The organism is Streptomyces sp. NPDC051315 (assembly GCF_044455165.1).
GTDB lineage: Bacteria > Actinomycetota > Actinomycetes > Streptomycetales > Streptomycetaceae > Streptomyces.
The window spans coordinates 297,618-354,727 of record NZ_JBITEN010000008.1; the positions used below are offsets into that span (position 1 = coordinate 297,618).

A 57,110-nucleotide genomic window follows, 5' to 3' on the forward strand; every position below is an offset into this window, starting at 1 on the left:
CCCGCGCCCCCCCCCCCGCCCCCCCCGCCCCCCGCCGCGCCCCCCCCCCCCCCCCCCCCCCCCCCCCCCCCCCCCCCCCCCCGCCGCTGGGCCGGCGCAGCGGGTGCGCGCGCTCGACGGTCTGCTCCACCGTGTCGGGTCGGCCGGCATCGCCGCGAACGCCCGACGGCTCCTTGTGTCGGCGGTCGCACCGCTCAGAACCGTTTGCGGCCCGTGGCGGGGAACTGGGAGTGATCACTTCCACGGGTCGAAACCGCTGCTCAGCGCAGACGATGTGGCACAATTACGCTACTTCGCGAATCAGTGAACATACGAACTGCTCCCGAGCACCGGAACTGCTCGGCATCTCGAACGCAATGAGGGTCAACATGGAGGCATCGGGTACCTCGCGCCTTCACTTCGCGGTACTCGGCCGCCTCAGGGCCGGCCGCGACGGCACGGAGCTGGACCTCGGCTCGCCCCAGCAGCGGGCGGTGGCCGCGGTCCTGATCCTGCGTCACGGCCGGACCGTGAGCAGGGACGACCTCGTAGGCGCCCTGTGGGAGGTTCCGCCCCGGCGCGCGGAGGCCGTGGTGCGTACGTACGTCTGGCGTCTGCGCAACCTCCTGGAGCCTGATCACGACCAGGGCGAGCCATGGCGGGTCCTGCAGTCCGTTCCCGGTGGCTACACACTGCGCCTGGCCGAAGGCACGCTGGACTGGGAGCTGTTCGAACACCAGGTGGCCAAGGCGCGGGCCCGAAGCGCGGCCGGTGACCTGGCGGGAGCCCGGCACCTGTTCGACACCGCCCTGGCGATGTGGCGGGAGACGACACTGACGGGAGTACCCGGCCCCTTCGCGGAAGCCGAACGCTCCCGGTTGGAGGAACGCCGCCTGGCCGTCGTCGAGGCCCGCCTGGAGGTGATGGTCGAACTCGGAGAGTGCGCCGACGCCGTCACCGAACTCACCACCCTCGCCGAGAAACACCCGCTGCGCGAAGGACTGCACTACTTGCTGATGCGCGGCCTGCACCGCACCGGCCGGCAGGGCGAGGCACTGGCGGCCTACCGCCGGGTGCACCGCCTTCTGGCGCAGGAACTGGGCATCGAACCCAACGCCCGCCTCCAGCAACTGCACGCCGACATCCTCGACCACTCCGCTCCGCCCGTCCGGCACCCCGGGGTCGTCTCCCGCCAGGAACGCGCGCCCCGCCAGATACCCCACGCGGTGGCCGACTTCACCGGCCGCGCCGAGGAGACCCACCGCATCAGGGAGACCCTGCTGCACCCCTCGGCGGAGGCACTGCCCGTCGTGCTGGTGACCGGCATGGGAGGCGCGGGAAAAACCGCCCTGGCCATGCACAGCGTGCAGACCGTGCTCGCCGCCTACCCCGACGGGCAGCTCTACGTCGACCTGCGCGGAGCCGACGGAACCCCCGCCGACCCCGGCACAGTCCTGGCGTCCTTCCTGCGAGCCCTGGGCGAGCGCGACTCCTGCATCCCGACGGAACTGGACGAGAGGGCCGCCCTGTACCGCTCCGCGCTGGCCCAGAAGCGCGTACTGATCGTGTTGGACAACGCCGCCGACCTGGACCAGGTGTCCCCGTTGCTGCCCGGAGCCCCCACCTGCGCCGTGGTCGTCACCAGCCGCAACCGCCTGGCGACCCTCCCGGTCAGCCTGCGCGTCGTCCTCGGTGCCCTGCCCCGCGAGGAGGCGATGCGGCTGTTCACCCGGCTGATCGGAGCCGCCCGCGTCGAGTCGGAGGCGCGCACCGCGCACCGCATCCTCACCGCCTGCGGAGGCCTGCCACTGGCGGTGCGCATCATCGGATCCCGCCTGGCCACACGCCCGGAGTGGAGTCTGGGCGACCTGGCCGAGCGCCTCGCCGACGAACAGCACAGGCTGTCCGAGCTCGCCGTGGACACGGTCACCGTCGAATCCAGCTTCGCGCTGGGGTACGGCCAGTTGCCGCAGCCCGCGCGCCAGGCACTGCGGTGGCTCGCGCTGCCCGCTCACGGCGTGTACGACCCGCGGACCGCGAGCGCCGTGCTCGGCATCCCGGCGGAGACCGCCAAGACCCTGATGGAACGTCTGGTCGCCGTCGGACTGCTGGAATCGCCCGCGCTGGATCGCTACCGCTATCACGACCTGGTCCGCCTGTTCGCCCGGCGTCTGGCCGTGGAGACGGACCCCGAACAGATCCGTCACGCGGTGCTGGGCCGCCTCCTCGACCTGCACCTGGTCGCCGCCACCGAGTCCTACCGCGTCATCCGGCCCGGGCACACGGTGGCGCAGGCGGCAGCGCCCGTAGTGCCGGCCGGGACGCGCTTCGACAGTGTCAGTGAGGTGCTCGCCTGGAGCGCCTCCAGCCTCGACGACATCCTGATGCTTCTGACACAGACGGCGGCCACGCACACCGACCGTGCCGCGACGCTGCTGCTGATGCTGGACGCCGTCCTGATGAACGCCCACCTGTGGCACCAGGTCATCCCCGTCGCCGCCCTCGTCGCCGACGCGGCCGCCCGCGCGCACGACCTGCGCTCCGAAGGCCGCGCCCGCTACATCCTGGCCGGAGCGCTGGCCCAGGTCGGCCGGCTGAGCGAGGCGGAGGGCCACGTGGCCCGGGCGCTGGAGGTGTCACGCGACGGCGAGGACGACCTCCGCGCCCTGTCACTGAACGTTCAGGCCCACATCACGGGTCACCGCGATCCGGTTCTCGCGGTCCGGTTGTTCCGAGAGGCCGCTGCCCTGGCACGGCGGCGAGGCAACGCGTCCCTGGAGGCGATGGTGCTGGGCAACACGGTCCAGACCCGGCTGCGCAGCGAAGGCATAGACGAGTCGACCGTGGCCGAGTCGGAGCGACAGGTCGAGCTCTACCGTCAGCTCGGCGACCGGCAGGGGGAGGCCCTGTCGTACTACCGCCACGGCCAGGTGCTGGTACGCCAGGGCCTGCTGGACGACGCGATCACCGGTTATCAGCACGCGCTGGAACTGCTGGGAGAAGGGGAACAGGACTTCGTGCGCGCGGGCTGTCTCATCCGCCTCAGCGAGGCGTACACGCAGGCGAACCGCCTCCACCTGGCCGTGCGGTGTGCCGAAGAAGGGCTACGGCTGACCAGGGCGGTCCGGCATGAGCATCTGGAAGCTGTGTCCCTGCGCGCGCTCGGCGACGCCTTGGCCGCCATGAACCGGTCGGAGGAAGCGGTGGCTCTCTGGCAGAAGGCCCTGGGCATTCTCCGCCACATCGGTTACCAGCTCGACGCCGCAACCGTGGAGGAACGTCTCGCCACTGCTACCGCATGACGCAGCTTCGAACGGGCGGGCCCGCCGTGCATTCTCCGCGTGCCGCGAAAGCCCGACGGCGGGCAGGGGCCGGACTCGGGGGTGCCCGGCACCTGATCCGCTGCCCGCCTCCGCGACCCACCATGGAGGAGTGGTTCGCGAAGACGGCGGTACCGTGCCCCTCGAGTCGTGTCAGGCGGCGTCCGGGGAAGGCCTTCTCCCGCCCTCGGTCTCCGGCGTTCCGACGACGCGCAGGGTGGCGGCGCGCGCCACGGGCGCGGTCATGAAGCCGACAGGTCCTGGCCAGCCGAGTCCGTACCTCTCCACAAAGGCGGCATCGATCCGCTCCAGCAGGCAGAGGTCCGGCACAGGTTCGAAACGCGCCTTCACCATGCCGTCCGCACACCACACCTGCGCAAAGGAGCCCACCACCTGGCGGTACCACCACGACCGCACCCCGGACAGGGCCCGCACGTACACGTCGTCGTCCACGCCCACGATCCACAGCTCACAGGCGCGTTCCGTGTCGTCTTCCGCCGTGACGAGCAGCGTGACCTGTGTGTGCTGCCTCAGCCGAACGGCTTCCACGTGCGCCCTCCTCCGGATCCCGCCCGGCGGACCGGGCGGAAGCCCGGTGGCGGCAGCCGGAACGCGCGCAGCGGCAGGAGTCGGCCAGCGGGGCGGTGACTCGTGGCCTTCCTGCGTTCTCGCGCTCGGGAGACCACTGTGCCCGGCCCCGCGGGGCGGTCGCTTCGGTGATACTCACCTATTCGGCCCGGTCCGATGCGGGGCCGGACTGGCGGCCTCGGTTCGGCTGGGCGGGCTCAGACGGAGTCGACCACAAGGGCGCTGGCGGTCGCGAAGGTGTGCCGGAACTCCTTGAGGGGCTGGTACTCCTCGGAGTGGTAGAAGTCCAGGACAGCCTGCTTGTCCGGGAACTCCAGGATCACTCCGATGCCGGGACGCTCGGCGGCCTCCAGGACGAAGCACTCGGTGTCACGGGCGATGGGCTTGCCGCCGTAGCGCGAGACCACCTCGAGGGTCCTGGACTCGTAGTCCCGCATCTTCTCGTCGTCCTGGGGGGAGACGCTGATGACCATGTAGGCGCTCATCACTGCATCCTTCGTCAGTTCGTTATTTCGCAAGTACGTGAACTATTGAAGGCGAGCATCCGCCTCTCCGCCACGTCCTCGGCGCGTGAGCTCCGCCACAATCCTTCGACTGTTGGTGAATCTGCGTACAATCAAGGAGTGAAACCGTTGACGCACCCCAGCCGAGCCGAACTGCGCATCGAGGCCGTGCTGGACGCGATGGCCAATCCCACGCGGCTGAAGATCATCGAGCGTCTCGCCGGCGGGGAGGAGCTGACCTGCTCCACGACGCTGCCCGACGTGTCTCCCTCCACGGCCAGCCGCCACTGGCACGTCCTGCGCGAGGCGGGTGTCCTGCGCGCCCGGCGCGAAGGGCGGATCATTTTGCACAGCCTGCGCCGCGACGACCTGGACGACCGCTTCCCCGGCCTGCTCGACAGCGTCCTCGCGGCCGTACGCGACGCCCAGGAGGCGCCGTCCGGGCCGGGTGGTCACTGACCTGTCGCCTCCTCGCGCGGACGTGCCGCCCGCACGGCAGGGGGCGGACCCGCCCTCCCGCCGGGGTGTACCTGTATCCCGCCCGGGCGACGCGGCGGGATCTTCTGCTCACGGCAGCGCGCGGGCGCACCGGTGAGAGAGGGAGAGGCGAAACGCGTGGCGCGCGCGTGCGACGCGCGCTCATGCTGGTGCCAGGCCACTCGCGGAAGGCCGCCCGGAACAGCCGGTTCGGGCGCGTTCCATCCGGGTGATCGGTCGGTCTTCTCGGCTGACCGAGAGCTCTTGCCGCCATCGCCGAACGCCTTCCACGCCCCCGCTGTCCGCCCCGTCCGTCCGCCATGGAGCTGCCCTTGTTTTCCGTACGGCTCGCCCGCCCCGACGACGAACTCGCTCTCGTCTCCCTGATCGAGGACAGGGCGGCGTGGATGCGCGAGCGCGGGCTGGAAGACTGGGAGGGCTGGCTGAGCAGCGCCCCCATGATGGCGGCGCGCGCCGTGCGGCCCCGGTCGCCGGCCTGGGTGCTGGAGCACGCGCGCGGACGCGTCGTCGGTTGCACCACTGTCTCGGACCGGCCCCTCGACGAAGGGTGGAGCAGCGCCGAACGCGACGAGCCCGCCCTGTACCTCAACACCACGGTCACCGATCCCGCGTGGCGGCAACACCGGCCCGGAGCCCTGCTCGCCGCGTGGGCCGTGCGCCGGGCGGCCGCCACGGGGCGGACGTGGGTGCGGCGCGGCTGCACCAGTGAAGGGCTGCTGCGCTACTACCGGGACGGCCAGGGGTTCGACCTGGTGCGGACCGTGCGGAGCGGGGGGACGATGACGCATCTGCTCGCCAGGCACGTCGCCGGTCCGGTGGGGCCGACGGACTGAGCGCTCAAGACGCTTGAGTTCCCCTTGTGTCCAGGGCTGTGGGGCCGGCAATCCACGCAGTGGTGGCCGATCTCCCGTTGTGATCGCCGTCGTGGGCCTCTCCCCGGGGGAGTGGCCGCAGCGGGCACGCTGATGGCGATGGCCGGCACGGCCGCCTCGGTTACGGGCCGCGACGCCCGACGACCTCGACACCGTGCCGGTCTTCCCCAACCCGCGTCCGCGAGCGGCCGCCTGTCCGCCGACGAAGCGTGTAGGCGGTCATTGCCGATGTGCGCCCGCGGGCGCGCCTGGCAGCGTGGCGGCCGGCGCACGCCGTCCGCGGTCCGTCGCGTCGCGGTGCACGCGCGGAACGGAGAATCCATGAAGACGGAGAAGCCTCGAGCCACGGTGACCAGGGTCGATGACAAGAACCGCCTCGAGGCGCATGTGGACGGACAGCTCGCGGGCCTGGTCGAGTACATCCCGACCAAGGGGCTGCTCGCGTTCGTGCACACCGAGGTGCTGCCCGAGCGCGAGGGGCAGGGCATCGGGTCGGCACTGGCGCACGCGTCCCTGGAAATGGTCCGGCGGGCCGATCTGAAGTTCCTGCCCGTCTGCCCCTTCATCGCCTCCTGGGCGGATCGGCACCCCGAGTACGAACCGTGGCGCTACCGCTCCGCCGGCCGCGTCAGCGACTGGGGCGGGCCGGAGTCTCCCCGTCGTGTGGACCCCGCGAAGCCTCATGACGGAGGTCCTAGATGTTGACACATCAACAAAATGGTGTCATTGTTGATGCGTCACCAAATGGGGCCGGAGGGAATCCGGCCCCGACCGCCCCAGCCGCGGCGCCACCGGCACGGCTGATCGAACGAGGACAAGGAGCAAGGTCATGAAGGCGCTCATCGCCCGGTCGTACGGCCCGCTGGAGGACGTGGAGTTCGCGGACCTGCCGACCCCGGTCGCCGGCCCGGGCCAACTGCTCGTCCGGCTGGAGGCCACCGCTCTCAACGCCGTCGACAAGGTGCTCGTCACCGGCGCCATGCGTGACGCGATACCGGTACGCCACCCCTTCGTGCCAGGCGTGGACGTCAGCGGAGTGGTCGAAGCCGTCGGCGAGGGCGTCACCCGGTTCTCGGCCGGCGATGCCGTCATCGCGTGGAACAGCGTGACCGCCGGAGCGCTTGCCGAATACATCGTCATCGACGACGCCCCCTCCGTGGCCCGGCGGCCCGCCGCGCTCACCCCGGCCCAGGGCGCCGCCCTGACCACCGGCGCACTCACCGCGGCGGCCCTGCTGGACACGGTCCGGGCACCCGAAGGCGGCAGCGTCCTGATCGTGGGTGCCGCGGGCGGTGTCGGCTCCTTCACGGTGCAGCTCGCCCGGCAGGCGGGCCTGACCGTGCTGGCCACCGGACGTTCGGACGACGCGGAGTTCCTGCGCGGACTCGGTGCCGACCACGTCCTCGACTACCAGGCGGTCGACATCGCTCAGGAAGCCCACCGCCTCGTGGCCGGCGGCGTCGACACGGTGATCGACCTGGCCAACGCCGGTCCCGCGCTCGCCGCCACGGCCGCCGCGGCGAAGTCCGGGGGACAGCTCGTGTCCCCCCTCGGCGGCCCGGCCGCCTTCGAGCGTGGCGTCACCGCCGTCTACACCGGCACCCGTACCCCCGAGGGACGGCTCGAGGCGCTCGCCGAGCAGGCCGCCGAAGGCCGACTGCGCGTCGAGATCGACTCCGACTACGCCTTCGGCCAGGCGGACCGGGCCCTGGCCGCCTTCGCCTCCCAGCACATCCGCGGCAAGGTGACCGTCACCTTCTGACCCCCCGGTGGGACGTTCCCCGACCCCCGCCGGGGACGTCCGACGCCACCGGCCGAACTTCCGCACCACCAGTCAGGAGCTGGACACTGTGACGGACCAATTCTTCGACTTCACCGGCAAGGTCGTGCTCGTCACCGGCGGCGCCACCGGAATCGGCCGAGCGGTGTCGCTGGCCTTCGCCCGGCAGGGCGCCGTCGTGGTCATCGGTGACATCGACCAGCGCAGCAGCGAGACCGTGAACCTCATCGAGAAGGAGGGCGGCCGGGGTTTGTTCGTCCCCACCGACGTGACACTCGCCCGTGACGTCGCCCGCCTCGTGGCGACGACCGTCGACACCTTCGGAGACCTGCACATCGCCTTCAACAACGCGGGCGTCTTCGTTCCGCCGGCACCTCTGGCCGAGCAGTCGGAGGAGGACTTCGACAAGGTCGTCGCGGTCGACCTCAAGGGCGAGATCGCCCACATGGCTGCCGCCGGTGGCGGTGCCATCATCAACACCGCCTCGATCGCCGGGCTGATCGGCGACCCGGACATGGCGCCGTACGTCGCCGCCAAACACGGTGTCATCGGGCTGACCAAGGCGGCCGCCGTCGACTACGCCAAGGCCGGTATCCGGGTCAACGCGCTGGCTCCGGGCCTGACCCGTACCGCGATGACCCAGGCCTGGCTGGACGACCCGGTCAAGCGGGAGATCGTCCTGGCGGGCCCGCAGCTGGGCCGCGCCGCCGACCCCGAGGAGATCGTCGGCATGGTGCTCCACCTGGCCTCGCCCGCGGCCTCCTTCACCACCGGCGGAGTCTTCGTGGTCGACGGCGGTCAGACGGCCCACTGAGCACGGACCCGGCCGCGAGCACGCCCGGCGGAGGATCCGGCGCCGGGCACGCAGCGGTGCCGGCTCACCGGGTGCGTCCCGGCGGCCCCGTACCGCACGAGACCACGATCCGCGCCGCCCGCCCCCTGCCTCACCGCAGCACTCGGCATCTCCCCCGCTCCAGCACGCAACGGGACGTCGAAGGCCGTTTCGACGGCGCGGGCCGCCGCGTGATGCTCCTGGTCATGATCAACCAGTCACCGGAGCCCCCGAAGCTCCTCGCCCGCGAAAGGGAGACCGACCACCTTCGCGCGCTGGTGGCCGCGGCCCGTGCGGGCCACGGTGGAGCTGTCATGGTCGTCGGCGAGCCCGGCATCGGAAAGACGGCCCTGCTGCGGCATGCCCTGGACGACCTGGAGGACGTCACCCCGCTGAAGGTCACGGGCACGCGGTTCGAAGCCGCGTTCTCGTACGCCGCCCTGCACACCCTGTGCACGCCGCTGATGCCGACCGCGGACCGCCTCGCCGCCCCGCAGAGAGAGACGCTGCGGATGGTGTTCGGTCTGGCGGAAGGCCAGGCGCCGAACCGTCTCCTCGTGGGGCCGGCGGTTCTCGGACTGCTGTCGGAGGCCGCGCGGGAGCGTCCGCTGGTGTGCGTGGTGGACGACGCCCAGTGGCTGGACCGGGCCTCCGCCCAAGCGCTGGCGCTTGTCGCGAACCGCGTCGACAACGACCGGATCGCCCTGGTCTTCGCGACCCGCGCCCCGGACGGCGTCCCCGGACTCGCCTGCCCTCGCCGCCCTGGTCGCGGCAGACCTCTGGGAGGACGACGCCCACCTGGCGCTGTCCAGGGCGCAGGTCGACGCCGCCCGCCGGACGGGATCCCTGGGAACCCTGTCCGTCGGGCTGACGATGACGGCGACCGTGGCCGTCCAGACCAGCGACCACGAGGAGGCCGCCGCACTCATCGCGGAGCAGGAGGCACTCACCTCTGCCACCGGCGCGGCACCGATGCCGTCCGCGCAACTGCACCTCGGCCTGCTGGCGGAGCGCACCGGGCTCGCCCGGAGCGACTGGGCCAGGGGCATCGAGGCCTACTGCCGGGCGCTCGTCGCGGGCGACGACGACCGTGCCGAGGAGCACTTCCTGACCGCGGTCACCCGCCTGGACAACTGCGTCCTCGTCCTGAACGTGGCCCGGGCCCGTCCGATGTTCGGGCAGTGGCTGCGGCGCGCCGGGCGACGCCGGGAGGCACGCGACCAACTGCACTGCGCCCACCGGACGTTCACCTCCCTGGGCGCTGAGGCGTTCACCGCTCTCGCGGCCAAGGAACTGCAGGCCGTCGGTGAGCAGGCGCGGCGCGCGACCGACGACCCGCTGAGCGGACTGACCTCGCGGGAACTGCACATCGCGCAGCTCGTGTCGGCCGGAGCGAGGTCCAAGGAGATCGCGATGCGGCTCTTCCTGAGCCGGCGCACGGTCGACGCCCACCTGCGCAACATCTTCCGCAAACTCGGCATCACCTCGCGACGCCAGCTGCGTGAGGGGAAGGGTTCCGGGTGAGACGGACGCCGCACGTCAGGCCGGCGGCGCCCGCTTCAGCGGCGGTGCGCCGTCGACCACCAACACGGTGCCGGTGACGTAGGGGGACAGGTCGGAACCCGGGGAGGCGACGGCGTCCCCGGCCTCGGAGGGCGCGCCGCGCCGGCACCGCGGGTGCGCTGCCGGAAGCCGCTGGGAGACGGGTGTCATGGGTTCACCGGGTGGTGGAGCGCGGGGCCTACAGCTCGCCCGGGCGGCCGTAGCGGTAGAAGAAGGGGCCGATCCGCGCGGCGAGGGCGCGGGTCAGCGCCGAGCTGTTCTCCAGCAGCCGCGCGCCGGGGTCGAGGTCGCCGACGTAGAGCGGGTCGAAGCCCGCGTCACGGATGAGCCGCTCGGTGATGTCCTTGGCGCCGGGTTCGGCCGCGAAGAGATTGCTGGGCGTGACCCGCTGGGTGTCGATCTCGTCGTACGCGGCGGCGAAGACGGTGGAGAACGACTTGGCGGTCGGTCCGCCGATGACCGCCTTGATCTGGTGGGAGAGGGACGGGTAGCTCTCGTCCCGCGTCCCGTAGACGTTGGTGGCGTCGATGGTCACCTGGCCGCCGAGGCCGGTGACCTTCCCCAATGCCTCCGCGATCGCGCCGCCGGGTACGGCGACGGCGACGACGTCGGCGTCGGCGGCGTCGCCACCCTCCCGCCCGAGCGTGGTCACCTGGTGGCCGGCCCGTTGCCACCTGCGGGCCAGACCGCCCCCGACACGGCCGCGGCCGATGACTGTGATGTTCATGGTGCGCTCCCTGGTTGATGCATCAAGCTGGTCCACGGCTGTCACGTCGGTGGTTCTCCTGTCGGAAGACGGTCAGAGGTGCAGCGTCCGCCGCAGCCACGCCGACCTGGCCGCGCGCGCCCGCTTCGACAGCCCCGCGTGCGGAGCGAGCGCGTCGAAGCCGTGGAAGCCGCCGGGCCACACGTGCAGCTCCGCCTCGCCTCCCGCCTGCCAGACGCGCGAGGCGTAGGCGACGACCTCGTCGCGGAAGGTCTCGGCGGAACCGACGTCGATGAAGAGCGGCGGCAGGCCCGACAGGTCCTCGGCGCGCGCGGGCGCCGCGTAGGCCGTGACGTCCGGACCTCCGCGGCGCTCGCCCAGCAGCGCCGTCCAGCCGGTGTCGTTCGAGGTGCGGTCCCAGGCGCCCACGCCGGCCATCTGGCGGGCGGACGAGCTGTCGTTGCGGTCGTCGAGCATCGGGCAGACCAGCAACTGGCCCACCGGCACGGGGCCGTCGAGGTCCCGCGCGAGCAGGGTCAGGGCCGCGGTCAGGCCGCCGCCCGCACTGGGCCCCGACACGACCAGCCGTCCGGGATCGACGCCCAGTTCCTCGGCGTGGTCCACGGTCCAGCGCAGCCCCGCGTACACGTCCTCCAGCCCGGCGGGGAAGGGGTGTTCGGGGGCCAGCCGGTACTCGACGGACACGAGCACGATGCCCAGGTTCTGCACCCAGTCGAGCATCTCCCCGATGAGGTTGCGGTTGTCCCCGAGGATCATGCCGCCGCCGTGCGTGAAGTAGACCGCGGGCCGTGGCCCGGTGGAACCGGCCGGCCGGCGAATCAGCAGAGAGACCTCGGGAGCGCCTTCCGGGCCCGGGATCCGGCGCTCCGTGAAGTCGATCGCGCCGCCCCGGCGCAGCTCGTCGTCGCTCGGGGCCGTGGCCGCCATGAACTCGCGCAGGGCCGGGATCATCTCCGGCAGCACGGCAGGCGGCATGACGTGCGCCAATGCCTCCAGGGCGGGCACCAGTTCGGGGTCGAAGGGGGGTGGCGGTCCGAGACGGGACGTGTCGGGCATCGGTGTTCCTGCGCTCCTGTCGGGCGGGGCGGCACGCGTCAGGGGCCGGGCACCTGAACCGCTGCCGTGGCGAACGGAGGGAAAGGCCGACCGGCCGCCGTGCGGGCGGTCGGGTCGGTGGGGTCGGTCAGGTCGGTCGGGACGCGGCGGAGGCGCGGTTCCCGGCCTGCCGCACTCCGGTACGGGCGAGCCGCGGGTGGCACGGCACCCGAGCCGGTGCCGTGCCACCCGAGCCGCTGCCCGTGGGACGACGGGAGGGACTCAGCCCTTGTTCTGGCCGAGGAGCTGAAGCTCCCAGGCGAGGCTGGTGCCGAAGCTGCCGCCGTGCTCCAGCAGGATCTCGGTCATGCCGGGAACGGTCTCCTCGCGGGCCCAGTCACGCTGCCACTCGGAGATGACGGTGCCGGAGCAGGTCGGGATGACACCGGCCTGGATCATGCGCTCGATACCGCGCTCGTGGGCCTCGTTGGTGGTGGCGCCCGAGGCGTCCGTCACGGCGAAGACGCGGTAGCCGTCGGCGATGGCGTGGATCGCGGGCCAGGCCAGGCAGATGTCCGTCCACAGGCCGGCCATGATGAGGTCCTTGCGCCCGGTGGCCGCGACGGCGTCCACGACGCGCTGGTCCTCCCAGGTGTTGATCGCCGTGCGGTCGATCGGCGTCTGTTCCGGGAAGACGTCCTGGAGCTGACGGATGATGTGGCCGCCGCGGTCCTCGACCACCGTGGTGAGGATGGTGGGGACGTTGAACAGCTTGGCGCCCTTTGCCAGCGCGGTCACGTTGTTGACCACCAGGTTGGCGTCCATGCTGCGCATGCCCGCGAACTGGGCGCCCTGGTGGTCGATCAGCAGCAGCACCGACTTCTCGGGGGTGAGAAGGGCGTCGAGGCCGGTGTACGTGATGCCCTTGGCTGCCATGAGTTCTCCGATGGTTGTCGATGACGGGCGACCCCGGATGCGGCCGCCTCGATCAAGATCGCACCGGTGGTTCCGGCCGCGCATCGGTGACTAGTACGTACGCGATGCCGCGCGCTGATCGGAGGTTCGGTACGTACCTGGGGGCAGGGCGGCGGGCACCTCCCGCCGCGCGGACGGACGGCCGAATACGCGCGGTGCGGCGCCCGTTCAGCACCTTTCACCGATGCGCCGCGCCTCCCGGACGGGGCAGGCTGGACCCTGCCCCGGACAAGGGGACCGTAGCGCCGCGGACCGGGCCGGCGCGCGCGCACCGGCACGAAGGGAAGCGGATGGCACGCATCGTCGTCATGGGCGGTGGCATCGCGGGACTGGCCACGGCACTCCTCCTCGCACGCGGCGAGCACGACGTGACACTTCTCGAGCGGGACACCACCGGGCCGAGCGGGAACCTTGACGAGGACTTCTTCGGCCGCCCGCGCCCGCGCGTCCCCCAGGCCGTCCAGCCGCACGCGCTGCTCGGCCCGGCCCGGTCCGTCCTCCGGACCAGGACCCCCGACGTGTACGCGCACCTGCTGCGCCTGGGCGCCCGGGAACAGCACGAGTTCGACTGGTTCACCGAACATCCCCCGTACCGGCCGGGTGACGAGGACCTGGTTCTCGTACGGCTGCGGCGCGTGGTCCTCGAGACGGCACTGCGCACGGCGGTGCACGGGCACGGCAACATCCTGGTCGAAAGCGGCGCGGCCGTGCGCGGCCTGGTGGTCGTACCCGGCGGCGGCCGGGTGCCGCGGGTGACCGGAGTGCGCTTCTTTGGGGAGCAGGTCACCGCCGATCTCGTGGTCGACGCGACCGGGCGCCGCTCACCGGTCGCCGCCTGGCTGGCCGGCGCCGGGACGCGGGCCCCGCGGACGCGGACGCACCGCGTCGGCCTCGCCTACGCCTGCCGCTGGTACCGCGCGCGTCCCGGCGGCACGGAGCGGCCGCAGCTTCCCCGCGTTCCCTACACCTCCGCCGCGCCTTACGCGCTGAGCATCGCCTTCCCCTCCGACAACGACCTGCTGGGCGTCGCCCTCGTGTGCCCGGTCGACGACCCCACGCTGCCGGCACTGCGCGATCCGCAGACCTTCGACGAACTGGCCCGTCTCTTCCCCTCCGGCGGAGCCTGGCTGTCGCACGATCCGCAACCGGTGGGCGAGGTGCACATCATGGCCGGCCTGGACAACCGGTGGAGCCCCACCGCCGACGACGCGGGCCCCGTCGTCACCGGCCTGGTGCGGGTGGGCGACGCCCTCGTCCACACGAACCCGACCCTGACCCAATGAATCTCCCTGGCCCTGTGGGCGGCCGAGAGGGTGGCCGAGACGGCGCACAACGCCACCCGGCACGAGGAGTTCGCCCGGTCCTACGACGGGTGGACGCGCACCGTCCTCAAGCCCTGGTTCGACCTGCAGGTCGCGGCGGACCGGGACAACGTAAGGCGTCTGTCCGGCGCGCCCCGGGCGCCCGCGGACGAGGAGGCACGGCAGAAGGCGGCCAGGTTCCCCTGCGCCCTGGAGGACCCGCTGGTCATGCGGGCCTGGGCCCAGGCACGCCACATGGTGCGGACGCCGGACGAGGCGTTCGGCGCCGAGGACGTCCGGCTCCGCGTCAAGCGCTGGCTGGAGGACCGCACCGACGCGCCGCAGCCCCTCGCGGGGCCGCCGCGCGCCGCTTGGGAGTCCGTGGTCGCGGCTCGTGGGGCGACCGGCTCCGGGCACTGAGCACACCACCCGCATCCGCGAGGGGGCCGCCCGGGTGGGGCGGCCCCCTCGCGTGTGCGGGTGGGTCAGATGGTCTGCGCGGTGGGGAGGACGGTGATCTCGGTCAGGTTGACGTGGCGGGGCACGGCGGCCATGAAGGCGACGGTTTCGGCGATGTCGGCGGACCGCAGGACGTCTATGTCGTGGATGAGGTCGGCCATGAGCTTGCTGGCGTCGGGGTCGGTGACGTGGTCGGGGAGTTCGGTGTCGACCATGCCGGGTTCGATGGTGGCGACGCGGACCATCTTGCGGCCGAGTTCGACGCGCAGGAGGCGGGTGAGGTGGCTGATGTAGGCCTTGGTGCCGGAGTAGACGGAGAACTTCTCCAGGATGCGGGTGGCGGCGATGGAGGAGGTGTTGATGAGGTCGGCGGGTTTGCCCTGGGCGGCGGTGTCGGTGAGGTGGGGGAGGAAGGCGGCGATGACGTTCATCAGCCCGGTGATGTTGAGGTCGATCTGGCGCTGCCAGTCGTCGACCTTGAGTTCCTCGATGCCGGAGATGAGCTGGACGCCGGCGTTGTTGAAGACGAGGTCGGCGTGGCCGTAGCGGTCGGCGACGTCGTCCGCCGCGGCTTGGACGGCGGCGCGGTCGGTGACGTCGACGGTGAGGGCGAGGGCGGTGCCGCCGCCGGCCTCGATGTTCTTGACCACTTGGTCGAGCTTCTCCTTGCGGCGGGCCAGGACGACGACGGTGGCGCCGAGTTCGGCCAGGCGTTCGGCGGTTGCGGCGCCGATGCCGCTGGACGCGCCGGAGACGACGGCGACACGGCCGGACAGCGGAGTACCGGACAGCACAACAGCAGACATGACGGTTTCCTTTTCGAATTCAGTGGATCCGGATGACACTTCGGGGAGGAGGCCCGGCCGGGTGGGAGGGGGAGACCCACCCAGCCGGGCGGCTCGGTGGAGGCATCGCCTCCAAAGCGGTGGTCTTGCCGGCGGCTCCCTCGGGCAGCCGGCGGCCACCGCGAGCCGCTTCGGCGCCGATCCGTCCTCAGGCGGCGTCGTCGTGGGCGGTGGCGGCGGACCTCTCGCGCCAGTCGGCGAGGTCGTCCTGAACCTGCCGGTACTTCACCTCGAGGCGCTCCAGGGTGTCGCGGCCGAGGTAGAGGTGGGTGGGGAGCTTCTCCGTGCCGGTGACCTCCACGATCAGTGCCGCGCCCTTGACGGGGTCGCCGAGCTGGGCGTGGTTGGCCTGGCCGATCCAGTCCAGGGTCACGTGGGCGGGGGTGCCGTCGTAGTCGGCGATCCGGTGTGCGGCCACCGACAGGGAGCTGGCGTCGAGGAAGTCGGTGCGGAAGACACCGGGTTCGACGACCATCGACTGGATGCCGAAGGGAGCCATCTCCGCGGAGAGCGCTTCGCTGATGCCGGCGACGGCGAACTTGGAAGCCGAGTAGAGGCTGACGCCGGGTTCGCCCTCGAAGCCGGAGCGGGATCCGATGTGGACGAGCTTGCCGGAGCCCTGCCTGCGCATGACGGGCAGGACGGCGCGGGTGACGTTGATCAGGCCGAAGACGTTCAGGTCGAACAGGGAGCGGGCCTCGTCGTCGGTGATCTCCTCCAGGGCACCGAGCAGGCCGCGCCCGGCGTTGTTGACCAGGACGTCGATACCGCCGAAGCGGTCTACGGCGGCCTGGACCGCGGCCGGGATGCTGTCGGTGTCAGTGACGTCCAGAGCGACCGGGAAGACGGTGTCGGAGGCCTTCAGGTCTTCGGGCACCCGCTCGGGGTTGCGGACCGCAACCACCACATTGTTGCCGTCCCGGAGAGCGGCACGCGCGATCTCCGCACCGATACCGCGGGAAGCCCCGGTCACGAACCACGTAGCCATGAGGTGGTCCTCTTTCCTTGCTGGATTTCCCCGAAATGCGGGGGGTTCTTCCTTACGAATTCGAGTGTGCCCGCCGGGTGATTTCCCATGAAGGCCGTGCTTTTCCTGGGTGTTCCGTTCCTAGGAACGGAACAGGCGGCGGCGGGAAGGGCGGCCGGGGCGTCTCCTGACACCCCGGCCGGGCTTCACAGCCAGTCGGCGACGAGACGCGAGGTGACCACGCGGAGCCGGCCTTGGAACAGGAGGTCCCCGACCTGCGGGTTGGGCCGGGCGGGCCGCCCGTCGTCGAGGTAGGCGCCCGAGTGCGGGATCGGCCCGGTGGCCGCCTCGATGACGTTCCTCGCGCCGTGGTCGGGCGCGGCACCGCGGACGGCGAACACGGCGTGCAGGAGCCGTGTGCTGATCACTCCCGGGCTGATGCTGACGATCCGCGAGCCGTCAGCGCCCCGTTCCCGGCCTGCCACCGGGCGTGCGCCACCATGCCGAGCTTGGACTGCGCGTAGGCGCGCACGGGACTGTAGCCGTGCTCCAGCCCGATGTCGTCCGGGTCGAGCCTCACCGAGCGGTGGGTGGCGGAGGCGACGTGCACCACCCGGCCGCGGCGTGGGGGCAGGAGGGGGCCAGACGGTGCGTGAGCAGGACCGCCGCCAGATAGTTCGTCTGCAGGGTCGCCTCGCGGCCGTTTGCGCTCAGGACACGCGGCTCGGCAAGGGCCGGCCGGCGTAGTTGACCAGTACGTCCACGCTCGCGGTGAGGTCACGGACGCGCGTGGCCAGGGAGACGGCTTCGCCGAGGTCGTCGAAGTCGGCTTGCAGGTAGTGCAGTTCGGTGTTCCCGGAGGCCGCGATCTCCGTCAGGAGCGGGGCGACCTCGGTGCGGCTCTCAGGCCCGTGGAGGATGAGCCGGCCGGTGGCGGCGGCGAGCCGACGGGCTGTGGCCTCACCGATACCGCTCGTGGCTCCGCTCAGGACAACGGTGGTGCCGGGCATGGGACATCTCCGTTGAGGGACGGGGCGGGAAGGGGAACAGGGCAGCCAGCGGGTTCCGGCGGTTCCAGCGGTCCCAGCGTTCCGTCGCCCACCAGCCCGCCGATCGACGTCAGGTTCACGAGCGTGCCCGAGCGGCGGGCGCGCATCCCCGGCAGGACCGCGTGGATGACGCGGGCGACACCGTGGAAGCGCACGTCGAGGAGACGCCGCGCGGTCTGCGGGTCGGTCTCCTCCACCGCGGCGAAGTAGCCGATGCCCGCGTTGTTGACCACGACGTCGATCCGGCCGAGTGCTCCTCCGCCTGCCGTACCGCGTCCGCCGCACTGGCGTCGTCGGAGACGTCCAGCGCCATGGGGAGGGCATTGTCGCGGGTGGCGAGATCCCTGACCTGCTCGGTCCTGCGGGCGGTGACCACCACGCGGAAATCCTCGTCCAGCAGGTGCGCGGCGATGCTCCGGCCGAACCCGGTGGAACACCCCGTCACCAGTCAGACCGGCGCGTCCTGCGTGCTTTCCATGATTTCTCTCCTCCAGCTCTTTCCGAGCCCCGCCCTCGGGTGCTCGGGAAGGCCTGGGAAAAGGGTGGCCGCTCGCTTTCCGACAGGCAGGCCGGGATTCACCTGGGAGGAGCATTCCTGGGAAAGGCTGTTCTGGCCCGCAGGGGAGGGGACCACAACGCAGCGCATCGCCGGCCCTCGGGGGCCGGCGATGCGCGGAACGCTCTTAAGAGCTCCGAACACAAGGGGCGCCCGGCTCGCGACGCCTGGCCCGCACGCTCTGCCGGAAGGCCCTGGTAGCTCCGCTACAAGGACCTTCCGGCGCCTTGCGATCGCACGCACCGGACGCCGCGAGCTGATCGGACTCCCCTTTTGTTCGGAGCTCTTACTCAGCTGTCGGTACGGGGCTCCTGCTGGTTCGGAAGCGCCGGGGCGCTGATGGAGCCGAGCAGGGCCAGCGCGTCGGCCGACGCGGAGCCGGGTTCGGCTTGCAGGACGATGAGCTGCTGTCCGGGAGCGCTGCGGATGGTGAGTGCTTCGTGGTGCAGTTCCAGGTCGCCGATGGCCGAGTGGTGCATCTGCTTGACCTTGTACGGGGGAACCCTTGAGTACTCCCGTGCCCAGAGGGAGCGGAACTCACCGCTGCGCACGGACAGTTCACCGACGAGTGCGAGGATGCGCGGATCGTCCGGCGTCTCCGCCGCCGTCTGCTGGAGGTCAGCCACGGCTCGGTGCCTGGCCCGCTCGGGGTTGCGGTAGAAGGCCTTGGCCGCAGGGTCGAGGAACAGCATGCGCAGGACGTTGTCCTGTTGGGCGAAGTCGGAGTACAGGGCCCGCGCCAGGTCGTTGGCCGCCAGGATGTCCTGGGCGTGGCCGATGATGAAGGCGGGTGTCCTGGTCCAGCTCTCGATCAGTTGTCGCAGTGGAGGGCTGACGCGTTCGACACGCAGGGGAGACCTCATGCGGCGGGTGGTGGGCTGTGCCATGTGGAAAAGGCGCAGCCGGTCCTCGTCGCTCAGCTTCAGCACACGGGCCACCGCTTCCAGGACCCGTTGCGAGGGGTTGAGTTCGCGTCCTTGCTCCAGCCGCATGTAGTAACTGGCGCTGACGCCGGCCAGGGCCGCGACCTCGTCGCGCCGCAGACCCGGCACCCGTCGGCGTCCGGTACTGGGCAGTCCTACGGCCGCGGGGCTCAGGAGTTCCCGTCGGGAGCGGAGAAACCGGCCCAGCCCTTCCACCGCGTCAGGGTGCTCGTCCTTGTTCATGTCATCGAGGCTAGAGGGAAACGTCCGTGAATAGGCCCGCCGACCGTGGGTGCGTCACTCCCAGGATCAGGGGGACGGCGGCGGACTGTCGGGAAAGGTCCGAGCCGGCACGACAGGTTGTCCGCAGGGCCGTCACGCTCTCGGCCTGAGCGGGGAGCGACCGGCAGTGGGGCAGCGGACGCCTTGGGGGCAGGGAAATCTTACAAAGCGAGATGCTGTGCTACGGAAAGTGAGGGCTGTGCAACGTGCTGCCATATGACATATCGGAAACTCAGACTCATCCACAGCCGGTCTAATCTTGCACCCATGAGCAATGGGACGCCTTTGGGTGAATTCCTCAGAGCCCGTCGAGAGGCTCTCAAGCCGCATGACGTCGGTCTGCCCGAGCATGGGCGGCGCCGAGTGCCCGGACTGCGCAGGGAGGAAGTGGCACTCCTGGCCGGAGTGAGCTCCGACTACTACATCAGGCTGGAGCAGGGGCGCGAATACAGTCCCTCTCCGCAGGTCCTCGAAGCGGTGGCGCAGGCACTGAAGCTGAACGCGGAGGCCACCGACCATCTCAACCGACTGTGCCTCGCCGCCTCGCAGCGCCGGCGGGACCACGGCCACGCCGAGGTGAGTGGCCAGCTGCTGCAGCTGATGGACGGATGGCAGCACACGCCCGCCTTCGTCCTCGGGCCCGCCCTCGACGTCCTCGCCGGCAACTCGCTGGCCACCGCGCTGCACAGCGGCTTCGACCGGTTCGACAACCTGGCCCGGATGGTGTTCGTCGATCCGGCGGGCCGGGACTTCTACCAGGAGTGGGAGCGGGCCGCGCACTCGTGCGTCGCCGAGATCAGGGCCGCCTACGGGTTCGATCCGGATTCCACCCGGATCGCCGAGGTGGTCGCGGAACTGTCCGAGGGGAGCGAGGAGTTCGCGGACCTCTGGCAACTGCACGAGGTCAAGAGCAAGTCGCAGGAGGGCAAACACCTGAGGCACCCGCAGGTGGGGGACCTGCACATCGCGTTCGCCGCTTTCACCGTCAACGGCGCCCCGCACCAGCAGCTCGTGGTGTACCAGGCGGAGCCGGCCAGTCCGACGGCGGCCGCCTTCGACGCGCTGCGCGCGATGGCCACGGCGCCTGAGCAGGCGGAGCGGGGCACGCCGGGTCCGGCGCTGTCCTCGCCCGAGGCCTGAGGCGAGTCCGGAGCCGTCCCGTCACCGTGCGTCCGGGTCCGCTCGCGGGCGCGGGATGGGACGGCTCGGCTCCGCCTCCCGGACGGCGCAGCCTCGTCATGCCGCACCCAGGGCGTCGGTGGTCGGCATCGGCAACCGCTCGGGCGCGGACGTCGGCAGGTTCCAGCGGTTCGACCTCACGGCCGTGGCCGGCGAGAAGGTGCGGGCGCCGTTGAGCGCGGAGTGCGTCGCCGGCGGCGAGGCCAGGTGGCCGACGCCGGCCTCGCAGGGCCTCGCCGGCCGGAACGGGTCCAGCAGGCGGTGGTCCGCAGTGATCCGCCGCCGCTTCCTGCTGGAGGTGGCAGGGGGCATGGGCCGACCCCTCGCAGCCCGGTCCCCGCCGGTTCCACCACCGTGGCGAGGGGACCTTCACGATGGACGGGCCGGCGGTCGGCCTCCCGGAGCGCATGACCGAGTGGCAGTACCTGTTGCGGCCCACCCCCTTTGTTGACGTATCAATAAAATGCTACGGTGGGCTTCCGGCCGCGGGGTCCCGCTGTGCAAGCAATGGGTCTCCCGTCATGTGAGCAGGAGACGACCATGCCCAGAGCAGTGAAGTTCAGGCGGTACGGCGGCCCCGAGGTCCTCGAGATCCACGAGGTCCCACGCCCGCAGCCAGGGCCCGGCGAGGTGCTCGTGCGTGTCGCCGTGGCCCCGGTCAACCCCGGCGAGGCCGGTATCCGGCAGGGCGTCTTCGCCGACATCTGGCCGGCGCACTTTCCCGAGGGCAGGGCAACGACTTCGCCGGATGGGTCGCCGCGCTGGGCGAGGGCGTCGACGACTTCACCGCGGGGGACGAGGTCATCGGCTACCTCCCCCGCGCCGCCCAGGCCGACTACGTCGTCTCACCCGCCGCGACCCTCACGCCCAAGCCGGCGGACATCACCTTCGAGTCCGCCGCGCCCCTGTCCGCCGTCGGCGTGACCGCCTGGGCGGCCGTCGACGCCGTGCGCCCCGCCCCCGGGGAAACCGTCGTGGTGTCGGCCGCCGCCGGGGGAGTGGGCTCGCTCGCGGCACAGCTGGCCCGCCTGCGCGGCGCCACCGTCATCGGCACCGCGGGACCGCACAACGCCGACTTCCTCCGCTCGCTCGGCGTGACCCACGTGGAACACGGACCAGGCCTCACCGACCGGCTTCGCGCCGCCGCGCCGCAGGGCGTCGACGCCTACATCGACACCTTCGGACAGGGCAATGTCGACACCGCCATCGCCCTGGGCGTGAAGCCGCAGCGCATCAACACCATCGCCGACGGCCGCGCCGTGGCCCGCTACGGCGTCCGCAGCGAGGCCCAGGAAGGCGCCTTCTCCCGGAGCGTCGTCGCCGAACTCTCGGGCCTCGTCTCCGAGGGGCTGCTGACCGTGCCCATCAGCGCGGTCCTGCCGCTGGAGCAGGTGCAGGAGGCTTACCGGCAGGTCCAGCGGCGCCACACCAGGGGAAAGATCGTCCTGAGCCTCGTCCCCGAGGAGGAGCGCCCCGCCGTGGCCGCTCGGATCACGTCCGGCCTCTGACCCGCCGCCGCAGCGGAGCCCGTCGTCGGCTCCGGAGGGGCACGCCGCGGGCGACCCGGACCGAAGCGGGTCAATGATCGGTGCACGGGTGCGGAAAAGCACCCGGGGGTGTTCCTGGGTGTGCCGCACCCAGGTGGATCCCGGCCTGGTTCGGGGCGGGGCGGGTGGCGAGGCTGGTGGTCGGCAGCCGGTTGAAGCTGCACCACCACGGCCACCGTCGGCCCCGGACGTGCGGAACGCGTCATGGGCGCGGGGAGGCCGCTCGTACGAGGAGCAACCCATGACCGCCACCGCCCCCGGCAGCGTGAACTGGAACACGGAGGCCTTGAACGAGATCGTCTCCGCCGACACCGACCGCCCCGTGCTGTTCACCAACGCCCGTGTGCTGACGGCGGATCCCCTGATCGGCACGATGACGGGTGCCGATGTGCTGCTGGTGGGCTCCGTGATCGTCGGCGTGGGACCGGGCATCGTGACCGCGGCGCAGGACGACAACGCCATCGTCGTGGACTGCACCGGGATGAGCATCGTCCCGGCGGTCGTGGACACCGTCGCCCTGGTCGGCGGCCGCGGGCACCGCGCGCAGTACGTGGCCACCCTGACGCCGGGGAACACCGCGGACCTGCTGGTGGTGCCCGACGGACTTGCCGAGGACATCCCGGGTGCGGTGGCCACGCTGTTCACCCGGCCGGCCGAGGTCCGCGCGCTGGTCGCGGCCGGCGCTCCCGTGCTGTGGGCGGGCACGGACGTCCCGGGCCGCGACACGGCTCCCGCCACGGGCGTCCCCGCGACGCGGGACATGACCGGTGACCCGCGGGTCGGCGTCTGGATCGACCGTGAGGACTTCTTGCACCAGGAACTCACCGCCGACGGCCACTACGACGAGACCCGGGGCGGCCGGCCGCACGCCTACCGGGGCCGCTACTGGATCGACGGCGACCGCATCGACTACCTGGACGACCTCGGCTTCTGGGCCTTCGGGGAGTTCGTCGGCGACGAACTCCACCACGCCGGCTACGTCATGAAGCTCGGCTGACGACGCCGGCCGGCGGTTCTCCGGTTCCCCCACCGCCCGCGGACCGGCGCGCTCGAGTGCCGGACGGTCGTCGTCCCACCGATCGCCCGTGCCTCCCGGCTCGGTCCGCTGACCGCTCCCCTCCCCGACGCCGGGCTCAGTCGTCCGGGCACCGCTCGGCGGTTCCCTCCGCGGTCGCTTCGGGGTCCCCTGCTGTCAGACTCTCGTCCCCGGCGACACCGACCACTTGTCAGTGGCAGCTCCTATCGTGGAGGAGTCGCTCGAACTCAGCACACGGGGGAAGACATGTCCGAGAACAGCGTCGCCATGCCAGCGGACGCGCCGCATCCGTCGATCGTCCATGAACCGACTCGCCAAGTCCTGGCCCGCGGGGAGCGGCTGGACGGTCAGGGTCTGGTCAACTTCGGACCGCTGACCGGGCCGTCGCTGCTGACGGTCCATGACCATGTGACGGAGCTGGGCGGTGATCCGGCGGAACTCGATCCGGACCTCGCCGGACTGCTGCTGATCGGCCGGCTGATCGTGGAGGGGGACGAGGACGGCGAGGAAGTCGTCCTCGACCCTGTCACCGGACGCGTGTTCAGCATGTGGCTCTACGCCAAGTCGCCGGGCGGGGCGGAGCTGTTCCCGCTGGCTCCGTCGGTCGGCGCGCTGACCCGCTTCCTGGCCGCGGTGAACGAATTCCGGGGACTGCGTGGCAGGTTCGCCGGCTTGGCCGGCCGGTCGGGTCCTGACGCGGTGCGGGACGCGGAGCGGTTGCTGACCGCGGTGTTCGCCGAGGAGCAGTGGGGCGAGGACGGCTGGGGTCCGGCCGGTCCGCGGTCCGGCTGGGACCGGCCGATACCGGCCTTCTGGAGGATCGGCGCGGTGATACGCCCGCTCGGCCTGATCGCCGGGCCGGGGCAGGGGCTGGCCCTGGACCTGCCGGAAGGTCTGCTGGACGGGGAGTTCGGCGCCGAGCAGATGGTGCGGCTCACCGACGACCAGCTGCCGACGGCCCTCAGCCACCCACCGACCCGCCGTTTCCTGACCGACGTGGGCCTGCCCCGTGACGGGTTCATGTTCTACGGCCCTGAACAGGAACCGCTGGTCACGCTCCCGGAGGCCTGGGCCGAGTCACAGAGCAACCCCCGGCGCGCCCACCTGTGGGACGGCGGCGAACAACTGCCGCCGGACGCGGAGCACTTGGTGGTGCTCGGCGGGCTGGTCCACGACTTCGACCTGCTGCTCGACGGCCGGACCGGCGCCCTGTTCTACACGGAGCTGGGTGCCGACCATGTCGTCCCGGTCAACGCCGACATCTCCACCCTCGCCTTCACGCTCTGGCTGCACCAGCGGGAACAGGCTCTGGACAAGGAGCACGAGTTCACCCAGGACTTCTACCACCAGCTCGCCGACACCATGATCGAGGTGCTGGCCTCGGTCGACCCGGTGGCCTGCGTCCCCGCCGCGGGTCCGGACGAGTACCGGTACTGGCCAGAGGTCTTCCACGACGAGGCGGGAGGCGTGCTGTGACGGGAGGCGTCCCCGGTCACCGACGGCGATGACGCCCGGCATCGAGCCGCGGAAGGCTTGCGAACCGCTGCGGTGGCCCGGCGGCGTCCTGGTGCCCGGGACGCCGTCATGGCCTGCCCATGGGCGTTCTCCAGGACGCTCTGCCGGTCCCGCGCGTACCAGCCGGTGAGGAGCAGCCGGGCCTCGGGACGGCTCCTCGCCTCTCCGGCTCGGAGAATGCTCAGTCGATACAGAACTCGTTGCCCTCGATGTCCAGCATCGGGATGCACGCATCATTGCCGTCATACAGCGTCCGCACGTGCACCGCGCCGAGCGGGACCAGCCGTGCGCGTTCGGCCTCGAGTGCGGCGAGGCGCTCTTCACCCACGAGCCCGGTGCCGACCCGCACATCCAGATGCACCCGGTTCTTGGCGGCCTTCCCTTCGGGGACGCGCTGGAAGTACAGTCGCGGGCCCACGCCTGAGGGATCAACGCAGGCGAACCACGAATCCCGCTGCTCAGGCGGCTGCGAGCGCTTGTATTCGTCCCAAGTGGCAAACCCCTCCGGTGGCGGCGGCACGACGTACCCCAACACCTCGCACCAGAAACGAGCGAGGCGCTCAGGTTCCGCGCAGTCAAAGGTGACTTGGAACTTCTTGATCTCTGACATCGGCGCACCGTACCAGAGTGACTCTGCCCCCTGGCGGCGGAGCCCGCCGGTGGTCCCCAGGACCCGGTCCTGGCCAACCAGCCCCATCCCACTGACCAGTTACGGGACGACCCTCGGATGCAGAGGTCCTCTCACTGATCACTGCCGCGCCGCACCCGGCCGCTGTGGAGAACTGCTGGAGTGACCCTGCGGATCATCACCTGGCCCTCGAGGACCGACAGCCGTACCCGGTCACGGCAGGACAGGCGCAGGTCCTCCTCGGACAGCAGGGCGTGAGTGAGTGCGCGGGCCCTCGGGGCCGCGTGAAGTAGCGGGGAACGGGGGTTGGTCGGCTCCCGAGCGGCGGCCGTGACGGTGCCCACCGCCACGGCCGCCGGCGTACGGGCACAGCACCCGCCATGCCGGATGCCGCCCGGCGACAGAGGGCGCCCGCCTCATGCCGCCGAGGGCTGCCACGCTTCCTGGAACCGGCGGCGGGCGCGGAAGAGGCGGGAGCGAACGGTGCCCACGGGCAGGGAGAGGACCTCGGCCATCTCCTCCTCGTTGAGCCCGTAGGCACGCAGGGTGAGGACCTGCCGGTGCGCCTGGGACAGACGTTCCAGCACGTCGCTGATGTGCACCGCGTCCAGCGGATTGGTCTCCTGCCGCGACTCCAGTTGCGAGCAGGTCCGTTCCTCGCCGTTGCGCTTGGCGGTGCGGATCGCCTCGCGGACCGTCACCGAGCGCACCCAGCCGTAGAACGCCGCCGGTTCGCGCAGGGTGCTCAGGCCGCGGTAGATGGCGAGCAGCGCCTCCTGTGCGGCGTCGGCGTCGTCGGCGTGGGTGATGGAACGGCAGATGCGCGCGACGTAAGGGGTGATGGCGGTCAGCAGGTGGTTCATGGCGTCCTCGTCGCCCGACTGGGCTCGGGGGAGCAGTGTCAGGGGGGAGGGGAGTTCACTCACGGTGGTCATGACGGGGTAGGGCTCCTTACGTCGCCGGATCGGCGTGTGAGTGAGCGGAAGGGAGGGGGCTCAGCCCGCGGCCGCGCGGGCGGGCCCGGTCCCCGCCGCGCTCGCCAGGTCGACCAGTCCGCTCCGCACGTCGTCGCGGAACGACCGCATGAAGGACGGGCTGAAGCAGGCGGTGTAGTGCGGGAACTCGATGGCGAGCCGGCCTTCGAAGGAGACCACGCACGCCATGACGGGACTGCGTCCTGCCTGCGGGAAGTAGTGCTCGCGAGCCGGCACCAGGCGGACGTCGACGGCCTCCAGTCCGCTCGGCAGCCGCGGGCCCGCGACGACGCCCATGTTGGTGACGATCACTGTGGCCAGTTGCAGCGTGGGATTCCGGGGGATCTCCGGCGTGATGCGCATCTCGTGGAAGTGGTCACCGCGCGAGATGAAGTCGCCCAGGCGGGCGTGAACGGTACGCGCCAGGTTTAGGGGGTCCGGGGTCTCGGACACGTCGAGGGTCTGAAGGTGGGTGGTGACCGCGGGCACCATGTCGGACGTGGGCAGCGGCGGGGACAGCCGCGAGCGCAGGTCGACGGGGGAGAGGCAGCCGAGCGTGCGGGGGCCGTCACCGTCCAGGCGCCGCCTGGCGGTGGCCAGCAGCGTCGCGGCGACCAGCGCGTGCACGGAGACGCCACAGGCGCGTGCCGTGCGGCGCAGACGCGTGGTGAGTCCCGTGTCCAGGGTCAGCCGGCAGACCTCGATGTGCCCGTCCCCGGCTGCGCCCTCGTCGACCGCGCCGGTGGCGGACGGACGCCGCACGTCGTACGACACCAGCTCGACCGGGTGCCGTCTCGTCTCCTCCACACGGCCGTCGAGGTACTTGGCCGTGTCGGCCTCGTCGGCCGCGGGCAGCAACTGGCTGACGGGGCGCGGCCACTGCGGCGTGTCGGCCACGGAGGCTTCGAGGGTGGGCCCCTCGTGGACCAGCGTCCGGTAGCGGTCCCACAGCGCGTTGTGCAGCGCGATGCTGCTGTGGCCGTCCGTGACGGTGTGGTCGACCACCAGGACGAACAGGTGGCTCTCCCCGTCCGGCGCGCTGACCAGGACGGCGCGGCTCAGCGGCCCCCCGACGGGCAGAGGGCTGTTCAGCTCCGCCGCGTAGGCCTCGTCCTCGGCGCCGGTGCGGGTGACCAGCCGGGGCCGCTCGTCCTCGTCGAGCAGGCGCAGTACGTGACCCGCGCCCTCCTCGACGATGCGGGAACGAAGCGTCGGGTTCGCCTGTGTCATGGCGTCGAACGCGGCCGACAGCGCCTCGACGTCGACGCGTCCGCGCAGGGAACAGGACAGGACGGCCCTGCTTCTCTGGCCCACGTAGAGTGACTCGACCGGACACAGCACACGGTGCATGCCGTCAGCCTTCTTTCCCTCGTCCATCGTGTGTGTCCACGGCCCGGGAGCGGCCTGTCGCCGCCTGCTGGCCGCGGGAATCGGGGTCCCTCCGAGAGTGCACCGGGGAACGCGGCCGAATCCATCCGAGAACCCCGGTGCACGGCGAAGTCGCGTGTTTTCCTTAGAAGTCGGCTCGGGCCGTGAACTCCCTCGAACAGCAGTCGCTGGGGAAACACCTGAATCGCCGCTCGGGGCCCCGTCCTGGCTTGACCCGTCGGGCCCGGTATCTCACCGTGAGGTCCTGTGAAACCGGGGCTGGGCGATACGAATCCCCTTGCCTTTGGTGTGCGACCTCCCTTTTCCGCCTCGCGGGCCGGCCCGGCGCGTACACACACGCGAGGGCGCCACGGAGCGGTGGCCGCACCCGTCCGATCCGGCCGGGCCTTCTTCGTCCGGGACATTACGGCTTGTCACGTGAGGGTTGTGCTATGTCACTGCAGGAGGACGAACGTCGACCGCTGTCCGGGGCCCAGGAGGGCCTCTGGTACGCCGGGCGGCTCGCGCCGGACAGCGCCGCGTACAACACCGCGGAAGCGGTGGAGATCCAGGGGCCCCTCGACACCGGCCTGTTCGAGGCCGCGCTGCGGCGCACCGTCGGTGAGGCCGACACCTTCGCCCTGCGGTTCGTCGACACCGACGACGGTCCTCGGTGCCACCCCGCTCCGGACGCGGACGACTGGAGCCTGCACCGGGTCGACGTCAGCGGCGCCGAGGATCCCGAGGCCGCCGCGTGGGCGTTCATCCGCACGGACCTGGCGGCCCTCGTGGACACGGAGAAGGGCCCGCTGTTCTCGCACACCCTGCTGACCCTGGCCCCCGACCGCTTCATCTGGCTGCTGCGGGCCCATCACATCCTGCTGGACGGCTACAGCTACAAGCTCCTCGGGCGGCGCCTGGCGGAGACGTACAACGCGCTGGCAGAAGGACGCGAGCCGGACTCCTCCGGGTTCGCGCCGGTGAGCCGACTCCAGGCGGACGAGGAGACCTATCGCGGCTCCGAGCGGTACGTCCGCGACCGTGACCACTGGGCGCAGCGCCTGGCCGGGTTGCCCGAGCCCGCCCGGCTCACCTCCCGTACGGCCGCACCCACCGCTCCCTTCCTGCGCCGCACCGCCGAGTTGGAGGCCGCCGAAGCCGCAGCCCTCGACGCGGCCGCGGCCCGTCTCGGCGTCTCGCGCACCGACCTGCTGACCGCCGCCACCGCCGCGTATCTGCACCGCATGACCGGTGCGGGGGACCTGGTGCTCGGCCTGGCCACGATGAGCCGGCTCGGCAGCGCTGCGCTGCGCACCCCCGGCACGGCCTCCGACGTCCTTCCGCTGCGTGTGGCCGCCGCCCCCGGCACGCCCGTCGCGGAGCTGGTGCGGGCCGTCGCGGACGAACTGAAGGCGCTGCGCCGGCACCAGCAGTACCGGGGCGAGTTCATCCGCCGCGACCTGGGCCTCCTCGGCACCGGACGCCGGCTGTACGGGCCGGTGCTGAACATCGTCCCGTTCGACGAGCCCCTGACCTTCGGCGGCCACCCCGCCACCTGGCACCACCTGTCCGGCGGAGCGGTCGACGACCTCCAGATCTCGGTCCGGCCCGGGCGGAGGGCCGGTGGGATGTGGCTGGCCTTCGACGCCAACCCCGCCCTGTACGAGGAGGACGAGCTCGCCCTGCACCGCGACCGGTTCCTCAGGGTGCTGCGCGAGCTGGCCGAGGCCGAGCCGGCCACCCCGCTGCGGGACCTGGACCTCCTGCTGCCGGGCGAGCACCCCCGCGACACCCCCGTACGCACGTATCCCGTCGAGCGGACCCTCACGGAACTGTTCGAGGAACAGGCGGCGTCCCTGCCCGAGCGGACCGCCGTCACCTGCGGGGACGAACACCTCACGTACGCCGAGCTGAACGCGGAGGCCAACCGCCTGGCCCGGCTGCTGACCGGACGCGGCGCGGGCCCGGGGCGCGTGGTGGCGCTCGCGTTGGAGCGCGGGGTGCGGCTGCTGCCCGCCCTGCTGGCCGTCCTCAAGACGGGGGCGGCCTACCTGCCCCTGGACCCCGGGCATCCGGCCGAGCGGCTGCGGCTGGTCGTCGAGGACGCGGCGCCCGTCGTCCTGGTCACCGAGCGCGCCCACGCCCACCTGGCCGGGGACGCGGTTCCCGCCGTCCTCCTGGACGACCCGGAGGTCACGGCGGACCTCGCGCGCCGCTCCGGCGACGACCTCACCGACGCCGACCGGCAGGGGCCGACGAACCCGTCCGACACCGCGTACATCATCCACACCTCCGGCTCCACCGGCCGCCCCAAGGGCGTACCCGTGCCGCACGCCAACGTCGTGCGGCTGTTCGCCGCCGCGGCCGGGCACTTCGACTTCGGCGCGGACGACGTCTGGACGCTGTTCCACTCCTACGCCTTCGACTTCTCCGTGTGGGAGATCTGGGGCGCCCTGCTGCACGGCGGCCGGGTCGTCGTCGTCCCGTACGCCGTCAGCCGCTCGCCCAGGGACTTCCTGGAGCTGCTGCACCGGGAGGGCGTGACCGTCCTCAACCAGACGCCGTCCGCGTTCGAGCAGCTGATCGACGCCGACCTCGAACGGGACGGCGACACGGGGGCGCTGCGTTACGTCGTCTTCGGCGGGGAGGCCCTGCGCCCGGCCCGCCTGCGCCCCTGGGCCGACCGGCACGGACTGGACCGCCCGGCGCTGGTGAACATGTACGGCATCACCGAGACCACCGTGCACGTCACCCACCACCTCATCACCCGGGCGGACCTGGACGACCCGCGCCGCGGCAGCGTCATCGGCACCCCGCTCGCCGATCTGCGCGTCCACCTGCTCGACCCCGAGGGACGCCCGGTGCCGCCCGGCGCGACCGGCGAAATGTACGTCTCCGGTGCCGGCGTGGCCGTCGGATACCTGAACCGGCCCGAGCTGACCGCCGAACGCTTCCTCGACGACCCCTACGGCCCGCCCGGTACCCGCATGTACCGCTCGGGAGACCTGGCGCGGCGCCGCCCCGACGGCACCCTCGACTACCTCGGCCGGGCCGACGCTCAGGTCCAGCTCCGCGGCTTCCGCGTCGAGCCGGGCGAGATCGAGGCCGTCCTCGCCGCCCACCCCGGCGTCGCCCGCGCCGCAGTCGTGGTCCGCCGCGCCGACAACGGCGCCCAGCAGCTCGTCGCCTACACGGTGCCGACGGGTGACGGACCGGCGAACCCCGCCGACCTGCGCGCCCACGCCGCCGCCCACCTGCCCGAGCACATGGTCCCGGCCGCCTGCGTCCCCGTGGACGCGCTGCCGCTGACCGCCAACGGCAAGCTCGACGTCCAGGCCCTGCCCGCCCCGGACTTCGCCGCCGAGGCCTCCGGCACCCGCCCCGAGACGCCGCGACAGGCCCTCGTCTGCGCGCTGTTCGAAGACGTACTGAAGCTGCCCCGCGACACCGTGGGCACCGACGTCAACTTCTTCGACCTCGGCGGCGACTCCCTGCTCGCCACCCGCCTGCTGGCCCGCCTGCGGCACGAGACCGGCGCGGAGATCCCCATCACGGCCCTGTTCGAGACACCGACACCGGCCGCCCTCGCCCACCGGCTCGCCGCGCAGTCCGACACCGCCCTGCCCCGGCCCGCCCTCGGTCACGCCGTACGCCCGGAACGCGTACCGCTGTCCTTCGCCCAGGAACGCATGTGGTTCCTCAACCGCCTCGACGGCGGAGCGGCCACCTACAACATCCCGCTCCTCGTCGCGCTGGACGCCGACCTCGACGCCGAGGCGCTGGAAGCGGCCCTCGGCGACCTGGCCGACCGCCACGAGAGCCTGCGCACCGTGGTCGCCGAGCACGACGGCGTGCCGTACCAGCGGATCGTGCCGCCCGGCCGACTGCGGCCGGAGCTGCGCCGCGTCGACTGCCCCGCCGCCGAGACCACCGCCCACGTCACCGCCGCACTGCGGCACCGGTTCGACCTGACCGCGCAGAGCCCGCTGGCCGCCTGGCTGCTGGGCACCGGCACCGACCGGACCCTGCTGCTCGTGCTGCACCACAGCGCGGCCGACGGCTGGTCGCTGCGCCCCTTCGCCGACGACCTGAGCACCGCGTACGCGGCCCGCCGCGCGGGCCGGGCGCCCCGGTGGACCCCGCTGCCGGTGCAGTACGCCGACTACGCGCTGTGGCAGCGCGCCCTGCTGGCGCCCGAACCGGACGGCACGGGCCGGCTGGAGCGGCTCACCGCCCACTGGCGCGCCGCTCTGGACGGTCTGCCCGAGGAGTGCACCCTGCCCGGCGACCGGCCGCGCCCCGCCGCGCCGCGCGGTGGCGGCGCGCACGTCGAGACCGTCATCGACGCCGCTCTGCACCGTGACCTGCTGGGTCTCGCCGACCGCGAGAACACCAGCCTGTTCATGGTGCTGCACGCCGCCGTCAGCGCCCTGCTCACCCGCTGCGGCGCCGGCGAGGACATCGTCCTCGGCACCCCGGTCGCGGGCCGCACCGAACCCGCCCTCGACCACCTCATCGGCCTGATCACCAACACCCTGGTCCTGCGGGCCGACACCTCCGGCGACCCCGCCTTCCGCGACCTCCTCGCCCGGTTGCGCACGGCCGATCTTGCCGCCCTGGACCACCAGGACCTGCCCTTCGACCGGCTGGTCGAGGAACTCAACCCGCCGCGTAGGGCCGGGCGGCACCCCCTCTTCCAGGTGATGCTGGCCCTCCAGAACAACGAACCCGCCGTACTCGAACTGGACGGCCACCAGGCTCACTTGCAGCCGACCGCCACCGGCACCGCCAAGTTCGACCTCTTCGTGGACGTGTTGGAGCGCCGCGCTGCCGACGGTGCCCCCGACGGCCTCGCGCTGCACGTCGAGTACGCCACGGACCTGTACGACGCCGGCACGGCCGAGGCGTTCGCCCACGCCCTGCACGACGTCCTGCGCACGGTGTGCGCAGAGCCCGGCGTCCGCGTCGGACAGCTGCCCACGATCCCCGAGCGCGCCCCCGCCCCCGCCGCTGCCGACACCGGGGAGCTGGAGGACGCGGCACTGTCCGTCCCCGGCGTCCGCGACGCCCGCGCCCTTCCCGGCACCGACGGCGAGCCGCCGCGCCTGTACGTGGTGCTTGGACGGGGGGACGCCGCCGAACGCGTCGAGGACGTATTGGACCGCGCGGGCCACGGCACGGTCCGCGTCACGGCGGTCAACGCGCTGCCCCACGACGCCGACGGCACCGTCGACACAGCGGCGCTGCGTTCCCTGCCCGCCGTCGACCGCGCCGCGGCCCAGGCCTGGCAGGAGCGGCTGGCCCGCGTTCCCGGCGTCACCGCCGCCGAAGTGTCGGTCGAGGACACCCCCGGGGAACTGGGGCGCCGCCACGCCGGCCTGCCCGACCGCACGCCGGAACCCGCGTCGGCCGACAGCACCGGGAGCGCGGCCGAGACCTCCGCCGTCCCGGCGCTCAGTGAGGGTCCCGCGCCTGCCGAGCCGTCCGTGTCCGGCTGGGCGCAGGCCCTGCGGCGCGCGGCGGAGCTGGACCGGGGCGACATCGTGCACGTCCACGCCGACGGCAGTGAGCACCGGCGCAGCTATGCCTCCCTGATCCCGGAGGCTTCACGTGTACTGGCCGGTCTGCGGCGGGCGGGCCTGCGCCCCGGCGACCAGGTCATCCTCCAGTGCGATGTGAGCGAGGACTTCCTCGCCGTGCTGTGGGGCTGCATCCTCGGCGGTTTCGTCGCCGTGCCGCTGACCGTGCCGGCCTCCTACGACACTCCTTCGGCGGCGTTGACGAAGCTGGAGGGCATCTGGCGGATGCTGGGCCGGCCCTGGGTCGTGTGCTCCGCCGGCCGCGAGGCCGGGCTGCGTGACGTGGCCGCCCGGCAGGAGTGGCCCGGGCTGCGGCTGACCACGGCCGACGCGCTGCGTGAGGCACCGGAGGACCACGACTGGCACCCCGCCCGGCCGGACGACCTCATCCTGATGCTGATGACGTCCGGCAGCACGGGCCTGCCCAAGGCGGTGCGGCTCACCCACCGCAACGTGCTGACCCGCTCCGCTGCCACCGAGCAGATGAACGGACTGGACAGCACCGATGTCTCGCTGAACTGGATCCCGCTGGACCATGTCACCGGCGTGGTGATGTTCCACCTGCGCGATGTCTATCTGGGCTGCCGCCAGATCCACGCCCCGACCTCCTGGATCCTTCAGGACCCGCTGCGCTGGATGGACCTGGCCGACCGGCACCGGGTCACCGTCACCTGGGCGCCCAACTTCGCCTTCGGTCTCCTCGCCGAGGAATCCCACCGCTTCACGGACCGCACCTGGGACCTGTCGCCGATGCGGCTGGTGATGAACGCCGGTGAGGTCGTCGTGGCGTCGGCCGCCCGCCGCTTCCTGCACACGCTGAAGCCCTTCGGCCTGCCGCAGAACGTGATGCATCCGGGTTGGGGGATGTCGGAGACCTGCTCGGTGGTCACGGACGCCGTCCTGCCCGGTGAACCCGCCGCGGACGAGGGGACGTTCGTCAGCTGCGGGCGTCCCTACCCCGGGTTCGCCATGCGGATCGTGGACGAGCGGGGCAACGTGCTGACCGAGGGAGAGGCGGGCCGGTTCCAGGTCCGCGGTACCTCGGTCACCGGCGGCTACCACGACAACCCGGGCGCCAACGCCGAGGCGTTCACCGAGGACGGCTGGTTCGACACCGGCGACCTGGCGTTCCTGCGCGAGGGCGAGCTGTACATCACCGGCCGCGCCAAGGACGTCATCATCGTCAACGGCGTCAACCACTACAGCCACGAGATCGAAGCCTGCGTGGAGGAACTGCCGTACGTGGAGCGCAGTTTCACCGCCGCGGTCGCGGTGCGCTCCGATCCGTCCTCGCCCACCGACGAACTGGCCCTCTTCTTCCACCTCACCCCCGAGGCCGCCACCCGGGACACCGCCGGTGTCCTGCGGGAGATCGCCGGCAAGGTCACCCGGGAGATCGGCGTCAGCCCCGCCTTCCTGATCCCGGTCGAGCCGGACGCCATCCCCAAGACCGAGATCGGCAAGATCCAGCGCACCAGGCTGCGCAAGAACTTCGAGGCCGGCGCCTTCGACGACCAGGTGCGCGCCGCCCAGGTGCTGCTGGGCACCGCCGCCACCGTCCCCGACTGGTTCCTGCGCCCGGTCTGGCAGCGGGCGGAACGCCCGGACTCACGCGCCGCGTCCGCCGGCCGGCACACCCTCGTGCTGACCGGCGGCGACCCCCGGGTGCAGCGGCTCGCCGACCGGCTCGCCGACGCGCTGCGGGACGGCGGCGGCCTGTGCACGGTGGTCGGCGACGGGACGGCGTACGCGCGTCTCGACGCCGCCCGCTACTACGTCCGCCCTGCCGAGGAAGCGGACTGCACCGAGCTGCTGCGACAGCTGGAGCGCGACCAGCGCCCCGTCGACGCCGTCGTCCACCTCGGCGGGCTGCGTGTCACCGGGACGCCGGAGCAGGCGCCGTACGACACGACCGGTACCGAGCGCCTGCTCGCGCTCGCCCGCGCCCTCGCCGCCCGGCCCGGCCGGCAGCGCCCCGTCGACCTGGTGTACGTGACGGCGGGTGCCCGGGCCGTGCGCCCCGGGGACCGTCCCTGCCCCGCGCAGGCCATGGCGGGCGCCCTGCTCAAATCGCTGCAGGAGGAGTTCGGCTGGCTGCGCGGGGCGCACCTCGATCTCCCGCCGAACGACGGTGGGGACCCGCTGCCCGTCCTGCTGGCCGAGGCGACGGTCGCCGCGGACGGCGCGGAGGTGGCGTACCGCGACGGGCGTCGTCACGTACGCCGCCTCGCTGCCCTGCCCGACACACCATCGCGCGCCCAGACGCCCGCACCCGACGGCTTCACCCTGATCACCGGAGGACTGGGCGGCGTCGGCAGCGAGATCGCGGCCCATCTGCTGCGCACGCCCGGGACGCGGCTGCTGATCATGGGCCGCACCCCGCAGGCCGAACTCGAGCCCCAGGGAGCCGAATCGGGCCGCGCGGAGGCCCTCCGGCGACTGCGCGAGCTGGGCGAGGTCCGCTACGCCCGCGCCGACGTCACCGACGAACGCCAGGTGCGGGCCGCGGTGGACGCGGCCACCGAGGCGTGGGGCGTGCCGCCGGCGTCGGTGCTGCACCTGGCCGGAACCCTCGTCGAACGCCCCGTGGGCGACCTGGACGCCGCCACCTGGCGCCGGGCGCTGGAGGCGAAGGTGCGCGGTGCGTGGACCCTGCACCGGCTCACCGAGGACCACCCGGTCGGCTCCTTCGTCACCTTCTCCTCGGTGAACGGCTACTTCGGCGGTGCCATGAACGCCGCCTACGCCGCCGCCAACGCCTACCTCGACGCCCTCGCCCTGCACCGCCGAAGCCTCGGTCTGCCCGCGCAGTCCCTGGCCTGGAGCATGTGGCGCGAGCACGGCATGAGCCGCGGCTACCGGCTCACCGCGCTCACCGAGGCCCGCGGCTACCGGCTGCTCGACGCGCCCACCGCACTGCGCTCGTTCGACCTGGCCCGCACCCTGGACGAACCGCACCTCCTGATCGGCGCCGACCGCAGCGCCCCCTGGGTCCGCAGCCACGTGGTGGCCCCGGTCCGCCAAGTGCGGCGCCTGGCCGCGCGCGTCGGCCTGGAGGACGGCGCCGACCTGGGCGCCCTGTACCGCGCGGCGGCCGACAGCGCCGGCGCGACCGGCGTGGGCGACGACTGGGCGCTGCGTTCGGCGGGCACCACCGAACACCGTGACCAGGCGGACCCGGGCGAGGACCCGCGGCGGCTGGAGAGCCGGCTCGCCGAGGTGTGGTGCGGGGTCCTGGGCCGCGACCGGGTGGGCAGGGACGAGAACTTCTTCGACCTGGGCGGCAACTCACTGCTCCTCGTCACCGCCCAGTCCGCCGTCAACAGCGCCTTCGACACCGACCTCTCGGTCGTCGACCTGTTCGCCCACCCCACCGTGCGCGACCTGGCCCGCCACCTGTCGACGCGCACCGGCACCCGGGCGGCCGCGGAGCCGTCACCCCCGGGCGAGTCCTCAGGACAGCGGACCGCCGCCCCCGCAGCACAACGGTCCGCCGAGGCCGCCCCCAGCGGCCTGGACCGAGCCAAGGAACAAGCACAGCGGCAGCGTGCGGCCCGCGCGCGCCGTACCGCACGGCACGGGAAGGACCGAGGCCATGTCTGACACCACCGAACCGCACGAGCAGGAGGCCCCCGCCGTCGCCGTCATCGGCATGGCGGGCCGCTTCCCCGGCGCCGACGACCTCGACACCTTCTGGGACAACCTCGCGGCGGGCCGGGAATCCGTACGGCCCGTCACCGACGACGAGTTCCTCGCCGCGGGCGGCGACCCGCGCGACCTCGACGACCCCTCACTGGTCCGCATGGCCTCCGTCGTCGAGGGCATGGACCGCTTCGACTCCGGCTTCTTCGGCTACAGCCCCGCCGAGGCCGCCGTGGTCGACCCGCAGCAGCGGCTGCTGCTGGAGACGGCCTACCACGCCCTGGAGGACGCCGGCTGCCTCGGCGGCGACCGCACATACGAGGCGTTCGGCGTGTACGCGGGCAGCGGCGACAGCCGCTACTACCCCGCCCACGTGTACCCGCGCTACGCCGGGCAGCCCGGCTCGGTCGCGCTCGTGCACGCGGCCACCGCCAACTCCCTCGGCACCCTCGCCACCCGCGTCTCCTACGAGCTGGGCCTGACCGGCCCGAGCGTGTCGCTGCAGACGGCCTGCTCCACCGCGCTCGTCGCCGTGCACACCGCCTGCCAGGACCTGCTCGACTACCGCTGCGACACCGCGCTCGCCGCCGCCGTCTCCCTCAACCCCTCGGCCGCCCTGGGCTACCGGCACGTACCCGACGGCCCCTTCTCGCCCGACGGCCACTGCCGCGCCTTCGCCGCGGACGCCGCCGGCACCTCCTCCGGCGACGGCGTGGGAGCCGTCGTGCTCAAGCGCCTGGAGGACGCGCTCGCCGACGGTGACCGCATTCGCGCCGTCATCCGGGGCAGCGCCGTCAACAACGACGGCCGCCGCAAGGTCGGCTTCAGCGCGCCCAGTGCCGCCGGGCAGACCGAGGTCATCCTCGCGGCGCAGGCCCAGGCGGAGGTCGACGCCGGCACCATCGGCCTGATCGAGGCGCACGGCACCGCCACCAAGCTCGGCGACCCGATCGAAGTGTCCGCGCTCACCGAGGCGTTCCGGCAGAGCACGCAGCGGACCGGGTTCTGCGCCCTGGGCTCGGTGAAGACCAACATCGGCCACCTGGGCGCGGCCGCCGGCATCGCCGGGCTCATCAAGGCGGTCCTCGCCCTGGAGCACCGGCAGATCCCGCCGAGCCTGCACTTCGACCGGCCCAACCCCCTCATCGACTTCGCCTCCGGGCCCTTCCGCGTGCCCACCGCCCTGGAGGACTGGCCTGCGGGCGACCACCCCCGCCGGGCCGCCGTCAGCGCCTTCGGGATCGGCGGAACCAACGCCCACGTCATCCTGGAGGAGGCCCCGCCTGTCGCCCCGGCCGCGCCCTGCCCGCCCGAGGACGGACGCCGCCTGGTGCTGCCGCTGTCCGCGCGGACCGCCGGCGCCCTGCGCGGCCAGGCCGACGCCCTCGCCCGGCACCTGGAGCGGCGTCCCGAGCTGCGCCTGGACGACGTCGCGCACTCCCTGCGCGCGGACCGGCCCGCGCTGCGCCACCGCCTCACCGTCACGGCGGCCTCCCGTGAGGAGGCCCTCGACGCCCTGCGTGCCGCCGCGCCGGGCACCCCGCCGCTGTCCGACGAGCCCGCCCGCGTGGCGTTCCTGCTGCCGGGCGGCGGCACCCAGTACGCCGGCATGGGAGCGGAGCTCCACCGCGACCACGGCGTCTACCGCGACATCGTCGACGAGTGCGCCCGCATCCTGCGCCCCGCACTCGGCAGCGACGTCCGTACCGCCCTGTTCGAGGAGCAGCGGCCCGATGACACCGCCGCGTTCCTCGGCCTGGTGGTGACCGAGTACGCCCTGGCCCGCACCCTCATGGAACAGGGCGTGCGCCCGGACGCGCTGATCGGCCACTCGCTCGGCGAGTACACGGCCGCCTGCCTGGCCGGGGTCATCGACCTGGAGGACATGCTGCCCCTGGTCACCGAACGCATCCGGCTCATCAGCTCCGCGGGCGGCGCCACCGTCGGCGTGGCCGCCCCGGCCGAGGAGGTACAGCCGCTGCTCGACGAGGAGCTGTCGCTGGCCGCGGCGAACGGCCCCAGCGCCTGCACCGTCGCCGGACACCTCGACGCCGTCACCCGCTTCGAGGCCGAACTCACCCGCCGGGGCGTGCCGTTCCGCCGCCTGCGCATCCCCGTCGCGGCCCACTCCCACGTCCTGGACCCGGTCCTGCCGACGTTCGAGGCCCACCTGCGCCAGGTCACGCTGCGCCCGCCGCGGATCCCGTACGTCACCAACGTCACGGGCACCTGGGTCACCGACGACCAGGCCACCTCCGTCCGGCACTGGCTCGACCACACCAGGAACACCGTGCGGTTCGCCGACGGCATCACCGCCCTGTGGGACCGCCTGCGCCCCGTGCTGGTGGAGATCGGGCCGGGGGACACCCTGACCAAGCTGGCCACCGGGCGGCTCGCCGACGAGGCGCCCGTGACGGTGACCACCATGCGACACGCCAAGGCCGAGGCCTCCGACGGGTTCGTCCTCGCGGAGGCCCTGGGCCGGCTGTGGAGCGCGGGCGTGGACACCGCCCTCCCGCCCGTGCCGGACACGGCCCGACGGGTCCCGCTGCCGCCGTACGCCTTCGAACGCCACCGCCACTGGATCGACGCCCCCGGCGCCCGCACGGACCCCGCCGCGCCCGACACACCCGCCGAGGCGGAGGCGGGCCCGGCCCTCGCCCCCCGGCCCCGGCTGACCACCGAGCACGTGCCGCCGCGCTCCGACCGCGAACAGGCGGTCACCCGGCTGTGGGAGGAGACCCTCGGCATCGGCGGCATCGGCGTGCACGACAACTTCTTCGACCTCGGCGGCGACTCGATGCGCGCCGTGCTGCTGGCGGGCCGGCTGCGCCAGGCCGGCGTCCTCGACATCCCGGCGGCGAAGCTGCTGGCCGCGCCCACGGTGGCCGGCGTCCTCGCCGAGGAGCCGGGCGAGGACACGGCGGGAGGCGCCCCCGTCACCGCGCTCGGCCCGCTGCTGCCGCTGCGCGCGGAGGGCACCGCCACCCCCTTGTTCTGTCTCCACCCCGGCGCGGGCGTGTCCTGGCGCTACACGGGCCTGCTGCCCCACCTCGGCGGCGACCAGCCCGTGTACGGCATCCAGGCGGCCGGCCTCGACGGCACCCGGCCGCCCGCACCGGACGCCGCCGCCATGGTCAGCGGGTACCTGGAGCTGGTGCGGCAGGTGCAGCCGCACGGCCCGTACCGGTTGCTGGGCTGGTCCTACGGCGGATTCGTCGCGCACGCCATGGCCTGCGCGCTCCAGGAGAGCGGCGAGCGGGTCGAACTCCTCGCCATGCTCGACGCGCCGCAGCCGCACGGCACGACCTACGAGCCCGAGGCGGCGGAACGACAGGTGGCCGCACTGCTGTCGAGGGTGGCCGGGCTGCCCGTCGAACCGGGGGCCGCGCCGCCGGACGTCGACACCGTCCTGGACCGTATCGAGGCCGGCCTCGCGGCCGACCCGTCCAGTGCGCCCGTCACGCGCGCCGAGGCGGCCGCGATCGCCGCCGTCATGCGCAACAACCTGCGCGTCGCCCCGCAGTTCACGCCCGGTGTGTACCGCGGTGACGTGCTGTTCTTCAGCGCGGCCCAGGAGGAGCCGACCGAATTCCCGGCGGACCTGGCGGTGCTGCCCGGCAAGGCCGACAGCTGGCGGCCCCACGTCGACGGCACCCTGCACGACCACCGAGTGCCCTGCGGCCACTACGAGATGACCGAACCCGAGCCGATCGCCCGTATCGGCGAGGCGGTCGCCAAGGCCCTGAGCGGACTCCACGAGTGAGCCGCCGGGCGCCGTCCGCCCCGATCCCCGACCCACCGAGTACGCCCCGACCGTTCAGGAGACCCCGCGTGAACGCGACCCAGGACCTCTACGAGCTCGGCGACGCGCCCGAGATCGGCACCGTCCCCAAGAAGATGTACGCCTCGCTCATCCGCCGCGAGCGCTACGGCCGGCCCGTCGACGCCTTCCGCACCGAGGTGGTCGACGTCCCTCCCGTCGGCCGCGGCCAGGTGCTGGTGAAGGTGATGGCGGCCGGCATCAACTACAACAACGTGTGGGCCGCGCTGGGTTCACCACTCGACGTGATCGCCGCACGCCAGAAGGCGGGCGCCACCGAGGACTTCCACATCGGCGGCTCCGACCTGTCCGGGATCGTGTGGGCGGTCGGCGAGGACGTGCGCGGGGTGAGCCTCGGTGACGAGGTCGTCGTCCTCGCCAACCGGTGGGACGAGGCCGCCGAGGACATCCGCCTCGGCGCCGACCCGGCCTTCTCGACCAGCCAGCGGGTGTGGGGCTACGAGGAGAACTACGGCTCCTTCGCACAGTTCGCGGTCGTCGACGACTACATGTGCCACCCCAAGCCGGCCCGGCTGTCCTGGGCGGAGGCCGCCTGCTACATGGCGACCGCCGCCACCGCCTACCGCCAGCTCTTCGGCTGGGAACCGCACACGGTGCGACCGGGCGACCCGGTGCTGATCTGGGGCGGCGCCGGCGGCCTGGGCTGCATCGCCATCCAGCTGGTCCGGCACGTCGGTGGCATCCCGGTCGCGGTCGTCTCCAACGAGGAACGCGGCGAGTTCTGCCTCAAGCTGGGCGCCAAGGGGTGGATCGACCGGCGGGAGTTCGATCACTGGGGGCGGCTGCCGGACACCTCCGACGAGGCCGCGATGGCCCGCTGGCTGTCCGGCGCCCGCGCCTTCGGCCGGCGCTTCTGGGACGTGCTCGGCGAGCGCCGCAGCCCGCGCATCGTGCTGGAGCACTCGGGCGCCGACACCATCCCCACCTCCATGTACCTGTGCGACAACGGCGGCATGGTCGTCATCTGCGGCGGCACCACCGGCTACAACGGCGACGTGGACCTGCGCTTCCTGTGGATGCGGCAGAAGCGGCTCCAGGGGTCGCACGTGGCCAGCGCCCGCGAGGCACGGGAGATCACCCGGCTGATCGACCAGGGCGTCGTCGACCCCTGTCTGTCCCGGACCTTCGACTTCGACGAGATCGGCCTGGCCCACCAGCTCATCCACGACAACCGCCACCCGGCGGGCAACATGGCGGTGCTGGTGAACGCCCGGATGTGACGGGCTCGGCTCCCGCGGCCGTCCGCCGGGTGGACCTCGTCGTGTGTTCGGGTGATATGCCCCGGGCGTGCCGGGTACTCGCGGCGAGGTACGACGCACGCGCTATCGCGGGAGGTATCCCATGGGCAAGCTGGGAGACATGGCGAAAAAGGCCAAGGAGATGGCCAAGGGCCACCCCGACCAGGCCGACAAGGGTGTGACGAGCGCCGAGCGAGCGGTCGACAAGCGGACCGGTGACAAGTACGACGCCCAGACCGACAAGGCCGCCGACGCAGCACGTCGTTCCTACCGGGACAGCGGTACGACGGAGCGCTGAACCGCGCGTCCGACCCCGCGGCCCCCGGCGCACAGCGCCGGGGGCCGCGAGCGTGTGGTCGGCTAGGACCGGCCCAGGACGTAGCTGAGCACTCCTGTCCCCAGGGGCACCACGCGTACCCGTACCGCGCGGGCCGGCTCCGCGCGGAGGCTGATGCGCAGGCCGTCCCCGGACGGGCACGCACGCAGGTCCCGCAGAGTCCCCGAAGACCCGGCCGTACGGCCGCCCGCTTCGGGGCGGTGCAGGGCCTTCCACGCGGCTTCCTTGGCCGAGAACAGCTCCGTCACCGACCACGCCGTGTCCGCCGGCCGGGCGCCGGTGACCAGCAGGTCCTCCTCGTCCTCGCGCAGCACCAGGCGTGCGGCACGGTGGGGGAGCGGCCGGAACTCCAGATCACAGCCGAGCGGTGTGTCCCGGCCCGGTGGGCGGGCCACGGCGACGGCGATTCCGGCGCTGTGCGCGATCGATGCCGCCCGCCCGGGCGGAAACACCGGCAGCCGTCCCGAGCGGGGGATCTCGCCGCAGTCCAGTCCCACCGCGCGCAGGGCCCGGCGGGCGGCCTGCCGGCCGGCCAGGAACTCCAGGCGGCGCCGGGGCGGCATCGAGGCGGCCGCGGCCGCCTCGGAGGGGCCGGCGGGGGCCAGGCGCGGTTCCGACACGGAGGCGACGCCCAGGCCGAGTCCGGCGGCGGCCAGGAGCGGGCGCAGCCGGGTGAGCATCCGGACGTCCGGTTCGTGGGCCGTTGCGGTCGCGGCGAGCGGGCGTCCGTCGGCGCGCGGGGCGTGGTCGGTGGGCCGGGCGTCACCGAGCGTGCGGTCGCCCCGGTCCGCCCGGCGGTACGGCGCCGGGCCGCCGACCGCGGAACAGGGACCGGACACGGCCGGTGCGGCGGGGGCACCGGCCGCGGCCCGCGGAGGAACACGGCCGGCCGGGGGCGGCGCGGACACGCCGCCGACCCCGGCCGGACCTGTCGTCGCGGGGCGCCCGGTCACCGTGCCCCGCCCCGGACACCGCCGCGCACCCTCACACCCGCAGCAGCTTCTTGATGATCTTTCCTGCGGGGTTGCGCGGCACCTGCTCGATGAACTCCACGCCTCGCGGGCGCTTGTACGGCGCGAGCAGTCCCGCGACATGCGCCAGCAGCTCCGCCGGGCCCGCGTCCGCGTCCGGCTCCAGGACGACGTAGGCCAGAGGAACCTCGCCGTAGTCCTCGTCGGGCATTCCGACGACCGCGGTGTCCCGCACCGCCGGGTGCGTCATCAGCGCGCGCTCGATCTCGGAGGGGTAGACGTTCTGGCCCGCTCGGATGATGACGTCCTTCGTGCGGTCCACGAGGCTGATGCGGCCCTGTCCGTCCACGAACCCCAGGTCACCGGTCTTGATCCAGCCGTCGAGGGTGATCTCGCGGGTGGCCTGCGGATCGTTCCAGTAGCCCTGCATGAGACCCGGTCCGCGCACGATGATCTCGCCGATCTCGCCGCGCGGCAGCTCCCGGCCGCCCTCGTCCACCGCGCGGGCGGACATGCCCGGTACCACTCTCCCGCACGGGATGCGGGCGGTGACGTCCCCGGGAGCGGGGTGTTCGTCAGGGCCGAGGGTGACGAACGGGCCGCCGACCTCGGTCATGCCGTACACCTGCCGGAAGCCGCAGCCGAGCCGCTGGACGGCGTCGGCGTACACGTCGAGCGGCATCGGGGCGGCGCCGTACAGGATCTCCCGCAGCGAGGACAGGTCGGTGCTGTGGGACGCCTTGGCCTGCAACATGAAGCGCAGCATCTGCGGCACCATCCACATGTGCGTGGCGCGGTGCCGTTCCACCGCGGCCAGTGCCCGCTGCGGTGTGAAGCCGGGCATCAGCACCACCGTGGCGCCGGCCGCCATGTAGGTCAGGGACACGACCACGCTGCCGTGGTAGAGCGGGCAGCAGTTGACCATGACGATGTCGTCGGTGGGCCGGGCCATGACCAGCCAGCCCAGGGCGATGGCCCGGAAGGACCCACTGTCGACGGTGACGCCCTTGGCCTGTCCGGTGGTCGCCGAGGTGTGCAGTACGGCGATCGGGTCGGTGTCGGCCACGGCGGGCAGGTCCCGCTCGGCGGCCAGGGTGCCCAGTGTCTCGAAGGCGGGCTTGTCGAGGGCCAGCCGGATCCGCACCGACTCCGGCAGCTCGGTGTGCCGGTCCAGCAGGTCCGACTCGCCGAGGACGGCCACCGCTTCGACCCGTTCGACGATGCCGGTGACCTCGGGCACGGCCAGGCTGTGGTTCAGCGGCACGAACAGCGCGCCGAGCCGGGCGAGCGCGAAGTAACTCTCCAGGACCTCGATACGGTCCTTGGACAGCACGGCGACCCGGTCACCGCGCGCGATGCCCAGGTCGGCCAGCCCGCGCGCCAGTTCGACGGTACGGTCGTGGAACTCGGCCCAGGTGACGCTGCGCTGCTCGTCCACCAGCGCCGTCCGGTCGGGAAAGCACTGGCGGTTGCGCTCCAGCAGCTGTGTCAGCCACATCACGCACCGCCGGTGGCACCGGCGACGGAGTGCTCGGCGACGAAGCGCTCGTAGTCGGCGATCGTGTGCAGCTGCTCCATGTCCTCCGCGGTGATCTCCACGCCGAGCCGCTGCTCGACGAGCAGGACGAGGCGCACCAGGTCCCCGGAGTCGATGCCGCTGGCGGCGAGGTCGACGTCGTTGCCCACCTTGTCCGCGTAGTCGATCGTGCCGGTGAGCTCGACCAGCAACTCCCTGATGGTGCTCATGGTTTCCCCTTTCGCCTCGGCGTGCCGGCCGCCGTGCGGATCGCGACTGTCACCCCCTCAAGAGGCGGACTCGGCCGGTTCCACTCCCCGGACCGGCTCGTGAGCTTTGTCACGCGTCCGAACGGCGTGCGGCAGGGATAGCCGGAGCCCGTGTCCGTCCTCTTACCGCAACGGAAAGACGTGTTCCGGCACGACGGAGAAGGAGTGATGCGAGTGCCCAGGCAGCCGGTACCGGTCCGGGCCGTGGGAGGGCGCCCGGTGCGCCGCGTCGCCGCGGCGCACGCCGCTCGTGCGGGCGGTGCCGCATGAGCGCACAGGCCACCGCCGCCGTACCCGCGGACCGGGCTGCCGTGCCCGCGGACCGGGGCGAGCTGCTCACGCACTTCGACGCGCTCATCGCCGAGGGCGAGACGATCGAACCGCGCGACTGGATGCCCGACGGATACCGCCGCATGCTGATCCGCCAGATCGCCCAGCACGCCCACTCCGAGATCATCGGCATGCAGCCGGAGGGTGCTTGGCTCACCCGGGCCCCGTCCCTGCACCGCAAGTCGGTCCTCATCGCCAAGGTCCAGGACGAGGCCGGCCACGGCCTGTACCTGTACTCGGCGGCCGAGACGCTGGGCGTGGACCGCGCCGACCTGCTGGAGGCCCTGCACCGGGGACAGCAGCGCGCCTCCGCCACGTTCAACCACCCCGCGCTGACCTGGGCGGACACCGGGGCCATCGCCTGGCTGACGGACGGCGCGGCCGTCATCAACCAGGCCCCCCTGTGCCGCACGTCCTACGGGCCGTACGCGCGGGCGATGCGCCGCGTCTGCCAGGAGGAGGCCTTCCACGTGCGGCAGGGCTACGACCTGATGCGCGCGCTGTGCGAGGGGACGCCGGAGCAGAAGGAGATGGCGCAGGACGCGGTGAACCGCTGGTGGCTGCCGGCCGTGGCGCTGATGTTCGGGCCGCCGGACACCGCGGCGGGCGGTGCCGACGCGCGGACGGCCGCGCTGGGCGCCGCGGTCTCCCGCCGCGCGATGGCCTGGGGCATCAAGCGCCACACCAACGACGAGCTGCGCCAGCGCTTCGTCGACCAGTGCGTCCCGCAGGCCGAACGCCTCGGCCTGACGCTGCCCGACCCGGCGATCCGCTGGAACGAGGAGCGCGGCCACTACGACTTCACCCCCATCGACTGGGACACCTACCGCGAGGCGCTGGGCGACGACACGCACTGGGCGCGGCAGCGGATCACGCACCGCAGGGCCGCGCACGACGACGGCGCCTGGGTGCGGGAGGCGGCCGCCGCGTACGCCGCCCGCGCGGACGCGGGTGCCCCGCGGGCCGGAGCCGCCGCCGGGGAGCGGACGGGGACCGGCGGCACGGACGGGACGCGGCCCGGTGTGACCGCCCCGCAGCGGACGGAGGAACACGCATGAACCGCGACCGGGAGGGCGCACCGGCGTCCTGGGAGGTCTTCGTGCGGGCCCGTCGGGGCCTGGCCCACCAGCACGCGGGGTCGGTGCGCGCGGCCGACCCGGACGCGGCGCTGGCGCTGGCCCGCGACCTGTACGCGCGCCGCGGCGATCCGCTGTCGCTGTGGGTGGTCCGCTCGGACGCCGTGCACACGGCCTCCCCGGACGAGCGCGACCCGTACTTCGCCGGTGCCCGCCACAAGCCGTACCGGTATCCCGAGCACTTCGCGCCGCTGACCGAGAAAGGGCCCGATGGTGACCACGCCGAGTGACACCCTGGCGGACGCCGCCGCGGCCGGTGCTGCCCCGGTGGCGACCGTGGCCGACGGCACCTCCTCCGCTCCCGGCGCCCGTGCCGACGCGGACCTCGCCCGCCCGTCCGACGCCGATCTCGCCGTGCATCTGCTGCGTCTCGGCGACGACGCCCTCGTCCTCGGGCAGCGCCTGTGTCAGTGGATCACGCGCGCGCCGACCATCGAGGAGGACCTGGCGCTGTCCAACATCGCCCTGGACCTGATCGGTCACGCCCGCACCCTGCTCACCCGCAGCGGACAGCTCGACGGCACCGGCCGGACCGAGGACGACCTCGCCTTCACCCGCTCGGACCGCCAGTTCACCAACGCCCTGCTCACGGAGTTGCCCAACGAGGACTTCGCGGTGACCGTGGCCCGGCAGCTGGTCTACACGCACTACGCGGTCCTCCACTACGAGGCGCTGGCAGGTTGCCCGGACGCCGAACTGGCCGCCTTCGGGTCCCGGGCCGCCAAGGAGGTCGCCTTCCACCGGCTGCACGCGGACCGCTGGACCCGGCGGCTGGGACGCGGCACCCCGGAGAGCACCCGCCGCATGCAGCGGGGCCTGGAGCGGGTGTGGCCCTACACGGGCGAACTGTTCGACGAGGACGACGTGGTGCGGCGGCTGGCCGCCTCCGGCACGGTCCCCTCACCGGCGCCCCTGCGCGCGGAGTGGGAACAGCGCGTCACCGACGTCGTCACCGACGCGGGGCTCACCGTGCCCACGGTCTCCTGGTCGGCCACGGGCGGCCGTTGTGGGCTGCACACCGAGCAGTTCGGCCCGCTGATCGCCGAACTCCAGTCGGTGCACCGGCAGTTCCCCGGAGGCACCTGGTGACCGGCACGGCACCGACCACGGCCCCCTGCCCCGTGCACGAGGTGCGCGAGCGGGTGGAGGCGATCCCGGACCCGGAGCTGCCGGTGATCGGCCTGGGCGACCTCGGTGTGGTGGGCTCGGTCGCCCCGGGCGCCGACGGGGTGCTGGAGGTGGAGATCACGCCCACCTATCTGGGCTGCCCCGCACTGCCCGCGATCACCTCCGCGGTACGGGAGGCCCTGACCGCCTGCGGTCACCCCGACGGCCGCGTACGGCAGGTGCTGTCCCCGCCCTGGACGACGGACCGGATCACCCCCGAGGGACGCCGGAAGCTCGCCGCGAACGGCATCGCCCCGCCCGTGTCCCCGGCCCCCGACGGACCGGTCCCCGTCGAGCTGGGCTCGGTGCCCTGCCCGCACTGCGGATCGCGGGCCACCCGGCCGCACAGTCCCTTCGGACCGTCCCGTTGCCAGTCGGTGCTGTGGTGCACGGCGTGCCGCGAGCCCTTCCCCCACCTGACCGCGCTGTGAGGCAGACCGTGAACACCGCCACCCCGTCCACCGTCCTGCGCGAGGTGCTCGTCGACCGGGACCTCGGCACGCGCCCGCGCACCGGCTGGCACCGCCTGGAGGTCACCGAGGTGCGGCGCCTGACCGCCGACGCCGTGGCCGTCCGCCTCGACGTGCCGACCGCGCTGGGTGAGGTCTTCGCACACCGGCCCGGCCAGCACGTCGTCGTCCGCCATCACCGCGCCGACGGCGAACTGCGCCGCAGCTACTCGGTCTGCCCGCCACCGCACGACCCCCGGGCGCTCCGCCTGGTCGTCAAACGGGGCGGGCCCGACGGCTTCGGTGCCCACGCCACCAGCCGCCTCGCGCCCGGTGACCGTCTCGAGCTCTCCCCGCCCACGGGCGCCTTCGCCCTGCCGGACCTGCCCGGCGCCCACCACGTCCTCCTCGCGGGCGGCTCCGGCATCACCCCGCTGGCCGCCATGGCCGCCCACGCGCTGCGCCGGGACCCTGCCTGCCGCGTCTCCCTCGTCCACTCGGTCCCCACCTCCGCGGACGCCCTGCTGGCGGACGAACTCGCCGAGCTGAAGGACGCGTTCGTCGACCGGTTCACCGTCCTGTACGTCCTCACCCGCGAGGACCGCGGCCACGGTGAGGGCCCGCTCAGCGGGCGGCTCGACGCCGGGAGCCTGGTGCGTCTGCTTGCCGCGGTGGACGCCCGCCCCGGCCCGGGCACCGCGTTCGCCCTGTGCGGTCCACCCGGCCTGGTGGACACCGCACGGCAGGCCCTGACGGACTGGGGAGCCGATCCGGCGCTGGTCCGCTGGGAGTTGTTCACGGTGGCCGGGACGCCGCCGGGGACGCCGGAGACGCTGGTGACGCCGGGAACGCAGGGGTCGCCGGGAACCGCCGAACCGGTCCGGACGGGCGAACCGGTCCCGGGCGAGGGGGAGACCCGCGTCACCGCCCTCCTCGACGGCCGCCACCGCGCCGTCACCGTCCTGCCGCAGGACACGGCGATCCTCGACGCGCTGCTGCGGGCGTACCCCGACGTGCCGTACGCCTGCCGTGAGGGCGTGTGCGGCAGCTGCCGCGCGAAGGTCCTGTCCGGCCGGGTGGCAGCGGAGGGCCAGTACGCCCTGGACGCGAGCGACCGCGCCGCCGGCTACACGCTCGTCTGCCGGGCACGACCGCGCACCCCCGAGGTCACCCTCGACTTCGACGTATGACCCGCACCGGCGGGCCCGCCGCCGTACCACCACTGAACGAAGGAGAACCGCGTTGACCACCACCGCCCGCCACGAGGGGAAGACCGCCCTGGTCACGGGAGGCAGCCGGGGCATCGGCAGAGCCATCAGCCGCCGCCTCGCGCGTGAGGGCGCGCTGGTCGCGGTCCACTACGGCCACGACCTGACCGCCGCCGAACGGACGGTGAAGGAGATCGAGGCCGACGGTGGCCGCGCCTTCCCCGTCCACGCGGAACTCGGGGTGCCCGGCGACGCCGACACCCTGTGGTCGGCCTTCGACCAGGCCCTGGCCCGGCAGGACGCGCCGGCCGGACTGGACATCCTCGTCAACAACGCCGGCATCACCGTCCCGCGCCCCCTCGCCCAGGTGACCGAGGCCGACTTCGACCGGGTCTTCGCGATCAACACCAAGGCGCCGTTCTTCATCATCCAGCGCGGCCTGGACCGGCTGCGCGACGGCGGCAGGATCGTGAACATCTCCTCCGTCGCCACCCGCGTCGCCTTCCCGGCGATCGTCTCGTACACCATGACCAAGGCCGCCCTCGACTACCTCACCCTCTCCCTGGCGCAGGAACTGGGCCCCCGCGGCATCACGGTCAACGCCGTGGCGCCCGGCTACACCGAGACGGAGATCAACCCCACGCTCAGCATCCCGCAGATCCGCCGCCGGTACTCCGAGGCGTCCGTGTTCAGCCGGCTGGGCGACCCGGTGGACATCGCCGACGTCGTCTCCTTCGTCGCGAGCGACGAGGCCCGCTGGGTGACCGGTCAGTGGATCGACGCCTCCGGCGGTGCGCACCTCGGCGTGTGACACCACGGCCCGGCACCCTGTCCCCCCACGCGCGTCCGGCTCGCCGGCCGTTCCCGTTCCTGGCCGTCCGTCGGCCGCCCCTAGGAGTTGCGATGAACAACAGCACGTCCGTGCTCGCCGAGCCGATGGCGGACGACTCCCTGACCCGGCCCTTCACGGGCGCGAGCCCCTACGACACGTACGTCCACGCCTCCGTCCTCAACTCGCTGCAGCACCCGCTCACCGAAGCCCCGGACGAGATGGGCTTCCTCGTCACCACCCAGGTGATGGAGCTGTGGTTCACCCTGATCGTGTACGAGTGGCGCACGGCACGCGTGGCCTTGGCCAAGGACGACCTGCGCGCCGCCATGGACGCGCTGGTGCGCAGCCGTCGGGCGCTGACCGCGCTCAACGGCGCCTGGGCGCCCATCGCCGCGCTGACCCCCGCCCAGTTCAACGGCTTCCGGGCCGCGTTCGGCCAGGCCTCGGGCTTCCAGTCGGCGATGTACCGGCACATGGAGTTCCTCCTCGGCGACAAGTCCGCCGGGATGCTGCGCGCCCACCGGGGCGACCCGGCCGTCCACGAGGCGCTCGCGGAGACCTACCGCGAACCGTCCCTGTACGACGAGGTGCTGGCGTTCCTGTACCGGCAGGGCCTGCCCGTGCCGCGGAGCGTCCGCGAACGCGACGTCACCAGCCCGTACACCTCCGACCCCCAAGTGGTGGAGGTCTGGCGGTACATCTACGCCGGACCGCAGCACCACCCCCACCTCGCGCTGGGCGAACTGCTCACCGACATCGCCGAACTGGTCACCCGCTGGCGGTTCGAGCACGTCCTGGTGGTGCGCCGCGCCATGGGCTCCAAGCCGGGCAGCGCCGGTTCCGCCGGGCTCGCCTGGCTCGAGAAGCGCGCCGCCCGCCCGGTCTTCCCCGAACTGTGGGAGGTGCGCGGTGACGTCTAGGGCCATCTCCGCCTTCGCGGCCGAGGAGGAGCGGCGGGTCCTGAGCCTGAAGCCGGTGCTGGCGCCGGTGCACGGCCGCTACGGGGACCACCCGCACCAGTCCTACGACGCCTGGCCGGCCGACGACCCCGACGCGCCGCTCGTCATCCTGCTGCACGGCGGCTACTGGCGCTACGACCGGATGCACCTCACCCCCTTCGCGGCCTACCTCTCCCAGCAGGGCTTCGACGTCCTGCTTCCCGGATTCCGCCGCTCCGGCGGCGCGGGCGGCTATCCCGAGACCTTCGACGACGTCGCCCGGATCGTGGACACCCTGCCGCAGGGACGGCCCTACGTCCTGGCGGGCCACTGCTCCGGCGGCCACCTGGCACTGTGGTGCGCCGCCCGCGGGCTGCTGCCCCCCGGCTCGCGCTGGCACACGCGCACCCTGCCGACGAGCGTGCTCGCCCTCGCACCGATCACCGACCTCACGGCCACCCGGCGCGACGACCTGAGCAACGGAGCCGCCCTGCAACTCCTGGGCGGCGCGGACGCCTTCGATCAGCGGCTGGCCGAGGTCGACCCGCTGACCCTGCTGCGCGAGGCCGGCACCACCGGGGTGCCCACCGTGCTGCTGCACGGGGCCGTCGACGAGGAGGTCCCGCTCACGCAGTTCAGCGACTACGCGGCCGTCCACCACGACCTCCGGACGGTCGTCCTGCCCGGCACCGGCCACTACACCCTCATCGAACCGGGAGCACCCGGCGCCCGCGCGGTCGCCGACACCCTGCGAGAGATGTCGGCCGCGTTCAGCCCGAGGCCGTCCGACCGGGCAGGAGAGGAGACCGCACACCGATGACCACCGCACTTCCCGTACCGACCGCCCTGCGAGAGCTGGCCGCGCAGCTCGACGCGGACGACCCGCTGGCCCCCGTCCGCCAGAGGTTCCTGCTCCCGCCGGACGTCGTCTACCTCGACGGCAACTCCCTCGGCCCGCTGCCCGCCGCCGTCCCGCCCGTCCTCTCCGACGTGGTGACGCGCCAATGGGGTACCGACCTGATCGGCTCCTGGAACGGCAACGGCTGGTGGGAGGCGCCGCTGCGGGTCGGCAACGCCATCGGCGCGCTCATCGGGGCCGCGCCGGGGCAGACGGTCGCGGGCGACTCCACCAGCGTGCAGTTGTTCACCGCGCTGGAGGCCGCCGCCGCACTTCGCCCGCACCGGCCCCTGCTGGTCACCGACCCCGGGCACTTCCCGACCGACCGCTACCTGGCGGACGCGGTCGCCCGCCGCAGGGGTCTGGAGGTGCGCCGGGTCGCCCCGGCCGATCTGCCGCGGTTCCTCGAAACAGAAGGAGACCGGGTCGCCGTCGTCAGCTACTCGCCCGTCGACTTCCGCACCGGCGAGCTGTACGACATGCAGACGCTGACGCAGGTCGCGCACGAGGCCGGCGCCCTCGCCCTGTGGGACCTGTGCCACGCGGCCGGAGCGCTGCCCCTCGACGTCGACACCCTCGGTGTGGACCTGGCCGTCGGCTGCGGCTACAAGTTCCTCTCCGGCGGCCCCGGCGCCCCCGCCTTCCTGTACGTGGCGCGCCGGCACCACACGTCGCTGGAGACGCCGCTGCCCGGCTGGACCGGTCACGCCGACCCGTTCGGCCTGAACCGGGACTACACGCCCGCCCCGGGCATCGCCCGCGCCCGCATCGGCACGCCGCCGATCCTGTCCCTGCTCGCCCTGGAAGCGGCCCTCACCGCCTTCGACGGCGTCGACATGGCCCAGGTCCGCGGCAAGAGCCTGTCGCTGACGGGATTCTTCCTGCGCTGCGCGGAGGAACTCCTGTCGCCCGACGGCTTCACCCCCGTCACACCGGCCGAGCCCGGTCGCCGCGGCAGCCAGATCACCCTGCGCCACCCCCACGCCCACGGGCTGACCGTCGCCCTCGCCCAGCGCGGCGTGATCGCCGACATGCGCGCGCCCGACCTGCTGCGCTTCGGTGTCAACGCCCTCTACACCGGCCACCAGGACCTGCTCACGGCCGCACTGCGCCTGCGGGACATCGCACACGAGGGGGCCTACGACCCGGCGCCACCGGCCGCGGGGCCGGTCACCTGAGAACCAGCTCAGAAGCGTGGGGCATTCTCCGTCGCTGACGCCTGTGGCGGGACCTCTGGCCCTGGTGACGAGGAAGCCGTTCAGATGTGGTGCCTTCGCCATGTCGCCGGACTGGTCATGATCTCTTCCGACGCGTCTTCACGGACCATGCCCGAGTAACGTGGGACGGGTGATCCCGGCTGACTGAGCGACGGCGCATCAAGGCTCGGTAAGTCGGCTGCCCGTCCGTGCGTTGCACAAGACCCTCGCCTTCGCGTGGAGCGTGATGTCCGCGGGCGTCGCCGGGTGTCTGTACGGCTGGGTGATCGGCTTCGTCCCGCCCGACTCCCTCGGCTTCGTCCTGTCCGTCACCCTGCTGACCGGCCTGGTGGTCGGGGGGTCGGCTCGCTGGACGCCCCCTGCTGGGGGCGGCGTTCGTGATGTACGTGCCGAGCGTGTCCCAGGATCTCGGGAGGCGGCACCGGGAGTGATGTTCGGCCTGCTGATCATCACGGTGATGTTCGTGGCCCCGACGGGAGTGCGGTCTGCCGAGCCGTGTCCTGGGCGCTGCCACCCGTCGCCCGCCCCGCACCACTGCCGCGCCGGACCGGACGCCCGAGGCCGCATCCGCGCCCGACGCGGAGCGGAAGTCCCAGGCCTTGTCCGAAGGCGCCGTGACCCACACCCCTGCGGATCCCGCAGTTGTCGACGCCGAACCCGTGGGCGCACCGCCCCGCACGGAAAAGGAACGAACCACGTGCGCAAGACGGCCGCTCTGCGGACGGCCGCGGCCGCGACCGCCGCCCTGCTCACCGCGACCGCCTGCGGCAGTCAGAGGCCCGTCCGATGGACTGCATGGGGAACAGGGCGAAGACGGCGTTCGGGAAGACGGCGGACAGCGTGCCCGAGACGGCTTCGGAGGAGACCATCAGCGGTGGGGCGCAGGCCGCCGGCGGCGAAGAGGACCAGGACGGGGGCCCGCGTCCCGTCCCAGGCGCACCGCCACGCCGGGGGAGTACAGGACGCTGGCTGGCTCCTCGCGTGGCGCGGGGAGCCCGGCCGCGGTGATCAGGTCTTCTTCGCACCTGACCAGCTCGGCGCGGTGCAGGGGCCAGCGCGGATGGTGGTTGGGGAGGTAGGTGGCCCCGCCGAAGAAGGTGTTGTGCATCCCCCAGCGCGCGGTGAGGAAGTGCTCCAGCTCGGTCGGCTCCGCGATGCGTTCACCGGGGCGCACCGCGAGGCGGCTGTATGCGCCTCGCGGGCCGGGCCAGCGGCGGGAACTGGTGTAGGTGACGGTGCCGCCGGATGCGCGCACGCTCATCCGGGACCACAGGTACGGCAGCCGGAAGCCGGCCCGCCCCATCGCGACCGGGATCAGCCGTGCCGCGTCCATCGACCGGAAGACGACCCCTCGCCGTCCGTGTCCGTCGACCGAGTACAGGCGGACGTTGGTCTCCGGGAACGAGCCGAGGTACGGGACCCCGGGCAGCCCGAACCAGCCCACCTGGTGCATCCGGAAGGCGACGAGTCCGACGTACGTCATCCCGTCGTGCGTGTCGGGAACGGTCCCGCGCGGCAGCAGCCCCGCCACCGCCTCGGGCGCGACGGACCAGTGGACGAAACACAGGTCGAGCCATTGCTGCGTGAGAAGCGGAAAGGCTATCGCGCCGGGGGCGTCGGGAGTGACCGGGGCAGGTTTGTGCACGACGCCAGCATGCCAGGGGCACCTTGCTAGGTGCGCATGGAGACGAGCCTTCGGTTGTCCGGTGAGTCGACGACGGACACCGCCCACTCATTGCCGCCGCCCGAGCGGTGGTTCTGCCGTGGCAGGTCTCAGCTGCGGTGACCGATGTGACGGCAGAGGCGATGGAATTGGCGGTCGGCGGCGTCGGCTCGAGCGCAGGGCCAGTGACTGCGCAGGGTGGTCAGTGCTAGAAAGGCCGGATGGACGACCGTTTTGCCCGACTTCGACATAGATCGCTGTGGTCGCTGGGGCAAAAAAATATGCGAAGCGTCGCGGGGCAGATATTCCTCCTGCAGGTGGCGCTGGTGGTGCTGCTCGTGGCATTGGCCGTCCTCGCCCTTGTCCTGCAGTCACGGCGGGACTCCCACGCCGAGGCCGAACGGCGCTCCATAGCCGTCGCGCAGACGTTCGCGCATTCCCCAGGCATGCTGGCCGCACTGCAAGCCCCCGATCCCGCGAGAGTTCTGCAGCCGCTGACTGAGGCGGGACGCAAGTCCGCGGGCGTCGACTTCGTCGTGGTGATGGACACGACAGGGATTCGCTACACCCATCCCCTGCCGGACCGCATCGGGAAGCGGTTCGTGGGAACGATCGAGCCGTCGCTGGCGGGGAAGGTCTACACCGAAAGCGTGCACGGTCCCCTCGGCGAAGAAGTCCAGGCGACCGTGCCCGTCCGGAACACCCGGGGCCAGGTGGTGGCCCTCGTCTCCGCCGGGCTGAAAGTCAAGAACGTGACCGGTCTGGTGGACCGGCAGATACCGCTCATCCTGACCGCCGGGGCGGGCGCGCTCGGGGTGGCCACCGCCGCCACAGTGCTGGTGGGCAGGCGGCTGCGACGACAGACTCACAGCCTGGCCCCGAACGAGATGACCCGCATGTACGAGCACCACGACGCGGTGCTGCACGCCGTGCGCGAAGGGGTGCTCATCGTCAATGGCGAGGGGCGGTTGCTGCTGGCGAACGACGAGGCCCGACGACTCCTGGAGCTCCCCCCGGACGCGGAGGGGGAGCACGTGTCCCAGCTGCCGACCCTGGAACCTGACATGGCGGCGTTGCTCAGTTCCGGCCGCGAGGCCACTGACGAGGTGCACTCGGCTGGACCGCGGCTGCTGGTGGTCAACCAGAGGCCCACGGAATGCGGCGGGGGCCCCCAGGGCACCGTGGTGACGCTGCGCGACTCCACGGAGCTGCGGGCTGTGTCCGGGAGGGCCGAAATCGCAGGTGAGCGGCTGAAACTGCTCTACGACGCCGGACTGGGCATCGGCACCACCCTGGACGTGATCCGAACGGCCGACGAATTCGCCCGGATCGCCGTCCCGCGTTTCGCCGACTTCGTGACCGTCGACCTGGCCGACGCGGTCCTGCACGGCGAGGAACCGGCGGCCACGGCAAAGGGAATGAGACGGGCTGCCGTGTGCGGTATCCGCGACGACCATCCGCTCTACGAGAAGGGCCGGCTGATCGACTTTCTGCCGTCCACGCCCCAGGCACGCGGTTACGGCACCGGCCGCTCGGAACTGGTGGCCGACCTGTCCACCGCGACGGGCTGGCACCTGCAAGATCCGGAGCGCACCGAGCAGATAGTGGACTACGGCATCCATTCGCTCATAGCGGCTCCGATCCAGGCCCGCGGTGTCGTGCTGGGCATGGTCAACTTCTGGCGCTCCGAGGAGCACGACCCCTTCGACCAGGAGGAGCTCTCACTGGCGGAGGAACTGGTGGCTCGTGCCGCGGTCAGCATCGACAACGCCCGCCGCTACACGCGCGAGCACGCCCTGGCGGTCACCCTCCAGCGCAGCCTGCTGCCGCGAGGCCTGCCCGAGCAGAGCGCTCTCGACGTCGGCTACCGGTACCTCCCGGCCCAGTCGGGTGTGAGCGGGGACTGGTTCGACGTGATAACCCTGCCAGGCAGCCGCGTGGCGCTGGTCGTCGGTGACGTGGTGGGCCACGGTCTGCACGCCGCTGCCACCATGGGGCGGCTGCGGACCGCGGTGCACAACTTCTCCGCGCTCGATCTGCCGCCCGACGAGCTGCTGAGCCATCTCGACGACCTGGTCGGGCGCATCGACCAGGACGAGGCGTGCACGGACAGCCCCGCCGCCGTCGTGGGCGCCACCTGCCTGTACGCGATCTACGACCCCACGACGCGCCGCTGCACCATGGCACGCGCGGGGCACCTGGCTCCCGCGCTGGTCGGTCCTGACGGACAGGTCACCTTTCCCGACCTGCCGCCGGGTCCGCCCCTGGGTCTCGGTGGCATGCCCTTCCAGACCGCCGAGCTGGACATCGCCGAAGGCTCCCGGCTCGTCCTCTACACCGACGGTCTCATCGAGGACCGGACGCGCGACCTCGACGAAGGAATGGAACTCCTGCGCAAAGCCCTCGCGGGTCATCCTGAGCGCACGCCGGAGGAGAGCTGCCAGGCCGTGCTGGAATCGCTGCTGCCCGCACGCCCCACGGATGACGTGGCTCTGCTCATCGCCCGTACCCACGCGCTGCCCCCGGATCGGATCGCCGAGTGGGAAGTGCCACCCGATCCGGCCGCCGTCGCCGG

General features: G+C 72.6%; 48 protein-coding genes and 2 pseudogenes (1 of these 50 only partly in view). 28 read left to right on the forward strand and 22 right to left on the reverse strand.

Annotated elements, in window-relative coordinates; genetic code table 11:
• Nucleotides 1-368 precede the first annotated feature (368 nt).
• A complete protein-coding gene (locus tag ACIBBD_RS18085; protein ID WP_399420393.1) occupies nt 369-3,281 on the forward strand; it encodes a BTAD domain-containing putative transcriptional regulator in 2,913 nt (970 codons plus the stop codon).
• Nucleotides 3,282-3,452: 171 nt separating this feature from the next.
• Here ACIBBD_RS18085 and ACIBBD_RS18090 read toward each other — a convergent pair whose 3' ends face one another.
• Complete coding sequence (locus tag ACIBBD_RS18090; protein ID WP_399420395.1) at nt 3,453-3,848, reverse strand: DUF2255 family protein; 396 nt, start codon at nt 3,846-3,848, stop codon at nt 3,453-3,455.
• Nucleotides 3,849-4,084: 236 nt separating this feature from the next.
• Nucleotides 4,085-4,372 carry a DUF1330 domain-containing protein gene (locus ACIBBD_RS18095; RefSeq protein WP_399420396.1) on the reverse strand — a complete coding sequence of 96 codons (288 nt, stop codon included), beginning with the start codon at nt 4,370-4,372 and terminating at the stop codon, nt 4,085-4,087.
• Nucleotides 4,373-4,510: 138 nt separating this feature from the next.
• On the opposite strand from ACIBBD_RS18095, the gene ACIBBD_RS18100 reads away from it, so the two are divergent.
• The 7 genes and pseudogenes from ACIBBD_RS18100 (at nt 4,511) to ACIBBD_RS18130 (ending at nt 9,896) form a co-directional block, all read left to right on the forward strand.
• Nucleotides 4,511-4,849 carry an ArsR/SmtB family transcription factor gene (locus tag ACIBBD_RS18100; protein WP_399420397.1) on the forward strand — a complete coding sequence of 113 codons (339 nt, stop codon included), beginning with the start codon at nt 4,511-4,513 and terminating at the stop codon, nt 4,847-4,849.
• Between the two features lie 350 nt (nt 4,850-5,199).
• On the forward strand, nt 5,200-5,721 hold the full coding sequence (locus tag ACIBBD_RS18105) for a GNAT family N-acetyltransferase (protein WP_399420398.1): 522 nt from the start codon (nt 5,200-5,202) through the stop codon (nt 5,719-5,721).
• 360 nt (nt 5,722-6,081) lie between these two features.
• Nucleotides 6,082-6,465 carry a GNAT family N-acetyltransferase gene (locus tag ACIBBD_RS18110; protein WP_399420399.1) on the forward strand — a complete coding sequence of 128 codons (384 nt, stop codon included), beginning with the start codon at nt 6,082-6,084 and terminating at the stop codon, nt 6,463-6,465.
• A 124-nt stretch (nt 6,466-6,589) separates the two neighbouring features.
• Nucleotides 6,590-7,522 (forward strand): NADP-dependent oxidoreductase, encoded by a 933-nt coding sequence (locus ACIBBD_RS18115; RefSeq protein WP_399420401.1) that lies wholly within the window; start codon nt 6,590-6,592, stop codon nt 7,520-7,522.
• 88 nt (nt 7,523-7,610) lie between these two features.
• Entirely contained in the window at nt 7,611-8,354 is a 744-nt protein-coding gene (locus ACIBBD_RS18120) for an SDR family oxidoreductase (RefSeq protein WP_399420402.1), read from the forward strand.
• A gap of 224 nt (nt 8,355-8,578) precedes the next feature.
• Nucleotides 8,579-9,025: pseudogene (locus tag ACIBBD_RS18125) on the forward strand (ATP-binding protein); the annotation flags it as partial.
• A gap of 16 nt (nt 9,026-9,041) precedes the next feature.
• Nucleotides 9,042-9,896 (forward strand): LuxR C-terminal-related transcriptional regulator, encoded by an 855-nt coding sequence (locus tag ACIBBD_RS18130; RefSeq protein ID WP_399420403.1) that lies wholly within the window; start codon nt 9,042-9,044, stop codon nt 9,894-9,896.
• 15 nt (nt 9,897-9,911) lie between these two features.
• On the opposite strand, the gene ACIBBD_RS18135 is transcribed toward ACIBBD_RS18130, so the two are convergent.
• The 4 genes from ACIBBD_RS18135 to ACIBBD_RS18150 all read right to left on the reverse strand — a co-directional run bounded on the left by ACIBBD_RS18135 (nt 9,912) and on the right by ACIBBD_RS18150 (nt 12,633).
• Entirely contained in the window at nt 9,912-10,085 is a 174-nt protein-coding gene (locus ACIBBD_RS18135; RefSeq protein WP_399420404.1) for a hypothetical protein, read from the reverse strand.
• Between the two features lie 28 nt (nt 10,086-10,113).
• On the reverse strand, nt 10,114-10,662 hold the full coding sequence (locus ACIBBD_RS18140; RefSeq protein WP_399420405.1) for a dinucleotide-binding protein: 549 nt from the start codon (nt 10,660-10,662) through the stop codon (nt 10,114-10,116).
• A gap of 72 nt (nt 10,663-10,734) precedes the next feature.
• The gene (locus ACIBBD_RS18145) at nt 10,735-11,718 is read right to left on the reverse strand and encodes an alpha/beta hydrolase (protein WP_399420406.1); all 984 of its coding nucleotides are present in this window, start codon (nt 11,716-11,718) and stop codon (nt 10,735-10,737) included.
• 261 nt (nt 11,719-11,979) lie between these two features.
• Nucleotides 11,980-12,633: a hydrolase gene (locus ACIBBD_RS18150; protein WP_399420407.1), complete on the reverse strand. Its 654-nt coding sequence runs from the start codon at nt 12,631-12,633 to the stop codon at nt 11,980-11,982.
• Between the two features lie 329 nt (nt 12,634-12,962).
• On the opposite strand from ACIBBD_RS18150, the gene ACIBBD_RS18155 reads away from it, so the two are divergent.
• Both ACIBBD_RS18155 and ACIBBD_RS18160 read left to right on the forward strand, forming a co-directional pair.
• Nucleotides 12,963-13,955 carry an FAD-dependent oxidoreductase gene (locus ACIBBD_RS18155; protein ID WP_399420408.1) on the forward strand — a complete coding sequence of 331 codons (993 nt, stop codon included), beginning with the start codon at nt 12,963-12,965 and terminating at the stop codon, nt 13,953-13,955.
• Between the two features lie 30 nt (nt 13,956-13,985).
• Nucleotides 13,986-14,393: a hypothetical protein gene (locus tag ACIBBD_RS18160; RefSeq protein ID WP_399420409.1), complete on the forward strand. Its 408-nt coding sequence runs from the start codon at nt 13,986-13,988 to the stop codon at nt 14,391-14,393.
• 65 nt (nt 14,394-14,458) lie between these two features.
• Here ACIBBD_RS18160 and ACIBBD_RS18165 read toward each other — a convergent pair whose 3' ends face one another.
• From ACIBBD_RS18165 to ACIBBD_RS18195, 7 genes and pseudogenes are all read right to left on the reverse strand, one after another.
• Nucleotides 14,459-15,238, reverse strand: coding sequence for an SDR family oxidoreductase (locus ACIBBD_RS18165; protein ID WP_399420410.1), 780 nt, complete (start codon nt 15,236-15,238; stop codon nt 14,459-14,461).
• A 187-nt stretch (nt 15,239-15,425) separates the two neighbouring features.
• Complete coding sequence (locus ACIBBD_RS18170) at nt 15,426-16,265, reverse strand: SDR family NAD(P)-dependent oxidoreductase (RefSeq protein WP_399420411.1); 840 nt, start codon at nt 16,263-16,265, stop codon at nt 15,426-15,428.
• Between the two features lie 185 nt (nt 16,266-16,450).
• On the reverse strand, nt 16,451-16,672 hold the full coding sequence (locus tag ACIBBD_RS18175) for a hypothetical protein (RefSeq protein ID WP_399420412.1): 222 nt from the start codon (nt 16,670-16,672) through the stop codon (nt 16,451-16,453).
• Nucleotides 16,669-16,857: a hypothetical protein gene (locus tag ACIBBD_RS18180; RefSeq protein WP_399420413.1), complete on the reverse strand. Its 189-nt coding sequence runs from the start codon at nt 16,855-16,857 to the stop codon at nt 16,669-16,671. The genes ACIBBD_RS18175 and ACIBBD_RS18180 overlap by 4 nt, the downstream gene beginning before the upstream one ends.
• Before the next feature lie 97 nt (nt 16,858-16,954).
• Nucleotides 16,955-17,254, reverse strand: a complete 300-nt coding sequence (locus tag ACIBBD_RS18185; RefSeq protein ID WP_399420414.1) for an SDR family NAD(P)-dependent oxidoreductase — start codon at nt 17,252-17,254, stop codon at nt 16,955-16,957.
• Nucleotides 17,230-17,738, reverse strand: a pseudogene (locus ACIBBD_RS18190) (SDR family NAD(P)-dependent oxidoreductase). The gene ACIBBD_RS18185 and the pseudogene ACIBBD_RS18190 overlap by 25 nt, the downstream one beginning before the upstream one ends.
• 401 nt (nt 17,739-18,139) lie before the next feature.
• Nucleotides 18,140-19,015, reverse strand: coding sequence for a helix-turn-helix transcriptional regulator (locus ACIBBD_RS18195; protein WP_399420415.1), 876 nt, complete (start codon nt 19,013-19,015; stop codon nt 18,140-18,142).
• 306 nt (nt 19,016-19,321) lie between these two features.
• Between ACIBBD_RS18195 and ACIBBD_RS18200 the strand changes: the two genes are divergently transcribed.
• Complete coding sequence (locus tag ACIBBD_RS18200) at nt 19,322-20,194, forward strand: helix-turn-helix transcriptional regulator (protein WP_399420416.1); 873 nt, start codon at nt 19,322-19,324, stop codon at nt 20,192-20,194.
• Between the two features lie 96 nt (nt 20,195-20,290).
• On the opposite strand, the gene ACIBBD_RS18205 is transcribed toward ACIBBD_RS18200, so the two are convergent.
• Nucleotides 20,291-20,545 carry a hypothetical protein gene (locus ACIBBD_RS18205; protein ID WP_399420417.1) on the reverse strand — a complete coding sequence of 85 codons (255 nt, stop codon included), beginning with the start codon at nt 20,543-20,545 and terminating at the stop codon, nt 20,291-20,293.
• A gap of 608 nt (nt 20,546-21,153) precedes the next feature.
• Between ACIBBD_RS18205 and ACIBBD_RS18210 the strand changes: the two genes are divergently transcribed.
• The 3 genes from ACIBBD_RS18210 (at nt 21,154) to ACIBBD_RS18220 (ending at nt 24,292) form a co-directional block, all read left to right on the forward strand.
• A complete protein-coding gene (locus ACIBBD_RS18210) occupies nt 21,154-21,741 on the forward strand; it encodes a zinc-binding dehydrogenase (RefSeq protein ID WP_399420418.1) in 588 nt (195 codons plus the stop codon).
• Between the two features lie 280 nt (nt 21,742-22,021).
• Complete coding sequence (locus ACIBBD_RS18215; RefSeq protein WP_399420419.1) at nt 22,022-22,777, forward strand: Atu4866 domain-containing protein; 756 nt, start codon at nt 22,022-22,024, stop codon at nt 22,775-22,777.
• A 285-nt stretch (nt 22,778-23,062) separates the two neighbouring features.
• Nucleotides 23,063-24,292 (forward strand): SUKH-4 family immunity protein, encoded by a 1,230-nt coding sequence (locus ACIBBD_RS18220; RefSeq protein WP_399420420.1) that lies wholly within the window; start codon nt 23,063-23,065, stop codon nt 24,290-24,292.
• Nucleotides 24,293-24,512: 220 nt separating this feature from the next.
• Here the strand turns inward: ACIBBD_RS18220 and ACIBBD_RS18225 are convergent, their stop codons facing one another.
• From ACIBBD_RS18225 to ACIBBD_RS18240, 4 genes are all read right to left on the reverse strand, one after another.
• Nucleotides 24,513-24,941 (reverse strand): VOC family protein, encoded by a 429-nt coding sequence (locus ACIBBD_RS18225; protein WP_399420421.1) that lies wholly within the window; start codon nt 24,939-24,941, stop codon nt 24,513-24,515.
• A 131-nt stretch (nt 24,942-25,072) separates the two neighbouring features.
• Nucleotides 25,073-25,309 (reverse strand): hypothetical protein, encoded by a 237-nt coding sequence (locus ACIBBD_RS18230; RefSeq protein ID WP_399420423.1) that lies wholly within the window; start codon nt 25,307-25,309, stop codon nt 25,073-25,075.
• Nucleotides 25,310-25,375: 66 nt separating this feature from the next.
• A complete protein-coding gene (locus ACIBBD_RS18235; RefSeq protein ID WP_399420424.1) occupies nt 25,376-25,894 on the reverse strand; it encodes an RNA polymerase sigma factor in 519 nt (172 codons plus the stop codon).
• Between the two features lie 60 nt (nt 25,895-25,954).
• Nucleotides 25,955-27,283: a condensation domain-containing protein gene (locus tag ACIBBD_RS18240; protein WP_399420426.1), complete on the reverse strand. Its 1,329-nt coding sequence runs from the start codon at nt 27,281-27,283 to the stop codon at nt 25,955-25,957.
• Between the two features lie 470 nt (nt 27,284-27,753).
• Here ACIBBD_RS18240 and ACIBBD_RS18245 point away from each other — a divergent pair, with 470 nt between their 5' ends.
• The 4 genes from ACIBBD_RS18245 (at nt 27,754) to ACIBBD_RS18260 (ending at nt 41,902) form a co-directional block, all read left to right on the forward strand.
• On the forward strand, nt 27,754-36,483 hold the full coding sequence (locus ACIBBD_RS18245; RefSeq protein ID WP_399420427.1) for an amino acid adenylation domain-containing protein: 8,730 nt from the start codon (nt 27,754-27,756) through the stop codon (nt 36,481-36,483).
• Entirely contained in the window at nt 36,476-40,288 is a 3,813-nt protein-coding gene (locus ACIBBD_RS18250) for a type I polyketide synthase (protein WP_399420428.1), read from the forward strand. Before ACIBBD_RS18245 ends, ACIBBD_RS18250 begins: the two co-directional genes overlap by 8 nt.
• Nucleotides 40,289-40,356: 68 nt before the next feature.
• Complete coding sequence (ccrA, locus tag ACIBBD_RS18255; RefSeq protein WP_399420429.1) at nt 40,357-41,586, forward strand: crotonyl-CoA carboxylase/reductase; 1,230 nt, start codon at nt 40,357-40,359, stop codon at nt 41,584-41,586.
• A gap of 121 nt (nt 41,587-41,707) precedes the next feature.
• A complete protein-coding gene (locus tag ACIBBD_RS18260) occupies nt 41,708-41,902 on the forward strand; it encodes an antitoxin (protein WP_399420430.1) in 195 nt (64 codons plus the stop codon).
• A 62-nt stretch (nt 41,903-41,964) separates the two neighbouring features.
• Here the strand turns inward: ACIBBD_RS18260 and ACIBBD_RS18265 are convergent, their stop codons facing one another.
• From ACIBBD_RS18265 to ACIBBD_RS18275, 3 genes are all read right to left on the reverse strand, one after another.
• Nucleotides 41,965-42,780: a 4'-phosphopantetheinyl transferase superfamily protein gene (locus tag ACIBBD_RS18265; protein ID WP_399420431.1), complete on the reverse strand. Its 816-nt coding sequence runs from the start codon at nt 42,778-42,780 to the stop codon at nt 41,965-41,967.
• Nucleotides 42,781-42,925: 145 nt separating this feature from the next.
• A complete protein-coding gene (locus ACIBBD_RS18270) occupies nt 42,926-44,410 on the reverse strand; it encodes a class I adenylate-forming enzyme family protein (protein ID WP_399420432.1) in 1,485 nt (494 codons plus the stop codon).
• Complete coding sequence (locus tag ACIBBD_RS18275) at nt 44,410-44,658, reverse strand: acyl carrier protein (RefSeq protein WP_399420433.1); 249 nt, start codon at nt 44,656-44,658, stop codon at nt 44,410-44,412. The genes ACIBBD_RS18270 and ACIBBD_RS18275 overlap by 1 nt, the downstream gene beginning before the upstream one ends.
• 305 nt (nt 44,659-44,963) lie before the next feature.
• Between ACIBBD_RS18275 and paaA the strand changes: the two genes are divergently transcribed.
• From paaA to ACIBBD_RS18320, 9 genes are all read left to right on the forward strand, one after another.
• A complete protein-coding gene (paaA, locus tag ACIBBD_RS18280; protein ID WP_399420434.1) occupies nt 44,964-46,085 on the forward strand; it encodes a 1,2-phenylacetyl-CoA epoxidase subunit PaaA in 1,122 nt (373 codons plus the stop codon).
• Nucleotides 46,082-46,393, forward strand: coding sequence for a 1,2-phenylacetyl-CoA epoxidase subunit PaaB (gene paaB, locus ACIBBD_RS18285; protein ID WP_399420435.1), 312 nt, complete (start codon nt 46,082-46,084; stop codon nt 46,391-46,393). The genes paaA and paaB overlap by 4 nt, the downstream gene beginning before the upstream one ends.
• Entirely contained in the window at nt 46,377-47,252 is an 876-nt protein-coding gene (gene paaC, locus ACIBBD_RS18290; RefSeq protein WP_399420469.1) for a 1,2-phenylacetyl-CoA epoxidase subunit PaaC, read from the forward strand. Before paaB ends, paaC begins: the two co-directional genes overlap by 17 nt.
• A complete protein-coding gene (gene paaD / locus ACIBBD_RS18295; RefSeq protein WP_399420436.1) occupies nt 47,249-47,761 on the forward strand; it encodes a 1,2-phenylacetyl-CoA epoxidase subunit PaaD in 513 nt (170 codons plus the stop codon). Before paaC ends, paaD begins: the two co-directional genes overlap by 4 nt.
• A gap of 35 nt (nt 47,762-47,796) precedes the next feature.
• Nucleotides 47,797-48,969, forward strand: coding sequence for a 2Fe-2S iron-sulfur cluster-binding protein (locus tag ACIBBD_RS18300; protein WP_399420470.1), 1,173 nt, complete (start codon nt 47,797-47,799; stop codon nt 48,967-48,969).
• 52 nt (nt 48,970-49,021) lie between these two features.
• A complete protein-coding gene (locus tag ACIBBD_RS18305) occupies nt 49,022-49,798 on the forward strand; it encodes an SDR family oxidoreductase (protein ID WP_399420437.1) in 777 nt (258 codons plus the stop codon).
• Nucleotides 49,799-49,890: 92 nt separating this feature from the next.
• Nucleotides 49,891-50,739, forward strand: a complete 849-nt coding sequence (locus tag ACIBBD_RS18310) for a tryptophan 2,3-dioxygenase (RefSeq protein ID WP_399420438.1) — start codon at nt 49,891-49,893, stop codon at nt 50,737-50,739.
• Nucleotides 50,729-51,577, forward strand: a complete 849-nt coding sequence (locus ACIBBD_RS18315) for an alpha/beta hydrolase family protein (protein ID WP_399420440.1) — start codon at nt 50,729-50,731, stop codon at nt 51,575-51,577. Before ACIBBD_RS18310 ends, ACIBBD_RS18315 begins: the two co-directional genes overlap by 11 nt.
• Nucleotides 51,574-52,833 (forward strand): kynureninase, encoded by a 1,260-nt coding sequence (locus ACIBBD_RS18320; protein WP_399420441.1) that lies wholly within the window; start codon nt 51,574-51,576, stop codon nt 52,831-52,833. The genes ACIBBD_RS18315 and ACIBBD_RS18320 overlap by 4 nt, the downstream gene beginning before the upstream one ends.
• A gap of 907 nt (nt 52,834-53,740) precedes the next feature.
• On the opposite strand, the gene ACIBBD_RS18325 is transcribed toward ACIBBD_RS18320, so the two are convergent.
• A complete protein-coding gene (locus tag ACIBBD_RS18325; RefSeq protein ID WP_399420442.1) occupies nt 53,741-54,517 on the reverse strand; it encodes a YqjF family protein in 777 nt (258 codons plus the stop codon).
• A 299-nt stretch (nt 54,518-54,816) separates the two neighbouring features.
• Between ACIBBD_RS18325 and ACIBBD_RS18330 the strand changes: the two genes are divergently transcribed.
• Nucleotides 54,817-57,110: the 5' portion of a SpoIIE family protein phosphatase gene (locus ACIBBD_RS18330; protein ID WP_399420471.1), read on the forward strand. It continues 325 nt past the right edge of the window; only the first 2,294 of its 2,619 coding nucleotides appear in the window; the start codon lies at nt 54,817-54,819; its stop codon lies beyond the right edge, outside the window.

Coding starts and splice junctions, on each gene's coding strand:
- ACIBBD_RS18110 (WP_399420399.1), top strand. CDS start 6,082: ATGAAGACGGAGAAGCCTCGAGCCACGGTGACCAGGGTCGATGACAAG.
- ACIBBD_RS18185 (WP_399420414.1), bottom strand. CDS start 17,254: ATGCCCGGCACCACCGTTGTCCTGAGCGGAGCCACGAGCGGTATCGGT.
- ACIBBD_RS18155 (WP_399420408.1), top strand. CDS start 12,963: ATGGCACGCATCGTCGTCATGGGCGGTGGCATCGCGGGACTGGCCACG.
- ACIBBD_RS18275 (WP_399420433.1), bottom strand. CDS start 44,658: ATGAGCACCATCAGGGAGTTGCTGGTCGAGCTCACCGGCACGATCGAC.
- ACIBBD_RS18240 (WP_399420426.1), bottom strand. CDS start 27,283: ATGCACCGTGTGCTGTGTCCGGTCGAGTCACTCTACGTGGGCCAGAGA.
- ACIBBD_RS18245 (WP_399420427.1), top strand. CDS start 27,754: ATGTCACTGCAGGAGGACGAACGTCGACCGCTGTCCGGGGCCCAGGAG.
- ACIBBD_RS18215 (WP_399420419.1), top strand. CDS start 22,022: ATGACCGCCACCGCCCCCGGCAGCGTGAACTGGAACACGGAGGCCTTG.
- ACIBBD_RS18260 (WP_399420430.1), top strand. CDS start 41,708: ATGGGCAAGCTGGGAGACATGGCGAAAAAGGCCAAGGAGATGGCCAAG.
- ACIBBD_RS18135 (WP_399420404.1), bottom strand. CDS start 10,085: ATGACACCCGTCTCCCAGCGGCTTCCGGCAGCGCACCCGCGGTGCCGG.
- ACIBBD_RS18170 (WP_399420411.1), bottom strand. CDS start 16,265: ATGGCTACGTGGTTCGTGACCGGGGCTTCCCGCGGTATCGGTGCGGAG.
- ACIBBD_RS18225 (WP_399420421.1), bottom strand. CDS start 24,941: ATGTCAGAGATCAAGAAGTTCCAAGTCACCTTTGACTGCGCGGAACCT.
- ACIBBD_RS18145 (WP_399420406.1), bottom strand. CDS start 11,718: ATGCCCGACACGTCCCGTCTCGGACCGCCACCCCCCTTCGACCCCGAA.
- ACIBBD_RS18310 (WP_399420438.1), top strand. CDS start 49,891: ATGAACAACAGCACGTCCGTGCTCGCCGAGCCGATGGCGGACGACTCC.
- ACIBBD_RS18200 (WP_399420416.1), top strand. CDS start 19,322: ATGAGCAATGGGACGCCTTTGGGTGAATTCCTCAGAGCCCGTCGAGAG.
- ACIBBD_RS18165 (WP_399420410.1), bottom strand. CDS start 15,238: ATGTCTGCTGTTGTGCTGTCCGGTACTCCGCTGTCCGGCCGTGTCGCC.
- ACIBBD_RS18270 (WP_399420432.1), bottom strand. CDS start 44,410: ATGTGGCTGACACAGCTGCTGGAGCGCAACCGCCAGTGCTTTCCCGAC.
- ACIBBD_RS18235 (WP_399420424.1), bottom strand. CDS start 25,894: ATGACCACCGTGAGTGAACTCCCCTCCCCCCTGACACTGCTCCCCCGA.
- ACIBBD_RS18195 (WP_399420415.1), bottom strand. CDS start 19,015: ATGAACAAGGACGAGCACCCTGACGCGGTGGAAGGGCTGGGCCGGTTT.
- ACIBBD_RS18085 (WP_399420393.1), top strand. CDS start 369: ATGGAGGCATCGGGTACCTCGCGCCTTCACTTCGCGGTACTCGGCCGC.
- ACIBBD_RS18150 (WP_399420407.1), bottom strand. CDS start 12,633: ATGGCAGCCAAGGGCATCACGTACACCGGCCTCGACGCCCTTCTCACC.
- ACIBBD_RS18220 (WP_399420420.1), top strand. CDS start 23,063: ATGTCCGAGAACAGCGTCGCCATGCCAGCGGACGCGCCGCATCCGTCG.
- ACIBBD_RS18140 (WP_399420405.1), bottom strand. CDS start 10,662: ATGAACATCACAGTCATCGGCCGCGGCCGTGTCGGGGGCGGTCTGGCC.
- paaA (WP_399420434.1), top strand. CDS start 44,964: ATGAGCGCACAGGCCACCGCCGCCGTACCCGCGGACCGGGCTGCCGTG.
- paaB (WP_399420435.1), top strand. CDS start 46,082: ATGAACCGCGACCGGGAGGGCGCACCGGCGTCCTGGGAGGTCTTCGTG.
- ACIBBD_RS18115 (WP_399420401.1), top strand. CDS start 6,590: ATGAAGGCGCTCATCGCCCGGTCGTACGGCCCGCTGGAGGACGTGGAG.
- ACIBBD_RS18250 (WP_399420428.1), top strand. CDS start 36,476: ATGTCTGACACCACCGAACCGCACGAGCAGGAGGCCCCCGCCGTCGCC.
- ACIBBD_RS18320 (WP_399420441.1), top strand. CDS start 51,574: ATGACCACCGCACTTCCCGTACCGACCGCCCTGCGAGAGCTGGCCGCG.
- ACIBBD_RS18095 (WP_399420396.1), bottom strand. CDS start 4,372: ATGAGCGCCTACATGGTCATCAGCGTCTCCCCCCAGGACGACGAGAAG.
- ACIBBD_RS18205 (WP_399420417.1), bottom strand. CDS start 20,545: ATGCCCCCTGCCACCTCCAGCAGGAAGCGGCGGCGGATCACTGCGGAC.